Annotated in this window: 53 protein-coding genes and 2 pseudogenes (1 of these 55 only partly in view); 28 read left to right on the top strand and 27 right to left on the bottom strand. The window is 54.9% G+C overall.

Translation table 11 applies throughout. The features are described 5' to 3' along the window. Positions 1–628 carry the beginning of a beta-ketoacyl-ACP synthase II gene (gene fabF, locus JI62_RS03945; protein WP_088698922.1) on the bottom strand. It extends 644 nt beyond the left edge of the window, so 628 of the gene's 1272 nt are visible here — the first part of the coding sequence; its start codon is at positions 626–628; its stop codon lies beyond the left edge, outside the window. An 81-nt stretch (positions 629–709) separates the two neighbouring features. Here fabF and JI62_RS03940 point away from each other — a divergent pair, with 81 nt between their 5' ends. Both JI62_RS03940 and JI62_RS03935 read left to right on the top strand, forming a co-directional pair. Next, positions 710–1351 carry a TetR/AcrR family transcriptional regulator gene (locus tag JI62_RS03940; protein WP_088698921.1) on the top strand — a complete coding sequence of 214 codons (642 nt, stop codon included), beginning with the start codon at positions 710–712 and terminating at the stop codon, positions 1349–1351. A gap of 193 nt (positions 1352–1544) precedes the next feature. Then, positions 1545–3728, top strand: coding sequence for an OsmC domain/YcaO domain-containing protein (locus JI62_RS03935; RefSeq protein ID WP_088698920.1), 2184 nt, complete (start codon positions 1545–1547; stop codon positions 3726–3728). A gap of 90 nt (positions 3729–3818) precedes the next feature. Here JI62_RS03935 and JI62_RS03930 read toward each other — a convergent pair whose 3' ends face one another. Then, positions 3819–4721, bottom strand: coding sequence for a LysR family transcriptional regulator (locus JI62_RS03930; protein ID WP_088698919.1), 903 nt, complete (start codon positions 4719–4721; stop codon positions 3819–3821). A gap of 101 nt (positions 4722–4822) precedes the next feature. Here JI62_RS03930 and JI62_RS03925 point away from each other — a divergent pair, with 101 nt between their 5' ends. The 3 genes from JI62_RS03925 (at position 4823) to JI62_RS03915 (ending at position 7738) form a co-directional block, all read left to right on the top strand. Next, complete coding sequence (locus tag JI62_RS03925) at positions 4823–5038, top strand: DUF2798 domain-containing protein (protein WP_088698918.1); 216 nt, start codon at positions 4823–4825, stop codon at positions 5036–5038. A 184-nt stretch (positions 5039–5222) separates the two neighbouring features. Then, positions 5223–6686 (top strand): alanine/glycine:cation symporter family protein, encoded by a 1464-nt coding sequence (locus tag JI62_RS03920; RefSeq protein WP_088698917.1) that lies wholly within the window; start codon positions 5223–5225, stop codon positions 6684–6686. A gap of 38 nt (positions 6687–6724) precedes the next feature. Then, on the top strand, positions 6725–7738 hold the full coding sequence (locus JI62_RS03915) for an asparaginase domain-containing protein (RefSeq protein WP_088698916.1): 1014 nt from the start codon (positions 6725–6727) through the stop codon (positions 7736–7738). Between the two features lie 5 nt (positions 7739–7743). Here the strand turns inward: JI62_RS03915 and JI62_RS03910 are convergent, their stop codons facing one another. From JI62_RS03910 to JI62_RS23075, 9 genes and pseudogenes are all read right to left on the bottom strand, one after another. Next, entirely contained in the window at positions 7744–8610 is an 867-nt protein-coding gene (locus JI62_RS03910; protein WP_088698915.1) for a DMT family transporter, read from the bottom strand. A 163-nt stretch (positions 8611–8773) separates the two neighbouring features. Further along, positions 8774–10003, bottom strand: coding sequence for a nucleoside recognition domain-containing protein (locus tag JI62_RS03905; RefSeq protein ID WP_088698914.1), 1230 nt, complete (start codon positions 10001–10003; stop codon positions 8774–8776). Between the two features lie 88 nt (positions 10004–10091). Further along, positions 10092–11429 carry a four-carbon acid sugar kinase family protein gene (locus tag JI62_RS03900; RefSeq protein ID WP_088698913.1) on the bottom strand — a complete coding sequence of 446 codons (1338 nt, stop codon included), beginning with the start codon at positions 11427–11429 and terminating at the stop codon, positions 10092–10094. Beyond that, on the bottom strand, positions 11426–12694 hold the full coding sequence (locus tag JI62_RS03895) for a ribulose-bisphosphate carboxylase large subunit family protein (protein WP_088698912.1): 1269 nt from the start codon (positions 12692–12694) through the stop codon (positions 11426–11428). Before JI62_RS03895 ends, JI62_RS03900 begins: the two co-directional genes overlap by 4 nt. Positions 12695–12712: 18 nt before the next feature. Beyond that, positions 12713–13986: pseudogene (locus JI62_RS03890) on the bottom strand (TRAP transporter large permease). Next, positions 13983–14513: a TRAP transporter small permease gene (locus JI62_RS03885; RefSeq protein WP_088698911.1), complete on the bottom strand. Its 531-nt coding sequence runs from the start codon at positions 14511–14513 to the stop codon at positions 13983–13985. The pseudogene JI62_RS03890 and the gene JI62_RS03885 overlap by 4 nt, the downstream one beginning before the upstream one ends. A gap of 65 nt (positions 14514–14578) precedes the next feature. Further along, the gene (locus tag JI62_RS03880; RefSeq protein WP_088698910.1) at positions 14579–15577 is read right to left on the bottom strand and encodes a TRAP transporter substrate-binding protein; all 999 of its coding nucleotides are present in this window, start codon (positions 15575–15577) and stop codon (positions 14579–14581) included. Between the two features lie 59 nt (positions 15578–15636). Next, complete coding sequence (locus JI62_RS03875; RefSeq protein ID WP_276206547.1) at positions 15637–16284, bottom strand: phosphogluconate dehydrogenase C-terminal domain-containing protein; 648 nt, start codon at positions 16282–16284, stop codon at positions 15637–15639. 18 nt (positions 16285–16302) lie between these two features. Then, positions 16303–16464, bottom strand: a complete 162-nt coding sequence (locus JI62_RS23075; RefSeq protein ID WP_276206546.1) for a hypothetical protein — start codon at positions 16462–16464, stop codon at positions 16303–16305. Between the two features lie 232 nt (positions 16465–16696). On the opposite strand from JI62_RS23075, the gene JI62_RS03870 reads away from it, so the two are divergent. Next, positions 16697–17407 (top strand): transcriptional regulator NanR, encoded by a 711-nt coding sequence (locus tag JI62_RS03870; protein WP_088698909.1) that lies wholly within the window; start codon positions 16697–16699, stop codon positions 17405–17407. Here JI62_RS03870 and JI62_RS03865 read toward each other — a convergent pair. The 3 genes from JI62_RS03865 to JI62_RS03855 form a co-directional block, all read right to left on the bottom strand. Further along, a complete protein-coding gene (locus JI62_RS03865) occupies positions 17404–18336 on the bottom strand; it encodes a lysine exporter LysO family protein (protein ID WP_088698908.1) in 933 nt (310 codons plus the stop codon). The genes JI62_RS03870 and JI62_RS03865 overlap by 4 nt on opposite strands. Continuing rightward, positions 18337–19056, bottom strand: coding sequence for a hypothetical protein (locus JI62_RS03860; protein ID WP_240513121.1), 720 nt, complete (start codon positions 19054–19056; stop codon positions 18337–18339). It lies immediately after the preceding gene. 89 nt (positions 19057–19145) lie between these two features. Then, positions 19146–20081, bottom strand: coding sequence for a 2-hydroxyacid dehydrogenase (locus JI62_RS03855; protein ID WP_088698907.1), 936 nt, complete (start codon positions 20079–20081; stop codon positions 19146–19148). 305 nt (positions 20082–20386) lie between these two features. Here JI62_RS03855 and doeA point away from each other — a divergent pair, with 305 nt between their 5' ends. From doeA to JI62_RS03800, 11 genes are all read left to right on the top strand, one after another. Next, a complete protein-coding gene (gene doeA, locus JI62_RS03850; protein WP_088698906.1) occupies positions 20387–21586 on the top strand; it encodes an ectoine hydrolase DoeA in 1200 nt (399 codons plus the stop codon). Between the two features lie 23 nt (positions 21587–21609). Then, positions 21610–22641, top strand: coding sequence for a N(2)-acetyl-L-2,4-diaminobutanoate deacetylase DoeB (gene doeB / locus JI62_RS03845; protein ID WP_088698905.1), 1032 nt, complete (start codon positions 21610–21612; stop codon positions 22639–22641). 8 nt (positions 22642–22649) lie between these two features. Continuing rightward, positions 22650–23126, top strand: coding sequence for an Lrp/AsnC family transcriptional regulator (locus tag JI62_RS03840; RefSeq protein WP_088698904.1), 477 nt, complete (start codon positions 22650–22652; stop codon positions 23124–23126). Positions 23127–23349: 223 nt separating this feature from the next. Beyond that, the gene (locus JI62_RS03835) at positions 23350–24846 is read left to right on the top strand and encodes an NAD-dependent succinate-semialdehyde dehydrogenase (RefSeq protein ID WP_088698903.1); all 1497 of its coding nucleotides are present in this window, start codon (positions 23350–23352) and stop codon (positions 24844–24846) included. Positions 24847–25031: 185 nt separating this feature from the next. Beyond that, entirely contained in the window at positions 25032–26465 is a 1434-nt protein-coding gene (locus tag JI62_RS03830) for an aspartate aminotransferase family protein (protein WP_088698902.1), read from the top strand. A gap of 129 nt (positions 26466–26594) precedes the next feature. Continuing rightward, a complete protein-coding gene (locus tag JI62_RS03825; RefSeq protein ID WP_088698901.1) occupies positions 26595–27272 on the top strand; it encodes a haloacid dehalogenase type II in 678 nt (225 codons plus the stop codon). Positions 27273–27333: 61 nt separating this feature from the next. Next, complete coding sequence (locus tag JI62_RS03820) at positions 27334–27681, top strand: putative quinol monooxygenase (protein WP_088698900.1); 348 nt, start codon at positions 27334–27336, stop codon at positions 27679–27681. A gap of 33 nt (positions 27682–27714) precedes the next feature. Next, positions 27715–28182, top strand: a complete 468-nt coding sequence (locus tag JI62_RS03815; protein WP_035559056.1) for an S-ribosylhomocysteine lyase — start codon at positions 27715–27717, stop codon at positions 28180–28182. Positions 28183–28343: 161 nt separating this feature from the next. After that, a complete protein-coding gene (locus JI62_RS03810) occupies positions 28344–28955 on the top strand; it encodes a LysE family translocator (RefSeq protein WP_088698899.1) in 612 nt (203 codons plus the stop codon). Positions 28956–29054: 99 nt separating this feature from the next. Next, positions 29055–30092, top strand: a complete 1038-nt coding sequence (locus JI62_RS03805) for a CNNM domain-containing protein (RefSeq protein ID WP_088698898.1) — start codon at positions 29055–29057, stop codon at positions 30090–30092. A gap of 225 nt (positions 30093–30317) precedes the next feature. After that, on the top strand, positions 30318–30968 hold the full coding sequence (locus tag JI62_RS03800) for a peroxiredoxin (protein ID WP_088698897.1): 651 nt from the start codon (positions 30318–30320) through the stop codon (positions 30966–30968). Between the two features lie 66 nt (positions 30969–31034). On the opposite strand, the gene JI62_RS03795 is transcribed toward JI62_RS03800, so the two are convergent. From JI62_RS03795 to JI62_RS03785, 3 genes are all read right to left on the bottom strand, one after another. Then, positions 31035–32303, bottom strand: a complete 1269-nt coding sequence (locus JI62_RS03795) for a methyl-accepting chemotaxis protein (RefSeq protein ID WP_088698896.1) — start codon at positions 32301–32303, stop codon at positions 31035–31037. A gap of 409 nt (positions 32304–32712) precedes the next feature. Then, a complete protein-coding gene (locus tag JI62_RS03790; RefSeq protein WP_276206548.1) occupies positions 32713–32910 on the bottom strand; it encodes a zf-HC2 domain-containing protein in 198 nt (65 codons plus the stop codon). A 22-nt stretch (positions 32911–32932) separates the two neighbouring features. Further along, positions 32933–33535 carry a sigma-70 family RNA polymerase sigma factor gene (locus tag JI62_RS03785; RefSeq protein WP_240513119.1) on the bottom strand — a complete coding sequence of 201 codons (603 nt, stop codon included), beginning with the start codon at positions 33533–33535 and terminating at the stop codon, positions 32933–32935. Positions 33536–33675: 140 nt separating this feature from the next. On the opposite strand from JI62_RS03785, the gene JI62_RS03780 reads away from it, so the two are divergent. After that, complete coding sequence (locus JI62_RS03780) at positions 33676–34452, top strand: ZIP family metal transporter (protein WP_035585728.1); 777 nt, start codon at positions 33676–33678, stop codon at positions 34450–34452. A 2-nt stretch (positions 34453–34454) separates the two neighbouring features. Here JI62_RS03780 and JI62_RS03775 read toward each other — a convergent pair whose 3' ends face one another. Further along, positions 34455–34934: a MerR family transcriptional regulator gene (locus JI62_RS03775; RefSeq protein ID WP_088698894.1), complete on the bottom strand. Its 480-nt coding sequence runs from the start codon at positions 34932–34934 to the stop codon at positions 34455–34457. 68 nt (positions 34935–35002) lie between these two features. Here JI62_RS03775 and JI62_RS03770 point away from each other — a divergent pair, with 68 nt between their 5' ends. Further along, the gene (locus tag JI62_RS03770) at positions 35003–37192 is read left to right on the top strand and encodes a heavy metal translocating P-type ATPase (protein ID WP_088698893.1); all 2190 of its coding nucleotides are present in this window, start codon (positions 35003–35005) and stop codon (positions 37190–37192) included. 25 nt (positions 37193–37217) lie between these two features. Here JI62_RS03770 and JI62_RS03765 read toward each other — a convergent pair whose 3' ends face one another. Further along, positions 37218–38234 carry an isocitrate dehydrogenase gene (locus JI62_RS03765; RefSeq protein WP_088698892.1) on the bottom strand — a complete coding sequence of 339 codons (1017 nt, stop codon included), beginning with the start codon at positions 38232–38234 and terminating at the stop codon, positions 37218–37220. Between the two features lie 485 nt (positions 38235–38719). On the opposite strand from JI62_RS03765, the gene JI62_RS03760 reads away from it, so the two are divergent. The 3 genes and pseudogenes from JI62_RS03760 (at position 38720) to cfa (ending at position 42455) form a co-directional block, all read left to right on the top strand. Beyond that, positions 38720–40210 carry a SulP family inorganic anion transporter gene (locus JI62_RS03760; protein ID WP_088698891.1) on the top strand — a complete coding sequence of 497 codons (1491 nt, stop codon included), beginning with the start codon at positions 38720–38722 and terminating at the stop codon, positions 40208–40210. A gap of 19 nt (positions 40211–40229) precedes the next feature. Further along, positions 40230–41087: pseudogene (locus JI62_RS03755) on the top strand (universal stress protein). A gap of 213 nt (positions 41088–41300) precedes the next feature. Continuing rightward, complete coding sequence (gene cfa, locus JI62_RS03750; protein ID WP_170938471.1) at positions 41301–42455, top strand: cyclopropane fatty acyl phospholipid synthase; 1155 nt, start codon at positions 41301–41303, stop codon at positions 42453–42455. On the opposite strand, the gene JI62_RS03745 is transcribed toward cfa, so the two are convergent. From JI62_RS03745 to crcB (JI62_RS03735), 3 genes are read right to left on the bottom strand one after another with little or no spacing between them, the layout of a single operon-like run. Further along, the gene (locus JI62_RS03745) at positions 42452–43429 is read right to left on the bottom strand and encodes an arsenic resistance protein (RefSeq protein WP_088698889.1); all 978 of its coding nucleotides are present in this window, start codon (positions 43427–43429) and stop codon (positions 42452–42454) included. The genes cfa and JI62_RS03745 overlap by 4 nt on opposite strands. 29 nt (positions 43430–43458) lie before the next feature. Further along, the gene (crcB, locus tag JI62_RS03740) at positions 43459–43845 is read right to left on the bottom strand and encodes a fluoride efflux transporter CrcB (protein ID WP_088698888.1); all 387 of its coding nucleotides are present in this window, start codon (positions 43843–43845) and stop codon (positions 43459–43461) included. Next, positions 43842–44243, bottom strand: a complete 402-nt coding sequence (gene crcB / locus JI62_RS03735; protein WP_088698887.1) for a fluoride efflux transporter CrcB — start codon at positions 44241–44243, stop codon at positions 43842–43844. The genes crcB (JI62_RS03740) and crcB (JI62_RS03735) overlap by 4 nt, the downstream gene beginning before the upstream one ends. Positions 44244–44407: 164 nt before the next feature. On the opposite strand from crcB (JI62_RS03735), the gene JI62_RS03730 reads away from it, so the two are divergent. Further along, a complete protein-coding gene (locus JI62_RS03730; protein ID WP_088698886.1) occupies positions 44408–45262 on the top strand; it encodes a universal stress protein in 855 nt (284 codons plus the stop codon). A 72-nt stretch (positions 45263–45334) separates the two neighbouring features. Here the strand turns inward: JI62_RS03730 and JI62_RS03725 are convergent, their stop codons facing one another. Further along, positions 45335–47026, bottom strand: coding sequence for a 2-isopropylmalate synthase (locus JI62_RS03725; protein WP_088698885.1), 1692 nt, complete (start codon positions 47024–47026; stop codon positions 45335–45337). Between the two features lie 212 nt (positions 47027–47238). On the opposite strand from JI62_RS03725, the gene JI62_RS03720 reads away from it, so the two are divergent. Then, positions 47239–47724, top strand: a complete 486-nt coding sequence (locus JI62_RS03720; protein WP_088698884.1) for an Lrp/AsnC family transcriptional regulator — start codon at positions 47239–47241, stop codon at positions 47722–47724. Positions 47725–47796: 72 nt separating this feature from the next. Next, positions 47797–48156 (top strand): RidA family protein, encoded by a 360-nt coding sequence (locus tag JI62_RS03715; protein ID WP_088698883.1) that lies wholly within the window; start codon positions 47797–47799, stop codon positions 48154–48156. A gap of 222 nt (positions 48157–48378) precedes the next feature. On the opposite strand, the gene JI62_RS03710 is transcribed toward JI62_RS03715, so the two are convergent. The 4 genes from JI62_RS03710 to JI62_RS03695 all read right to left on the bottom strand — a co-directional run bounded on the left by JI62_RS03710 (position 48379) and on the right by JI62_RS03695 (position 54676). Next, positions 48379–49242, bottom strand: a complete 864-nt coding sequence (locus tag JI62_RS03710) for a MurR/RpiR family transcriptional regulator (protein ID WP_088698882.1) — start codon at positions 49240–49242, stop codon at positions 48379–48381. Then, the gene (locus JI62_RS03705; protein ID WP_088698881.1) at positions 49232–50998 is read right to left on the bottom strand and encodes a putative bifunctional diguanylate cyclase/phosphodiesterase; all 1767 of its coding nucleotides are present in this window, start codon (positions 50996–50998) and stop codon (positions 49232–49234) included. The genes JI62_RS03710 and JI62_RS03705 overlap by 11 nt, the downstream gene beginning before the upstream one ends. Beyond that, positions 50995–53232 carry a GAF domain-containing hybrid sensor histidine kinase/response regulator gene (locus JI62_RS03700; protein ID WP_088698880.1) on the bottom strand — a complete coding sequence of 746 codons (2238 nt, stop codon included), beginning with the start codon at positions 53230–53232 and terminating at the stop codon, positions 50995–50997. The genes JI62_RS03705 and JI62_RS03700 overlap by 4 nt, the downstream gene beginning before the upstream one ends. An 88-nt stretch (positions 53233–53320) precedes the next feature. Beyond that, complete coding sequence (locus JI62_RS03695) at positions 53321–54676, bottom strand: aldehyde dehydrogenase family protein (protein WP_088698879.1); 1356 nt, start codon at positions 54674–54676, stop codon at positions 53321–53323. Between the two features lie 233 nt (positions 54677–54909). Between JI62_RS03695 and JI62_RS03690 the strand changes: the two genes are divergently transcribed. The 3 genes from JI62_RS03690 to ispD all read left to right on the top strand — a co-directional run. Further along, positions 54910–56058 carry a GNAT family N-acetyltransferase gene (locus JI62_RS03690; protein WP_088698878.1) on the top strand — a complete coding sequence of 383 codons (1149 nt, stop codon included), beginning with the start codon at positions 54910–54912 and terminating at the stop codon, positions 56056–56058. Between the two features lie 181 nt (positions 56059–56239). Beyond that, positions 56240–56578 (top strand): cell division protein FtsB, encoded by a 339-nt coding sequence (ftsB, locus tag JI62_RS03685; protein WP_088698877.1) that lies wholly within the window; start codon positions 56240–56242, stop codon positions 56576–56578. Continuing rightward, positions 56575–57198: 2-C-methyl-D-erythritol 4-phosphate cytidylyltransferase (gene ispD, locus JI62_RS03680; protein ID WP_088698876.1), on the top strand; the 624-nt coding region annotated here is incomplete at its 3' end. The genes ftsB and ispD, both read left to right, overlap by 4 nt.

The following is a 57198-nucleotide window of genomic DNA, read 5'->3' as shown; positions in this document are numbered from 1 at the left end:
TGGCGAGTGAAAGGGGGTCAATACACGCCTCGGCGCCGCCTACGACGGCAACATCGGCCTCTCCATTGCGTATGATGCGCATACCGTCACCAATGGCCTGTAGACCCGCTGCGCAAGCCGTCACTGGGCAACCCAGTGGGCCTTGAAAGCCATAACGAATGGACAGGTTACCAGCCGCCAAATTGGCCAGAAAGGCGGGCACCGTAAATGGGGAGAGTTTGCGATAGCCGCGCTCAGCAAGGGTTTTTTGGGCTTGCGTAATGGTCGGGAAACCGCCAATGCCAGAGCCAATAATGGTGGCCGTTCTGCGTTTCTGAGCCTGCTCAACGGGAAACCAGTTGGCCTGTGACAGTGCCTCTTTGGCTGCCGCCAACGCGTAGAGGCTGAACAAGTCCATTTTGCGTTGCTCTTTGGGGTCGGCTATCTCATCCAGGTCAATACCGCCGGTGGGGTCATGGCTAATGCTCGGCACCACCCCGGCAATTTTGATTGGGATACTGCTTGTGTCAAAGCGGTCAATGGTGCTGATGCCAGACTGGCCGTTAACCAGTCGCTGCCAACTTGTATTGACGCTGTTACCTAGTGGGCTGACCATACCCATGCCGGTAATCACGATAGGTGAGTGCATAGTAACTCCTAATTTATTGATATGGTCACCCTAGCAATGGGCAATATATGATCAAGATAATATTTAGCAGACGAGGTATATATGCCTTATCCCAAGAGCCATAAATCGAAAACCAAAGAGCGCATTTTGGCTTCGGCAACGGAGCTATTCAGCCGCAATGGGTTTCAAAAGGTATCGATTGGCCAGATCATGAAGCTAGCCAAGATGACCCATGGCGCCTTTTATGCGCATTTCGCTTCAAAAGAGGCCCTTTACAATGAGTCTGTGCGCCTGACCATTGATAACAGCCGGGCGGCCAGGCTGGTAAAAGGCCCACTTTCGTTACAACACTTAACCGAGTTAGTCGCCAACTACTGCAATCTCCAAGAGCTGGAAGCTAAGCATAAGCCGGGGCCCGAAGCGGTACTGTTCAACGAAATTGGCAGTGAAAAAGCCGAAATCCGCACCCTGTTTGAAGCGTCATATATGAGTATGAAAAAGATGCTTGAAACGCGATTGATAGCGCTGAGTAAGTTGAAACAGCTCCCCTTTGCCAATGACCGCCAAGCGATTGCTGATAAATCCCGGGTCATATTGGCCTCCCTGGTAGGCGCGGTAGCCATTGCCAAAAGCTTGCCAGGGGAGGTGGAGCGAAAGCAGGTATTGGTAGCCACGCAGCGTCAGATTTTACTCATGCTCGGGGTTAGCGAAGCTGAGGCGGAGCGTATGATGCAAGCGCAATAGTTCGGCTAGCTAAGGAAAAGCCCCCCGAGATGCTGCTTGTAGTAAGCACAACCATTTTTGCACGACGTGTGGTAGATGATTTGGGCGACTGCCCAAGACGAAGCGAGTAAAAAACTGGATAATGGGCCCCAATTCGCCTGGCGCGCTATGTGTTTAATAGCCTCGGCACACTCATTACTCTGGACGCCCGCTCATGGAAATCAAAGTTAACTATCTCGACAACCTCCGCCTGGAGGCCAAGTTCGACGATTTTACGGTTATCTCCGACCAGCCGATTCGCTACAAAGGCGATGGCTCGGCACCGGGGCCGTTCGACTACTTCCTGGCGTCTTCGGCCATGTGTGCGGCCTACTTTGTAAAGGTGTACTGCAACGCCCGGGATATTCCTACCGAGAATATTCGTCTTTCCCAGAACAATATTGTCGACCCAGAAGATCGCTATAAGCAGATTTTCAAAATCCAGGTCGAGCTGCCGGAAGATATTTCTGAAAAAGACCGCCAGGGCATTCTGCGCTCCATCGACCGCTGCACGGTTAAGAAGGTGGTGCAAACCGGCCCTGATTTCCAGATCGAGACGGTAGAGAACATCGACGAGGACGCCCAGGCACTATTGATGGGCGCGCCGGAAGGTAGCAGCACCTATATCGAGGGCAAAGATCTGCCACTGGAGCAGACCATCGCCAATATGAGCGCGATCCTGGCTGACCTGGGCATGAAGATCGAGATCGCCTCCTGGCGTAATATCGTGCCCCACGTTTGGTCGCTGCATATTCGCGATGCGGCTTCACCGATGTGTTTTACCAATGGCAAAGGCGCGACCAAAGAGAGCGCGCTGTGCTCGGCGCTTGGCGAGTTTATCGAGCGCTTAAGCTGTAACTTCTTCTATAACGACCAGTTCTTCGGTGAAGAGATCGCCAATAGCGCATTTGTTCACTACCCCAACGAGAAGTGGTTCAAGCCAGGCCCTAACGATGAGTTGCCTGCTGAGATTCTCGACGAGCACTGCCTAGCGATCTATAACCCGGAAGGCGAGCTGTGTGGCTCCAACCTAATTGATACCAACTCCGGCCGCGAAGACCGGGGTATCGTGTCGTTGCCCTTTGTGCGCCAATCCGATGGCGAAACAGTCTATTTCCCCTCGAATCTGATCGAAAACCTGTTCCTGAGTAACGGCATGAGCGCGGGCAATACCCTGGTGGAAGCCCAGGTGCAGTGCCTGTCGGAAATTTTCGAGCGAGCGGTAAAGCGTGAAATCCTCGAACAGGAGTTAACCCTGCCGGATGTACCGCAGGAAGTGTTAGCCAAGTACCCAAGCATCGTGGAGGGTATTAACGCTCTGGAAGCCCAGGGGTTTCCGGTGTTGGTCAAAGACGCCTCCATGGGCGGGCAGTTCCCGGTCATGTGCGTGACCTTGATGACCCCGCGTACCGGCGGCGTGTTTGCCTCCTTTGGCGCCCACCCGAGCTTTGAAGTGGCGCTGGAGCGCAGCCTCACCGAGCTGCTACAGGGCCGCAGTTTCGAAGGGCTGAACGACCTGCCGCTGCCGACCTTTAACTCACAGACGGTTTCCGAGCCCAACAACTTTGTTGAGCACTTTATCGACTCGGTAGGCGTGGTCTCCTGGCGCTTCTTTAGCGCCAAACCCGATTTTGAGTTCAGCGAATGGGACTTCTCCGGTAGCAACGAAGAAGAGGCTGAAACGCTATTTGGTATCTTTGAAGAGCTGGGCGCTGAAGTGTATATGGCGGTACACGAAGACCTGGGCGCACCGGTGTGCCGAATTCTGGTGCCAGGCTACTCGGAGGTATATCCCATCGAGGACTTGATCTGGGATAACACCAATAAGGCGCTGGATTACCGTGAAGATATTCTCAACCTGCACCGCCTCGACGACGATCAGCTCACCGAGCTTGTCGAGCGGCTGGAAGAGAGCCAGATGGATGACCACGCCGATATCATCACCCTGATCGGTATCGAGTTCGATGAGAATACCGAGTGGGGGCAACTGACGATTCTGGAGCTGAAGCTTTTAGTCTATCTGGCGCTTGGCCGTCATGAAGAGGCGCTGGACTGTGTGCAGATGTTCCTGCAATACAACGACAACACCGTCGAGCGCGGCCTGTTCTACCAGGCGGTGAACGCAGTGCTGGAAATAGTGCTGGATGACGAACTGGCGCTTGAAGATTACCTGCACAACTTCCAGCGTATGTTCGGTGAAAATACCATGGCCGCAGTAGTCGGCTCAGTTGAAGGCTCGGTGCGTTTCCATGGTTTGACACCAACCAACATGCAACTAGAAGGCCTTGAGCGCCATCAGCGCTTGATTGAAAGCTATAAGAAGCTTCATGCAGCAAGGGCGGCTATAGCAGGCCTCTAAGCATTATCCACGAGAGTTGATAGAGCTCTGCTGGCCTTACTGCGTCAGCAGAGCTGGTTATTTGCAGCCAGCTTGCTCCGAACAGGCGATCTAATCAGCAGAGTGAAACCAGGATTGGTAGCTGAGGAATTCGATTAACTCACTGCGAAACAGCTTGGCCCGCGCTGAAAGGCTACGCCGATAGGGCCATACCAAAAAGATCTCTCTGTGACGCCCCCGCCACTCAGGGAGCACCCTTATTAACTCTCCCGCTTGTAAGCTGTTCGCCACCATACTGGCGGGCATCAATGAGATACCTGCCCCCGAAAGAGTGAGATTAAGCACAATATTCATATCGTTACTGATATGAAAATGACTCTTGTGACAAGCGTGCTGACTACCCTCTTGATGGAATAGCTGCCACTCGCTAAACATTTTGGCCGCCACACTAGGGCACGCCTGTAGTTCCTCTACCTTGCTGGGAATAGGGTGCTTCATCGTCGCTGACGCCACCAAAATCGGCTCTATATAGCCTAGGTATTTCTGGATCAGGGTTGAATCTTTTTGTGGCCCAGAGCGAAGCGCAATATCCGCCTGATGGTCGCGAATATCGACTACGTTGTTATCGAGTTCGATAGTCAGTGCAATTTCAGGGTAGCGATCAATAAAGTGACGCCAAAACGCATCTAGTGGCCCGCTTCCCAGGTTGACGGGCGCCATAATCTTCAACGGCCCACTCAGGCTATGCAGCGTCTGATCCAGATCCAAAATGCGCTGATCCAGCGCGAGCACTAGCTCTTCACACTCGCGATAATAGGACTCACCGTGGGGCGTTAACGTTAACCCTTTGGTGGATCGATGGAGTAGTTCTACGCCTAGCGTGGCCTCCAGTGCGCTAATACGCCGCGACACGGTGGCGATAGTCATCTTTAGCTTTGCCGCCGCCGCCGTAAGGCTGTGTTGATTGGCAGCCACGATAAAGATTTTCAGGTCATCCAGAGAAGGTTTGCGCATTTTGCAATTCTGTAAAATGGTTTCTTATATATTGGCATATATTACCGTAATGGGTGTTTGATAGCCTTGTCCCAGGTAAATAAAGCTCTTAAGGACACCCCATGAAACACAGAATTATTTTCGCGCTACTGATGTCTTTCACACTCTCGCTGATTATGTCGGCGTGGGTGACTTACGTGAATATTGGCGCTCATCCTGATTTTGTGGCTATTTGGATGCATGCATGGCTCCTTGCTTGGCCAGCCGCTGGGATCATCGCCTTTATCAGCGGCCCCTTTATTCATAAGCTAGCCCATCGCATTGCCGAGAAGGTCTGACGGCACACCTGATGCACTCTGATGCACCCGCTGATGCAGTGAGTGCATACAACTGCAACGCTGCGCCAAATTTAATCCTGCCCCACGCTTGGTAAAACGTTCTCCGCGGCGCGAATTCCAAAAGCGCGATAGCAACGACGCGAATTCCAACATAACGCTAATACAAAAACGCGGAGAGAATCACATGCTCGATATGCTCAATGACCTCCTGTGGGGGAAGGTTCTGCTAGTGCTGCTGGTGGGGGTTGGCATCGGTTTTACCGTTGCCTCTCGCTTTGTGCAGTTTCGCTATTTTGGTGAGATGTTTCGTATCCTCGGTTCCGGTCAAGCCTTTAAGCGTAATAAACACGGCCATTTAAGCTCGTTCCAGGCGCTGGTGCTTTCGGTTGCCGGGCGTGTCGGTGGCGGCAACATCGCCGGTGTAGCGGTGGCGATTACACTGGGTGGTCCAGGGGCGATTTTTTGGATGTGGTTGGTGGGTTTGATGGGTATGGCTACCAGCTTTTTGGAGTGCACCCTGGCGCAGACCTATAAAGAGGCCGAAGGCGACGGCACTTACCGCGGCGGCCCGGCGTACTACATCGTTAAAGGACTGGGAAAACAGTGGCGCTGGCTAGCGGCTTTTTATTCGGTACTGTTACTGTTGACCTTCGGTTTTGCCTTTACCGCGCTGCAATCCTATGCGGTGGCAACCTCTTTCGGCGATGCTTTCGGCGTGCCGGTGCTGTATAGCGGCATAGCTCTGGCCATGCTGGTCGGGCTGATTATTTTCGGCGGCATCAAGCGTATTGCGCGTATATCTGAGTTTCTCGTGCCCTTTATGGCGGTGAGCTATATCGCCATTGCGCTGCTGGTTATCGCCATGAATATTACCGAAATCCCTGGCGTGATTGTGCTGATTGTAAAGAGTGCCTTCGGCCTTGAGCCACTGATTGGTGGCGGTATTGGCGCGGCGATCATGATGGGTCTGAAGCGCGGTCTGTTCTCTAACGAAGCGGGCCTGGGCAGTGCGCCCAACGTGGCGGCAGTGGCCTACGTACCGCACCCGGCTAACCAGGGCATCGTGCAGGCGTTTTCAGTCTTTATCGATACCGTGATTATCTGTTCCGCCACGGCCTTTTTGATTCTACTCAGCGGTGTATACGACCCTGCTGCGGGCGCTGGCGTTGAGGGCATCGCTTTGACACAGGCAGCACTGGCTGATCATGTGGGTGAATGGGGCCGCACCTTTGTCAGCTTGGCACTGCTGCTATTCGCTTTCAGTACCATTCTCTACAACTACTACCTTGGCGAGAACAGCCTTAACTTCTTCAGCCGCGACAACCAGAACCTGTTTAACGCTTTCCGTGTGGCTATCGTGCTGCTGGTTTGTTGGGGGGCGACGACCGATTTGGGCACCGTGTTTGGCTTTGCTGATGTCACCATGGGCCTGCTGGCGGTGGTCAACCTGATCGCGTTGATCATGCTGTTCAAGTGCGGTCTGCGTATTTTGAAAGACTTCGATGTGCAGCGACGTCAGGGTATCAAACAGCCGATTTTTGATGCCAACCAGCATCCCGATCTCGACCTGGATCCAAAAGCCTGGGAGCTAGAGCCTGAAGAGGCTGAAGCGTTAAAACAGCGCCTGGAAGGCGCGCCTGCGAAGTAAGCAGTTACCTAGATTGTACTGATAAGGAGAGGAGTGCCATGCCCCGCGTACTGATGCTCTATACCGGTGGGACGATTGGTATGCAGCCATCGCCACAAGGTTATATACCCTGCGCGGGGCTGGCCGAACGCCTGGCGGCGCATCTGGCGCTGGGTGACCCTTACCGGCTGCCAGCATTTGATGTGATTGAGATGCAGCCGCTGATTGATAGCGCCGAGTTAATGCCCGAGGCGTGGAGTCGTTTGGTGGCAGCATTGGAGACGCACTGGCAGGCTTATGATGCCTTTGTTGTGCTTCATGGCACCGATACTATGGCTTACAGCGCCGCGGCGCTTTCGTTTATGCTCGGTGCGTTGAACAAGCCGGTGATCTTTACTGGTTCCCAAATTCCATTGGGTGAGCCAAGAAGCGATGCGCTGAACAATGTAGTCAGCGCGCTGCAGCTTGCAGCTCACCCAGCGACACCTTGCGAAGTCACCCTGGCGTTTCACGATCGGCTGTTGCGTGGAAACCGGGCTCGTAAGGTGCGCGCACAAGGCTTAGATGCCTTCGACTCACCCAACTTCCCCTGGCTTGCCAAGCTGGGCATTGGCATTAGTTTTCCCCAACCCTCGGCGCTGCTGAGCGGACTACCCAACTTTGCCCCTATTGAAGTGAACCATGAAGCGGTAGCGGTATTGCCGCTGCATCCAGGGATGTCGCTGCGCCGTGCCAAGGCGCTGCTGGAGGATAAAACACTAAAAGGGCTGGTGCTGTATAGCTACGGGGTTGGCAACCCGCTTAGCTTTGAAGGCGAACTGCTTAATGCCTTGAAGACGGCTAACGAGCGAGGCGTCGCGCTGCTTAACGTCACCCAGTGTGCCCAAGGCGAGGTAGTGCAGGGCGCCTACGCCACCGGCGCAGCACTTAATCAAGCGGGCGTGATTGCCGGCAGCGATATCACCCTGGAAGCCGCCATCGCGAAGCTAACCGTGCTCATTGGGCAAGGTCTGGTGGGGTCAACGCTGGGCCAGGCATTGAGAGCGCCCATGCGCGGTGAGTGTAGCCGTTAAGCCAATCAGCGGGAAGAAATGCTCAGCGCGGTGACGGTTAGCAAGATGATCCCCATACCGACCATTTGAATAACGCCCAGGCTTTCGTTTAACACCGCTACACCAAACAGGGTAGCGGTAATCGGCTCGACCATGGCAACCATGGAGGCCAGCGCAGGTGCCGCATGCTTGATACCTACCACATACAGCAGAAAAGATAGCCCAGCGCCGAGAATGCCCAGCGCTACAAACAGCGGCAGTTCCAGAGCGCTGATAACGCTGACAGCTTGGTTAATGTCCGTTGGCAACAGCAGTGCGATGGCCAGCACGGTGAAGGCAACCGAAAGAATTGCCTGGGGACTGCCATGGGGTGCGGCATATTTGAAACCAAAAATGAACGCTGCGTAGGAGAGCCCGGCAAGCAGTCCAGTGCCCACGCCAATTAACGAGAGACCACTGGCGCTGATGGCATACAACTTGGTTAACAGCACAATACCCACCATGACCAGCGCAATGGCCAGCCACTTGGCAGCGGTGGGGCGCTCTAGTTTGAGGGCAAATGAGACGAGATAGACAAAAACAGGGGCGCAGTACATCAAGGTGGCAGCGACCGCAACGTTGCCATACTCAATACTAAGAAAATAGAACGTAAAATTGCCAGCGACGCCCAGGCCTGCAACCACTGACCAGAACCAAAGCCGCTTGCTGTTCAGGCCGCTATGCCGGTGTTGAAGCAGCAGCCACCCAAGTGCGAAGAGAAGTCCTATAAACCCCCGATAAAATGACACGACGGCTGGATCCCAGCCGTCGTCTAACAAAATGCCTGCGATTCCCCCGGATATCCCCCAGCAGAAGGCCGCCAGCGCTATCAATAAACTGCTTGCGCCTGCCATATCTCACCTGTCGTCCTTGAACGGTAAACACTCGGGAGCAATGAATGTTTAAACGCATTTCTACTGCTTAGCGATGGCTCCTGAGCTACTGCCTGTAGACCTTAATGCGGCTCCCCTGAAAGGTAGACGCTGGGCCCAGTGAACGAAAGCCCGCGAACGCTAGCTATCCAAAAAACCAGTAGCACACCGCAATCGCCGTAGTCACCCCTGCCAAGTCGGCGACCAGCGCACAGCCTAGTCCGTGGCGAATGCGAGTAATGCCAACGGCGCCAAAGTAGACAGCCAATACATAGAAGGTGGTTTCAGTGCTGCCTTGCATAGTGGCGGCGAGCAACCCTGGAAAGCTATCGACGCCAAAGGTGTCCATGGTTTCGATCATCATGGCGCGGGCGCCGCTGCCAGAAAGTGGCTTTACAAAGGCGGTGGGCAGGGCATCGACAAAGCGGGTGTCCCAGCCAAAGCCTTCCACTATCCAGCGGATACCGCCTAAGCCAGCGTCTAACACGCCGCTGGCGCGCAGCACGCCGACGGCTACCAGCATGGCGATCAAGTAAGGCAGCAGGGTGATAGTAAAACTCAGCCCCTCTTTGGCGCCTTCAATAAAGGCGTCATACACCCTTACACCCCGTAACGCCCCGACCACTAAAAACATCATCACGATGCTAAATAGCGTCAGGTTACCAACTAGCGTAGAGGCCGCGGCCAGCGCCTGGGCGGACATACCCGCCAGCGTGGTGATCAGTAGCCCCAACGCAAGTGCCGCAATCGCTAAATAGGCTAGCACCACGGGCTGCCAGAGTTTTAAGCGCTGCATTAATGCCACCGCCAAAAGCCCAGCTAGGCTAGAAGCCGTTGTCGCTAGCAGAATAGGTAAAAACACCAGTGTTGGGTCGGCGGCGCCTTGCTGGGCGCGGTACATAAAAATCGTTACCGGCAGTAGCGTGAGCGACGAGGTATTAAGCACCAAAAACAGAATTTGCGCGTTGCTGGCGGTCTCACTGCTGGGGTTAAGGCTCTGCAGCGAGTGCATTGCCTTGATGCCAATCGGCGTGGCGGCGTTATCCAGGCCCAGGATGTTCGCCGCGAAGTTCATACTGATCAGCCCCATCGCCGGGTGTCCGCGGGGCACTTCAGGCATTAAGCGGCAGAACAGCGGGTCGAGCACCCGCCCTAGCAAACGAATCAAGCCCGCCTTTTCGGCAATCGAAAGAAACCCCAGCCATAGCGTCATGGTGCCCAGCAGCACCAGAATGATATCGACGCTTACCTTCGCCATATCGAACAGTGACTGCACTAAGCGGGCAAATACTTCGCTATCGCCCCCCACCAGCCACTGCCAAAGTGAAGCCGCAAAGGCAGCGATAAAGAAGCTTAACCAAATTCCGTTGAGCATGGGGAGTGGGCATCCTGGGCAGCGAAACGAGCGATGACGCCAATCCTACCGAATTCAGGTCGTTACAACACTAGTGGGGTTAAGACGCCTAGGCTATGCCATCACGAATAGTCACAAAGTAGCTTTCACTGCCGATCTGCCCGCCTTTTAAGGCGACTTCCAAACCATCAAAGGCTGGCTGGTCGCTATGAGCGGTGCAGAGCGGCGAGCCCGGCGTTTCCGGCAGCGGTAGGCGCGTGGTAAGGGCGTGTACGCCAAGTTGGCTAAGTGCATGGCTGGAAGTGTCGCCCCCAGCGATCACTATGCGCTGAAGCCTATAGGCTTCTACCATTTGGCGTAATAACTGACCTAAAGAGCGACCAATAAGGTGGCGTGCCTTTTCCCCGCCCTGATGCACAGCATCCGCATCGCTGTTTGGCCCCATGGCCGTATACACAATGACGCTTTTGTTCTGACTGAGTGCCTCGATAGCCTCTTTCAATGCCTTGTTCATGGTGTCGGCATGCGTCAGAGGGTCGATAAGTTTGACGACATCAATGGCAATAGCGCGAAACCCTCTGGTTTCCGCGTGTCGAATTTGCCGGGCAGTTACTTCAGAGCAACTTCCTGATACCACGGCAATTTGTTCAACCGCTCCAGGAGAGGAGAACAGCGGTGGTCTTACGGGAATGAGGGCCTGTTCTCGCCAAGTATCTACTAACGCGTACTCTATGGCGGACGAACCCACCACATAGCTGCCAGCGGGCGAGCGCGTTCGCCATAGCTGTGCGCCCACTTTTACCTGATGGTTGCGGTTCAGCGTGTCGTAGAGCAATACGTCATTCGAGCGGCTTAGTTGGTCAACCTGGGAACCGGTATCGGCTGATTCGATACACAGTACGTCGGCTAAACCAATGGAGAGTCGGGTTTGTTTAGCCAAATGAAGCCTTAAATCGGCTTCTGTCATGGGCGTTACCGGGTGGCGGCTCATGACCGGGTGGCGGTCAATACGGTGAACCTCGCCATCGAAGGCGGCAAAATGTTGGCCAAAAACGGTATAGCGCTTTAGTTGAGGGGCACCGACCACCAGGGGTACGCAGCTTTGCGCGAACAGGGCTTTGCCTATTTCCAGCGCTTTGCCGATATTGCCAATATTCGGCGCGCTATCGAAGGTGGAGCACACCTTGTAGTGACACAGCGAGGCGTTAAGGGCTTTCAGCCATGCCAGGGCGTTGGTGAGGTGTGTTTCCATCCACTCAGGTGATTCGCTGCGGCTGGTACCCGCTAGGCCAATCGCAGGGAAGTCGGCAAATGGAGCCAATTGCTCCTCGCTGGGCGGTGCCAGAAAAAGCACTGTTTCCACCCCGTTCAGGCTTAACGCTTCCATCACATCGGTCGAACCAGTGAGGTCATCGCCGTAATAGGAGAGAAGAAGAGGCGTGCTCATACGCTAAAGGTCTCCATGGCCTGGGCAAGTTCTTGGTGCTCACGGGCATAGGTTGCCAGCGGGATGCCCGCCATGGCGGCTTGCCACGCCTGGCGCAGGCTGGCGACCCCGCCAGAAATGCCGCCGGGGTGAGCCATGATGCCGCCGCCACAGCAGTAAATCAGATCACTATTGCCAAGTGCCTGATAGGTATCAGCCACTTGGGCGGCGCTTTGCCCCGAAGAGAAGACTGGCATAATCTGATAACCCGCCGTAGGCGCCTCAAACATTGCTGTTTGGCAGGCGCGGGCACTGTTAATAACGCTAGCGTCCTCTTCGCTGAATTTATTGCGTAGGCCATTAACGTGGATATGATCCACTCCCGCTAGCCGCCACAGTTTATGGTAAGCGTCGAATGCCATCCCCAAGTGAGGTGAACGGCTTAACATGCCCCAGCCGGCGCGGTGGCCATGTAGCGCTACCTCGCAGTGGCGGCGCAAGTGCGCGATACCTGCTAAGCCAACGCTGTTAATGGCGACCATGATGCAACTGCCGCCAGCAGCCACCACGTAGTCGTGCTGGGCGCGCATCTCGTCGATATCACCACTGATATTAAAGGCGTACATCACCTTTTTGCCGGTGCGCTCAGCATGGGCGTTGATAATCGGCATGATGGCATCGACGCGCGCTCGCAGCGGGTTATGGGGGCCGTTGGCCTGCAGCTCGTCGTCTTTAATAAAATCAATGCCCCCTGCTATGAGTTGCGCCACCATGTCAGCGGTTTCAGCCGGAGATAACCCCACGCTGGGCTTGATAATGGTGCCTATTAGTGGGCCGTTGGTAATGCCGGTTAGCTGGCGTGTGCCCGAGATCCCAAATTGTGGGCCAGGGTAGGCGTCTGCGAAGGCGCTGGGTAAGTCGATATCCAGTAACTTGAGTGCGGAAAACTCTTTGAGCTCAAACAGGTTGCCCGCAACGGTAGACACTAGATTCGGCAGGGAGGGGCCCATGTTTTCCAGCGGCCAGGAGAGCTCCACTAGTGCGCGCTGAAACAGAGCATGGCCTTGTGGCGCCAAATCAGCGCGCATAGGCAGCGAAGGTGCCCCTACCGCCTCCAGTGTCTCAATATTTTCGACGACGGCCCCATGGGCTGCCCTCAAGGCATCGGTTTCATTGGCTAAGCGAGTAAAAGTGCCGGACGACTGCTCACCGGCCATGACTTGAGCCGCGTGCTCAACCGGGTAGGGCGTCTCAATCAGGTAGCGGGCGTGAATGCGTGTGCTCATCAATTAGACTCCGGCAGTTCAAAAAAGGAGATCGCGCAGAAAAAGCGAGATCATCGGCACATAGGTAATCAGCATCAGGCAGGTGATGATGGTGAGTACCGGTGGCAGCAAAAAGCGAAATAGTTGTTCAACGGGTAGCTTGGCTACTTGCGCAGCGGCAAAAAGATTCACCCCTAGAGGCGGGGTAAACATGCCCAACGCTAAATTCACGACGATCACGATGCCGAAATGCACTGGGTCAATGCCGAACCCAATCGCAATGGGGGCCAAGATGGGGGCAAGAATTAAAATGGCGCAGAGGTTTCGATAAACATTCCGACCACTAGTAGCAACATATTGATGGCTAGTAGGAAGGTGTAGCGATTATCAAAAGTGTTTTGTGCCCAGGCGCCGATGTCGCTAGCTAGTCCAGAGCGTCCAATTACAAAACTAAGAATCGAGGCCGCGGCGATAATCAGCATGATCGAACCTGCCGATAGCGCGCTCTCGCGAAAAATGCGCGGCAGATCACTTAGTTTGATGGTGCGATAAACCACCATGCCTAAAAACAGCCCATACATTACTGCCACCGCGGAGGCTTCGGTGGGGGTAAAGATGCCACCATAAATCCCGCCAATGATAATGACCGGCATTAGCAGAGCGAGAAAGGCACTGCGAAATGCGGGCCAGACGGGCGAGCGTAAATCACCATCCTGGGTGCCGTAGCCTTTTAAGCGGCACCAAATAACGACCATTACAATCAAGGCTAGCCCGATCATTAGGCCGGGGCCAAAGCCAGCGAGAAATAGCTGTGTAATGGAGGTTTCTGTGCTGACACCGTAGAGGATCAATGGTACGGAAGGCGGAATGATGATACCCAGTTCCGCGGAAGAGGCCTGGATAGAGGCGGCCATCGGTGGCGGGTAGCCACGGGCTACCATGGCTGGAATCAAGATGGCGCCGATGGCAAAGGTGGTGGCCACACTGGAGCCTGAAATGGCTGCAAACATCATGCAGGTAACCACACAGGTGCAGGCTAAGCCGCCCTGAATACCACCCACCAGCGAGCGGGCAAACTCGACCATACGAGTGGCAATGCCGCCGTTGCTCATGATATGGCCGGCTAAAATAAAGAACGGCACCGCCATGAGCGGAAAGCTATCCAACCCCACGAACATACGCTGGGGGACGACCAGAAGCGGAACGCTGCTGAAGAAATAAAGGCCAATCACTGCGGTTAAGGCGATGGCAATCGCAATCGGTATCGAAAGGGCAAACAGCGCGATTAACGCTGAGCCGATCGCCAGATTCATAGCGTTTCTCCTACATCAGTACGGATAGGACTCGTGCGATGCTGGCCGTGATGATGCTGATACTCGGCACAGAGCTGGCGCGCAACCACTGCGACGATGGCGACGGCGCAGCCAGTGGGTATAGCGGCATAGAACCAGGACATAGGAATTTCGAGCATGGCGATTTGCTGCCCAGAGACGCGCAAGGTGATCAGGTACCCCTGCCAGACAAGAATAGCCAACAGTGTTAATACGGCAGTGCACACTAAACGCTGGCCATAAATGCGCAAACGCGGCGGCAAGCGATCAAGGAAAAGGTCAATGGAGATCATGGCGCCATACCAAAAAGCCGCTGCGCTAACTAAAAACACGCTCCAGATAATTAATCCTCGCGCCAGGATTTCCGACCAAGCGGCTGGGTCGCCGAGAATAAAACGGGTAAAGACTTGGTACGAGACTAAGGTGACCGCAATGGCGAGGAGTATTGCGGCAAGATTATGAGTGAGCTTGATGAGCCCCTGGGCCAAGCTATTCAGTAGCGACAACATAAGCGTAAACCTCATCGTCGGGGAGAAAATGCCTCCCGAAAGGGAGGCATACAGCAGAGGATGGCTCACTCGGTTGCGCGGATACGCTCTAGTAGTTCACTGCCATACTGGTCGGCGTAGCGTTCGTAGGCAGGTTCGGCGGCGGCACGGAACTGCTCGTAGTCGATCTCGGTCACCACTTCCATGCCATGACTGCGAAGCAAATCAACGCCTTCCTCTTCAATACGCTGAACGGCATCGCGTGAGGTTTGGGCGGCTACCTGGGCGGCCTCTCGGAACCAGCCCTGCTGCTCTTCACTCAGGTCATCCCAGTAGATTTTGGACATTACCAGGGCCGTGGGGGAGTAAACATGGCCAGTCAGTGTCAGGTAATCCTGGATCTCCCACATACTATTCACGGTCAAAATGGGGATCGGGTTTTCTTGGCCGTCGATGGTGCCTTGCTGAAGTGCCGTAATGACTTCTGTCCAAGAAATGGGTGTTGGTGCGGCGCCCAAGGCTTTGAAGGTTTCCAGGTGCACCTGATTCTCCATGGTGCGAATCTTCATGCCTTCCATGTCTTCGGGCGTTTCAACAGGACGCACGCTATTGGTGAGGTGCCGAAAACCGTTTTCTGCCCAGGCTAATCCGATTAAGCCTTCGTCTTCGAATTCCTCCAGTAACGATTGACCAATCTCGCCATCCAGCACTTTATGGGCGTGATCGTAGTCGCGGAAGAGGAAAGGAAAATCCAGAGCGTAAACCGAGGGTACGAAATTGCCGATAGGGCCGGTGGAGGTTAGCGTCAGCTCTACTGAACCGATCTGAAGGCCTTCAAGCACGTCGCGCTCGCCGCCTAATGCACTGGCAGGGCGCAGATTGATTTTAAATTCCCCGTCGCTAAGCCGGTCAATCTCTTCGGCAAACGCTTGGCCCGCCTCACCATAGTGGGAGTTGAGTGGCGGCGTGAACGCTAGGTTCATCTCTTGAACTGCAAACGCTGAGGTGCTGGCGGTCAGTACAAGGGCTGAGGCGAGGGTGGCCGCAATGCTGACTGATATTTTGTTGAGCTTGTAAGAGGTCATGTTCTACTCCAGTTTGTTGTAATTAGCGGTAGAGCTGAGGTGTTTATGTCGCATTAACCCTAGGTAATACGCCGAATGCTTTCGGCAATTTCCTCAGGCTCAAATACGCGTTTCCAGTCATCGCGCATCAACTGGGGCTTGCCATTCTCAATTGCTTTATTGCAGGCATCGGAGAACACGCCGGGCTGCTCCTCGAAAATGACTGCCGCCAGAATATTCATATGGCCGAGCAAAAAGTCGCGCGCGCACTCTTGGTCAACGCCGCGGGCGACGACTTCATCCATTGCTTCGCGCATTACTACCAGCAGCGTGGCGCATACGGTTTCAGAAAGGCCGGGCTCAAGCAGTGCCATCTGCTCAACCGACACTCGATGCGAGCGAACCACCGGGGCATAGATGGTTTTCGCGATCGCTTCGCCTAATGCATAAAGCTCTTCGGGCCCCTGCATCAGGGCATTGACGATGTGCTGCTTAGCCTTGGCGCCGCCAAAGTAGTCACGCTTGGCATCTAGATCCGTTTCATCATTGAAGATCGGCGGGTGGCAAGGGTGCGTCACGAAGTAGACCAAGTCGTCACGGCTGGGCAGGTGGCCGGCAAAAGGAGCGGCGGCATCCAGGGTGATCACCATGGTACCGCTGGCCATCAGTGGGGATAACTCTTCCGCGACGCGGCCTACTAGCGTGTCGGGAACCGCTAGTATCACCACCTGAGCATCGGGAATCGCCTAGTGGGCATCTACGCAGCTAATCCCTAGGCCTTCTGATAGCCGCTGGCGGCCTGCGTCACTCAATTCAACGTGGCTGACGGTGTAATCCGATCGTTGCAGGTTGCTAGACAGGCGATAACCCATCTTTCCGCCTGCGCCGATAAGGGCAATGGTGGTCATGGCACACTCCGATGAAGGTGTTGTATGGCGTTAGCCATTCGTTTGCCGAGGTTTGCAAGGGGAAGCTGTTTGCTCGACAACTGGTATGATGACATAATATCTATAGCAGTCTGTCAAATGCTGCTTTGGTCGTATATAAGTAAATTTTGCCCCGTTTGCAGTAGTGCGGCGTTAGACTGCTGACGCTCATTGGATAACCAAGCCGCTGTTGGGCTTGTGAGGAGGAATAGCCGTGCAACCAGCCCCTAAAATTACTCGGCGCAAGCTGTCAGATGAGGTGTTTGATCGGTTGTATGAAATGATTGAAGCGGGCCAATACAAGCCTGGTGATACGCTGCCTTCCGAGCGCGAGCTGATGGATAGCTATGGTGTGGGGAGACCGGCAATTCGTGAAGCGATGCAAACGCTTGAGCGTATTGGTCTTGTCGAGATAAACCATGGTCAGCGCCCTAAAGTACTGCAGCCGACGGCGGTAGGCTTAATGTCCCAGATCGATTTAACCGCTCGTCACATGCTCGCCAGCTCGCCACAGTCGCTTGAACAACTTAAAGAAGCGCGCACCTTCTTTGAGCTGGGAATGGTAGAGAAGGCGACAGGTCAGGCGTCTGCAGCAGACATTGCTAACTTGAGGGAGCTGTTAGAGCAGCAGCGCGGGCATTTAAATGGCGATGCTCAAGCCTTTATTGAGGTCGATATGGCCTTTCATACTGCCATTGCCGGGATAACCCGCAATCCGATTTTTATGGCAACTAGCCAAGCCATGCTGGGTTGGCTGGCGCGTTTTCACGCTAGTTTGCTGCACTGGGAAGGCAACGAGGATATTACCCTGCTGGAGCACGCCAAAATTATCGACTGTATCGAGCAAGGCAATAAGCAGGCTGCTGTAGAGGAGATGCGCAAACACTTAGAGCGCGCACGTTTGCTTTATAGCCTGAATAGTTAACCCGAAAGCGAGAGAAAGAACAGAATGAGCGGTGGAGAGAGCAGCGAGAGAATAAACCCGCTGACCACCGCGATGGGTACGCAGGCCACACCGCCGTGTTGTTGAATCACCGGTAGGGTGAAATCCATGGAGGTGGCGCCGCCGTAGCCAATCGCCAGGGCGGTATGGCGATGAATCACCAGCGGAATCAGGATAAACGCCAACAGCTCCCGAGTCAGGTCGTTGAAGAACGCCACGCCGCCCATCAACGGGCCAAGCTGGTCGCCAATCAAGATAGCCGAGAGTGAGTACCAACCAAAGCCTGATGCCATTGCCAGGCCTTCGTTCCAGCTTAATGAGAGCAGTGGGGCGGCAGCCAAGCCTGCTAGCAGCGAACTTATTGCCAGCGTTACTGCAATCGACAGGCCCATGCGGTTGAGTAAGATCTGCCTGAGTGGCATACCGGAGTTGCGTAACTGGCAGCCGATCAGGGCTAGCAGCAGGTAGAGCACCCATTCGGCCAGTAAATCTGCGCTGTTGAAAAGCCTTTCACCCAGGTGTGGCCCAAGCAGCAGGCCAGCAATAACGCCCCCAGCCACCACGGCGACCAACAGCAGCGACCCCTGCATGGCCGCCAGCTTGCTGGTGGGAGCGTCTTTGACTACCGGCGAGTTGCCTGCCTTAAGCGTTAAACGGCGCGATAGCCACCATAGCGCTGCTAAATTAAACAGCGTGGTAATGCTAAACAGCAGCAGGGCGTTGCCACCCAGGCGTGAAAGCTGACTAGACAGATTCTCCAGGCCGGCAAGGCTTATGCCCATGAACAGCAGAATCAGATAAACCGAGCTATTAACTGCTCGGTTGATCAAGTTCTGTAACTGTGTGGAACGGACGCGAACCAGATAGCCAAGAAAAAGCGGTAGTAGAACAATCAATAAACCGGAAAGCATTTAGGGCGTCGCGCCACCGTTTGGGTTGAAGTTAGTCAGTGTTAGCTGTGTTTCCCGGCTGCCCTCTTTTTGGTACACCACCGAAAGAATCAAGCCGGGCCAATCAGGGTGAAAACGGATCTGGAGAAGACGGTCAGGCTTTTCAACATCAATCAGCGATACGTTGAGTGCTTCGAACTCGTCGCCCGGCATCCCAATGCTACCGGGTTCAGCTACCCGTTGTTTTTCAACATAGTATTGAAAATGCTCATCACGCCCTTTGTGATCGACAAACTCAATATCGCAAGGTGCGCTCTCTGTGCAGTTTTCGTGACCTGCTCGGCGCGATAGGTCAAAGAGTGCGGTCTGACGGTCTAAGTTGGGAATATCCCGTTCGCCCAATTGATAACTGTCACCTACGCCGAGCAACGAATAGCTGCTGCTATAGAGCAACGCATGGGGATCATTATCGTTCAGAGAAAAACGGCTGAATTCTTGCCCGCGTGCCACGGTGACTGAAAAGCGCATATCGCTTAACCAGTGATTCCCTTCATTAGAGAGACGGTGGGTAACAGTTGCCCCCGGCCAGCCGCGAACCTCAAGCCGATACTGTGCCTCAAAGGGCTGAGGGTCTTTGAACGTCTCGGCGGCTAAGGCCGTGTCACTTGAATACCAGACCGCAAAACTCAATCCCAACCCTGCGAGCGCGCGGCCAAGCAGTCGTGCGAGAACATTGACCAAGAGCCTTCCTCCATAAAAACGTATCTTCCTAAGAGCCTTTTAGACTGCACTTGGTTCCCAGCGCGCCAGTATAGCCGCTGGGGGCCTCGTCAGTAACCTGCCTCAGGGTTGATCGTGGAGAGTTTTTCGCCCGATTCAAAGGCATGCAAGTAAGAGATCACTTGGTCGATGGCATCGTTAAGCGGGGTAGGCGCCGCCATATGGGGAGTGACGATTACCCTGGGATGCTGCCATAACGGATGGTCAGACGGCAGGGGCTCTTCATGGAATACATCCAGCAACGCACCCCGCAGGTGGCCCTGCTGGTTACTGCTACCCAGTGCTTCTAATAGCGCCTGTTCATCAATCAAACTACCCCGACCAGGGTTAATCACACTAGCGCCTTGGGGCAATTGGGCCAGCCGCTCGGCGTTGAGAATATGTTGAGTGGCGGCCGTATCGGGGAGAATAGTGATCAGGCTTTGCACTTGGCCGAGCAGTTCGCTTAACCCATCGTCGCCATGAAAGCAGTCCACGCCGCTGATCTGCTTGGGTGAACGGCTCCAGCCCAGCACTGGAAAGCCTGCTTGCTGCAAGGCGCTGGCCACAAAGCTACCAATGGCGCCCAGGCCTAATACGCCCACTGGCCACTGGGATTTTTCCACCACCTCTTGCGGCTTCCAAGTGGCGCTTTGCTGCTGCTCTACGTAACGATCCATGCTGCGGTAGAAGTGCAGCACGCCATAGAGGGCGTAATCGGCCATCAGCTCGCCCATGCCCGCATCACGCAATTTTACGATCGGCACGTCCTTGGGTAGGCCTGGGGTTTTCAGCAGATAATCCACCCCTGCGCCTAAATTGATGATGCCTTTAAGCTGGGTCTGCTCTTGCAGCAAATGGGCGGGGGCTTTCCAGATAGCGAGATAGTCAGCTTCTTTACGCTCTTCCGCTGGCGCCTCGCTGGTGAGTACAGTGGCTTGGGGCAGGGCTTCAGCAAGCGCTGCTTGCCACTGTTCAGCCTCATCAATATGCACAACAATTTTCATCGCCATCCCCTGTTGATAAAAGTGTCATTACTGCAAGCTATCATGGTGAGCTCCAAAGCTCGTTGCAAGCTCGCTTAGTACAAATAACGATGCCGTATGCGCTTTTTGTCATAAAGCCTTTGACCCTCAACCAAGGGTCGGTGCTAGTATCGGGTTAAGACGACATTGGCGGGCCTGCTGCAAGCGCGGCAGATGCAACCCCGACGCCTGATCGGTGGTGGCCAGGTCGATCCTGTGGCCCAGCGTTGCGTGCCTATGGTAGGCAGTACGTTGGTTCTTGGTGATCTTTAATGGCGAGTTGCCCGATGACTCAGGTTTCCCTGCCTTTCACGCGCGAAGAGTACGCTACCCGTCTGTGGAAAGTGCGTGCTGAAATGGCCAGTCGAGGCATTGACGTATTGATCGTCAGTGACCCTTCCAATATGGCTTGGCTAACCGGCTACGACGGTTGGTCGTTTTATGTGCATCAGTGTGTGCTGGTGGGCCTCGAAGGCGAGCCGGTATGGTTCGGGCGGCGCATGGACGCTAACGGTGCCCTGCGCACCTGCTGGATCGATCCCGAAAACATTACCTACTATCCGGATTACTACGTCCAGAACCCGGACATGCACCCCATGGAGTATCTGGCTCAGTCGATCATGCCTGATCGCGGCTGGCACCTGGGTGTGGTGGGTATGGAGATGGATAACTACTACTTCTCTGCCAAAGCCTATCTAAGCCTGCTGAAAGAGTTGCCCCATGCGCGCTTTATGGATGCCAATTCGCTGGTGAACTGGTGTCGGGCGATCAAGTCGCCCCAAGAAGTCGCCTATATGCGCATTGCCGCCAAAATCGTGGAAGGTATGCATACGCGTATTCTGGAAGTGATTGAGCCAGGCTTACCCAAGAGCAAGCTGGTGTCAGAGATTTACCGCGTTGGCATCGAAGGTTTTGTGGACGAAAACGGCAAAGTGTTTGGCGGCGACTATCCTGCCATAGTACCCATGCTGCCCACTGGTAAGGACGCCGCCGCGCCGCACCTGACCTGGGACGACACCCCGTTTCGCAAAGGGGAAGGTACCTTCTTTGAGATTGCCGGGGTGTTTAAGCGCTACCACGCACCGATGTCGCGCACGGTATTTCTGGGTACGCCGCCGACGGATTTTATTCGCGCAGAATCAGCTCTGTTGGAAGGCATCGAGAACGGCTTGGCAGTGGCCAAACCTGGCAACCGCACGGCGGATATTGCCATGGCGCTGGGGGCGGCGATGGATAAATACGGCTTTGACCGCGGCGGCGCCCGCTGTGGTTATCCCATCGGTATCTCCTACCCGCCCGACTGGGGTGAGCGCACTATGAGCCTACGCCCCTCCGATGACACTATTCTGGAACCGGGCATGACGTTCCACTTTATGCCGGGGCTCTGGGAAGAGAACTGGGGTTTGGAAATTACCGAGAGTATTTTAATTACTGAAGACGGCTGTGAAACTCTGGCCAATTTCCCGCGCCAGCTGTTTGTAAAGTAGCGGATTGTAAAAAGGAACCTCCAATGACCGATCAACCGAGCCAACTGCGGACGAGCCCTATTTCTGCCACCGTTGATTTTGATGCCGATGGCGTGCAGCACGGTTTTTTAAAGCTGCCGATCTCCACTGATGAATCCGCCTGGGGCGCGGTGATGATCCCCGTCACCGTGGTTAAGAATGGCGACGGCCCCACGGCACTTTTGACCGGTGGTAACCACGGCGATGAGTACGAGGGCATTACCTCATTGTTAAAGCTCTCCTCAACGCTGAAGGCAGAAGATGTCACGGGGAGGGTGATTATCGTGCCGTGCATGAACACTCCAGCGGTGATGGCGGGCAAGCGCACCTCGCCGATGGACAAGGGCAACCTCAATCGCAGTTTTCCTGGCGACCCCAACGGCAGCGTTACGCCGCAAATTGCCGACTACTTTACCCGCGTGTTGGTGCCCATGGCTGACGTTGTCCTCGACCTGCACTCCGGTGGGCGAACGCTGGATATCCTGCCCTTCGGCGCCTCTCATGTGCTGGATAATAAAGCGCAGCAGCAGGCCGCTCTAGAAGGTGCCAAAGCGTTCGGTGCCCCCTATGCCATGGTGATGTTTGAGCTGGATGCAGAAAAACTCTTCGATACCGCCTGCGAGCGCCAGGGTAAAGTATTCGTCGCCACTGAGCTGGGTGGGGGCGGCACTTCGACACCTCAGAGCATCGCCATTGCCGAGCGCGGCGTGCGCAATTTCCTGATTCACTACGGCCTGGTAGAAGGCGAAGTAGAGATGCCGACAGGCGGGCAGATGTACCTCGATATGCCCGATGCCAGCTGCTACGTGCAGAGCCAGCACTCCGGCGTGTTAGAGCTGTTAGTGGCCTTGGGTGACGAAGTGAAGAAGGGTCAAACGATTGCCTACGTGTACGACATGACCCGCAGCGGCACCGACCCGGTTGCCTATAAAGCGGAGCGCGACGGTATTTTAATGGCTCGCCGTGCCCCTTCACTGATCAATATGGGGGATACCCTGGCGGTGATTGCCGATGTTGTTGAACGCCTGGAGGCGTAACCCCCGGCATGATGAAACTTGACCGTTACGATCTGAAAATTCTCGACATCCTCTCCCGTGATGGGCGAATCACCAAGTCGAAGCTGGCCGAGGCGATCAACCTTTCGGTCAGCCCCTGCTGGGAGCGGGTAAAAAGGCTGGAAAAAGCCGGGGTGATTGAAGGGTATACTGCGCGCATCAACGCGGATGTGTTGGTGCCGCGCAATCCTGTATGGGTGCAGATTGAGCTCAAGCAGCATAATGCCGATAGCTTTGCGCGTTTTGAAGCGCTGGTCATGCAGACGCCGGAGGTGACTGAGTGCGTGGCGGTGGGGGGCGGTGTGGATTACCTGGTCAAGTTTGAGGCGCGCACCATCGATAGCTATCAACGTCTGATGGATAAGTGGCTGGTCTCTGAAGCCGGCATCGAGCGCTACTTTACCTATATCGTGACCAAAACCGTCAAGCGCGTTCCTATAGGCATCGATACCGACGACATTCTTTAATGCAGTTGTGGCCTCCTAATCGTAAGCCCACCAAAAAAAAGCACTGCCAAACGCCCTCTGACAAAAAAAGTCGCGTGATAAGTCTCGGTTTTCAAAAACACTTCGTGACTCCTCTCCGTTAACCTGGGGGCATTCGACGGCAAGGCTTATGAGCGCTTGCTGACAATGCCACACAGTAATTGCAGTGCTCGGTTAGCCAGACTGCATTTGAGGAGAGGTTCCCATGACCACACTATCGACCACGCTCGCCAAGCGCCTGGAAGATCCGCGTCTGTTCCGGCAGTACGCCTACGTGAACGGTAAGTGGACCCACGGGGAGGGAGGTCGCGAAGAAGCGGTTTATGACCCCGCCACCAATGAAGCCATTGGCCATATCCCGTTGCTGGAAGCCGAGCAGATCACCGCCGCCGTGGATGCCGCAGAAGCGGCGTTTGTGCACTGGCGGGCGCTGCGCGCCGACGAGCGCTGTGAGCGCTTGCTGGCTTGGTACGATCTGATTCAAGCCAACCGCGAAGACCTCGCCACTATTATGACCCTGGAGCAGGGTAAGCCGCTGCCCGATGCCCGTGGTGAGGTGCAGTACGGTGCCAGCTTTGTGCGCTGGTTTGCCGAAGAGGGCAAGCGTACCTACGGTGAGACCATCCCTAGCCATATCCCCAATGCATCACTGGGCACCATTAAAGAGCCGGTGGGCATCGCCGCAATGATTACGCCGTGGAACTTCCCGCTGGCGATGATTACCCGCAAAGCCGCGGCAGCGCTGGCAGCGGGCTGCCCGGTGATCGTCAAACCCGCCAACGAAACACCCTACTCAGCGTTGGCGCTGGCGGAGCTGGCCGAGCGTGCTGGGATTCCCGCGGGGATTTTCAACGTAGTGCTAGGCGATCCAGCGGAAGTCTCAAAGATCCTCTGCAGCGAATCGCGAATTCGGGCGCTGTCGTTCACCGGCTCCACCCGCGTGGGCCGCCTGTTGATTGAGCAGAGTGCTAATACCGTCAAGCGGCTCTCCCTGGAGCTGGGTGGCAATGCGCCGTTTATTGTTGGGCCCGACATGGATCCCAAAGAGGCGGCCTTTGCGGCCATTGATGCCAAGTTCCAAACCGCCGGGCAGGACTGCCTAGCCGCCAACCGCATTCTGGTGCATGAATCCATCCACGATGAGTTCGTTGAGCATTTCAGCGAGCGTATGGCGGCGCTTACCGTGGGCAATGGTCTCCAAAGCGAGATAGACCTTGGTCCGCTTATTCACCGTCAGGCGGTAGAGAAAGCGGCGGCGATTGTCGATGACGCCATCTCCAAAGGAGCCACCGTGATCGGTGGTGATCAAAGCCAAGCGCCCGGCGAGAACTTCTTTATGCCGGTGATGCTGACCGGCGTAACGGCGCAGATGAAAGTGTGGCGGGAAGAGAACTTCGCGCCGGTGGCCGGCATCACCGCCTACAGCACCGACGACGAAGTGATTGAAATGGCCAACGACACCGAGTACGGCCTGGCTGCGTACATCTACACCCACGATATCCGCCGCATCTGGAAGCTGATGCGCGCGCTAGAGTACGGCATGGTTAGCGTTAACTCGGTTAAGATGACCGGCCCGCCGGTTCCCTTTGGTGGCGTGAAGCAGTCCGGCCTTGGCCGCGAAGGTGGCGCCACCGGTATCGATGAGTACCTGGAAACTAAATATTACTGCCTGGGTGCGCTAGGTTCGGTGTCTGGAAGCTAGCGCGGATAGTGTCGCAGTCGAGGCTGGTTAGGCACTAAGCGAACCGTCTTTTTCAGGGATGAAAAAGCCGAGCGCCCAGGGACGGGTTTACAGCGTGTTCGCGTGTGCCTAACCAGCCGTGCAGCCCGCAATATTTTAAATGCCGCCCCGCTGATCGGGGAGGTTTACTGTACAGAGAGAACGCTATGAGCTTGCATCAGGATTTGATCGAACGCGATCGTAAAGTTACTTTCCACGCCTCTACTCACCTACGTGACTTCGCCCATGGCGATGCGCCGGGTCGTGTGATTACCGGCGGCAAAGGCATCAATATCGTGGATAAAGACGGCCGTGAATTTATCGACGGCTTTGCCGGGCTTTACTGCGTCAACATCGGCTACGGTCGCACCGAAGTCGCTGAAGCAATCTATAAGCAAGCGTTAGAGCTCTCTTACTATCACACCTATGTGGGCCACTCCAACGAGCCGCAGATCGAGCTTTCCGAGCGTATTTTGAAAATCGCCGGCATGAACATGTCCAAAGTGTACTACGGCATGTCCGGCTCGGACGCCAACGAAACTCAGCTCAAGATCGTGCGCTACTACAACAACGTGCTGGGCCGCCCGCAGAAGAAAAAGGTCATCTCACGCATGCGCGGCTACCACGGCTCGGGCATTGCTTCCGGCTCGCTGACCGGTCTGAAAGCGTTCCACGACCACTTTGATCTGCCCATTGACACCATTCGCCATACCGAAGCGCCGCACTACTACCTACGCGCCGCCGAACAGCACGGTATGACCGAACTCGAGTTCTCCGCTTACTGCGCCGACAAGCTGGAAGCGATGATTCTGGAAGAGGGCCCGGATACTGTGGCTGCCTTTATTGGCGAGCCGGTTCTGGGCACTGGCGGAATCGTACCGCCGCCGGAAGGCTACTGGGATGCGATTCAAACCGTGCTGGCGAAGTACGATGTGTTGCTGATTGCTGATGAAGTGGTGTGTGGCTTTGGCCGTACCGGCTCTGATTTCGGCAGCCATCACTACAATATGAAGCCTGACCTGGTCACCATCGCCAAGGGCTTAACTAGCGCCTACCAGCCGCTCTCCGGTGTGATTGTGGGTGAGAAAGTCTGGCAGGTGCTGGAGCAGGGCACCGGTGAGTACGGCCCCATCGGCCATGGCTGGACCTACTCTGGCCACGCCCTGGGCTGTGCGGCAGGGCTAGCTAACCTGGATATCATTGAGCGTGAAAATCTGGTGGGCAACGCTGCTGAAACCGGCGGCTACTTCCAGCAGCAGCTAAAAGCTAACTTTGAAGGCCACCCGCTGCTGGGCGACGTACGCGGCGTTGGCTTAATGGCGGCACTGGAGTTCTCTCCGGACGCCAAGCAGCGCCTGCACTTCGACCCCGCCCTCAAAGTGGGCCCTCGCGTGGCGGCGGCTGCCATGGAAGAGAACCTGATTGCCCGGGCCATGCCCCAAGGCGATATTCTCGGCTTTGCGCCGCCGCTGACCATTAATCGTGGAGAAGTGGATGAGATGATTGGCCGCGCCAAGCGAGCCATTGACCGGGTTACCGATGAACTGGTGCGCTCTGGTGACCTGAAAAGTGGTGAAAAAGAGGCCGCGTTTACGGTTTGATGACCTGATTTAGCCTTCTAAGCGCCGCTGCCTATGCAGCGGCGCTTTTGTTATTGAAGGTGTCTACTATGCTAAAGATATAAGCTGAACTCAGGTCACAATTAATTGAAAGTTAAGGAGTAGCCAACGATGCAACCGGTCTTAGCCTTCGATGTATATGGTACGTTGATCGATACCCAAGGGGTTACCGTTGAGCTCGAACGTCGCCTAACGGATGCCTCCAAAGCTGGTGAATTTGCCCGCCGCTGGCGCGATAAGCAGCTAGAGTACAGCTTTCGCCACGGCCTGATGGGGGCTTATGTGCCGTTTTCGGAGTGCACCCGCGAAGCGCTGGTGTTTATCGACCGCGCACTGCAAACCGGGCTTTCGGATAACGACCAAGATCATCTAATGGCGGTGTACGGTGAGCTGCCCGCGTTTGACGATGTAGTGCCTGCACTCGATCAGCTGCGCGATGCGGGCATACGCTGCGTGGCATTTTCGAACGGTACAGCGGATGCCGTGTCCAAACTACTTACCCGCGCAGGCGTTGAGAGCCATATGGACGATGTAATCAGCGCTGATGAGGTAAAACGCTTTAAGCCAGACCCCGCGGTGTACACTCATTTGCGTAGCCGCTTGGAGACACGCCCTGAGCAGACATGGTTGGTGTCCAGTAACCCCTTTGATGTGATTGGCGCCACCCATGCAGGCCTACGCAGTGCCTGGGTACGGCGCAGTCCTGATGCGCCTTTTGACCCCTGGGGTATCGAGCCGGATATGACGGTGACCGATCTGGAAGCATTGGCTGAGCGCATCATCCGTTAGGTTGTTAACCTATGTCGACAAGCCGCATAATGACGCACGCTTAACGACTTAGGAGTTAACCATGTCAGAAAAAATTTACTGTATAGCAGGTTTTAAGCCCAAACCTGGCAAAGAAGAAGCGGTATTCAAAGCGCTTCAGTCGTTAGAGCCGAACACCCACCGGGAAGATGCGTGCATTCACTACACCGTAACCCGGCAGATCGATAATCCCTTCGCCCAGGGCACCAGTTATCCGATTGTTTTTCATGAAATCTGGGCCAGTCGCGAAGAGTTTGAAGCCCATTGCCAGCGCAAAGAGATTCAGGACTTCTTTGCCAAGCACGTTGAAGCGCCTGATGGTGATATCGAAGATGCCAACGTGTGTGTTTACACCGATGAACCCTGGAATTTTGACGCGCCCAAGGTTTAAGTGAACCAAGCTTTCAGCGAAAAAGGAGCCAACATGACCGATAAAAAGATGAACGTAGAGAGCTTTAACCTGGATCACACCAAGGTAAAAGCTCCGTACGTACGGTTAGCCGATATCAAAGAAGGTCAGAACGGCGACCGTATTCATAAATACGACCTGCGTATCTGCCAGCCCAACAAAGATCATATGGAGATGCCAGCGCTGCACTCCCTTGAGCACTTGATGGCTGAGCTGTCGCGCAATCACACCGATAAAGTGGTCGATATCAGCCCCATGGGCTGCCAAACCGGCTTCTACATTGCGATGATCAACCACGACGACTACGACGGCGTGATTACCATCATCGAGCAAACTCTGAACGATGTGCTAGAAGCCACTGAAGTGCCTGCCTGCAATGAAATGCAGTGCGGTTGGGCCGCCAGTCATAGTTTGGAAGGCGCCCAGGAGCTGGCTCGCAACCTGTTGGCCAAGCGCAGCGAGTGGACTGAGGTGTTCGCCTAAGCGTTATATCGCAGTAAGCAGATAGTTAGCCTGACGCCTCCCCGATGCTACTTATAGCAAGGGGAGGCGTTTTATTGAGAGCGCTTTAACGAATGGAAAACGCTGATCAACAGTGACATGCTGACGCATTGAGGGCACTTTCCCATGGGTGAGGTATTACCATGCTGTTAGACACTTGGCTTTTATACCTAATCGCCTGCCTTGGCCTGTCGCTTTCGCCTGGGCCAAACGGCCTGCTGGCGCTTACCCATGGCGCGCTACATGGCAGCCGTAGAACCCTGTTTACCATCGTAGGGGGCGCCACAGGATTTATGCTGATTATTGCCCTGTGCATGTTTGGCATTGGTGCGCTGCTTAAATCGTCGGTGGTGTGGCTAACAGTGCTGAAATGGGTCGGTGGGGGATATCTTGTTTGGTTGGGTATCCAGGTATGGCGTTCGCCACCGATTACGGGCGAGGTGGATATGAGCGCAAGCCAAGCCAGCGGGTGGCACCTGTACCGCCAGGGGGTACTGGCATCGATTACCAATCCCAAGGTGCTGCTGTTTTTCAGCGCTTTTCTTCCTCAATTTATCGACCCACAGCGCAGCTTGATGCTGCAATATTTCGTGCTGGCAGGCACCTTTGTAGCTATCGAGTGTATGGTTGAAGGCCTGCTTGCCAATATGGCTAACCGCATTCGCCACTGGCTGAAACGGGTTGGTCGTGGATTTAACCGCACCTGCGGCGGCATCTTCGTTGCCATCGGCGCCGCACTGCCGCTGCGCCCATGAATTAAGCTCTGCGTGGTTGATGAAGGCATGATAGAGAAGTATTGACTTCCGCTTATGCTGCCCCTATAAACCCGGTACAACCCATCACTCTAGGCCCTCATGTTCCTCCTAATCACGATTGCTACCCTTTCAATCGCGTTCTCGTTTTTATGTTCCATCCTTGAAGCGGCGCTTCTTTCAATTACGCCCAGCTACATTGCTAAACAGAAAGAGGATAACCCCAAGCTGCACGCCTCGCTTACGCGTCTGAAGGCGAATATCGATCGGCCCCTAGCCGCTATTTTGACCCTCAATACGATCGCCCATACCGTGGGTGCAACTGCAGTAGGTGCTCAGGCCGCGGTTGTGTTTGGCGAAGCCTCTATCGCCATTGTTTCGGCGGTAATGACCATGGCGATTTTAATACTGTCGGAAATTATTCCGAAGACCATTGGCGCGACTTACTGGCGTGGTTTATCGCCGTTTTTGCCGCGTTTTTTAAATCCGATGATTATAGGCCTGCTGCCTTTTATCTGGATGTCGGAGCAGATCACCCGCCGACTCGGTAAGTCAGAGCACGATGTCGATCTGCGCGATGAAATTAAAGTGCTGGCCCGCGTTGGTTTGGAAGAGAAGGTGCTGGATGCGGACGAGTCTCGCACCATTATCAATATGCTTAACTTGCACGATATCTTGGTTAGCAAAGCGATGACCCCGCGCACGGTGTGTGAAACCGTTTTGCCTGACATGACCGTGAAAACCTTCGATGAACAGTATGGCAAAGCGCCGTTTACACGCTTCCCAGTGATGGACAACGGTGAGCAGGCCTTTGGTTATGTGCATAAAGCAGATATGTACCACGCCGACGATGCCAAAACGATGCGCGAGTTGATGCATCCGATCGGCAGCGTGGATGTCTCACATAACGTTGAGCAGGTGTTTACCTCCATGCTGAAAGACCACCTGCATATGCGGGTGGTCTACGATGAGCACGGTACCTTTGTAGGTTTAATAACGTTAGAAGACATTATCGAAACCATTCTGGGGCAAGATATTGTCGATGAGACCGACAATGTGGCCAATCTACGCCACTATGCGAAACAAAAGTGGATAAAGCGGGTGAAGCGGGAAGATAAAGACGCCAAAACAGAGGAGTAATCTCCCGGAAGGGGGCTCTGTTTGTTAATCTAAAGCGGCGCCTTCGGGCGCCGTTCTGCTTTTACAGGCATTTATATTCAGGCTTTTACGCCGTTAGACTAAGATTGGCATAGCGAGTGAACGTTGTGTTACTACTCGCTGTCTTAGCGCTAAATGATCTATAGTGAAGGTGTTGAAAGTCAAATAAGCTATTAGGGCGTCTAACGCCCATTTAAGGAGGAAAGCATGTCATTACGTATTAATGCCGTCGTGCCCGATTTCGAAGCAGAGACTAGCCAAGGGCCGATTCGCTTTCATGACTGGATTGGCGACAGCTGGGCAATCCTGTTTTCGCACCCTAAAGACTTTACCCCGGTTTGCACAACGGAGTTCGGTGCCGTTGCGCAATTGAGCGCCGAGTGGAAGAAACGCGGCACCAAAGTGATCGGTGTTTCCGTGGATGGCGTTGAAGACCACAAGCGTTGGGGCAATGACATCCAAACCGTCAGTGGCAGCGAAGTCGATTTTCCGATTATCGCTGATGATGGCCTAACGGTGTCAAAACTGTACGACATGCTGCCAGAAGATGCCTACCTGCCGGATGGCCGTACGCCTGCAGACAGCGCCACGGTGCGTTCGGTGTTTATTATCGGGCCGGATAAGCAGTTGAAGCTTTCCATGACCTATCCCATGACTGTAGGGCGCAACTTTGCAGAAATCCTACGCGCCCTGGATGCATTGCAAACCACATCGAAACACGGTGTTGCTACTCCCGCTGACTGGATGATAGGCCAGGATGTGATTATTCCGCCTAGCGTTTCTGACGCGGATGCCAAGCAGAAGTATGGCGAATACGAGACGGTTCTGCCTTATCTGCGTAAAACACCACTGCGCTAATGATGTTAATAGCGTGATGTAAGAAGCGAAAAGCCAGCGTCTATACGCTGGTTTTTGCATAGTGCATCAAGCGGACTCTAGCGCAAGCTGCTCAATAGACGTTGACACGTTGCGTGCTCCGGTAAGTATCTCATTGACGATAACCTCGATTTCACCGACGCTGGTTTGGCTCGATTTCCCCTGCTCCACTACCTGTTGCATAGCGTGAGTTGTCCGCTCCACTAAAGCGCTGTTCTCTTTTAACACCCGGGTAATATCTTCTACTGCTTCACTAGAGCCTTTGGCCAAGCGGCGGACTTCGTTAGCCACCACCGCAAATCCGCGCCCCTGTTCGCCCGCACGTGCGGCTTCCACCGCAGCATTAAGCGAGAGTAAATTGGTTTGATTGGCAATGCGGGCAATCGACTCGGTAATGCTATTAATACTTTGTGCTTGTTTGTTTAGCGCGGCCATTAGCTGCTGCGCTTCTGCCAATGTGAGCGCCGCTTGCTCAGAATCACGAACTACGCGCTGAAGGTGGCTAAGACCGTTTTGGGCGATCTGCTCTGTTTGTGAAGAGGTACTTTGGGCGGCAGTAACGGCCCGTGTGGCGGATTCTGCTGCCTGAACGGAGCGCGTAATATCGGTGGCAAACTTGACGACTTTTACGACGTTCCCCTGGCTATCTTGAATCGGGTTATACGTCGCCTCTAGCCATACGCTGGCGCCACGAGAATCCAAACGTTCAAACTTCCCTTGCATGTACTCGCCCTGAGCCAACCGCTCCCAGAAGCGAGGATTGGTTTTTGAGAAATTGGCAGGGCAGAACATTCGGTGATGGGCACCTATAAGCTCTTCATTGCGATAGCCCATTGTCTGTTCAAAATTTGAGTTTGCATTGAGAATTTCACCGCTCGGGGTAAATTCAATGACCGCCATGGAGCTATTTAATGCATCCAAGACAGCATTTTTGCGCTGAGCCTCTTGGTGATACTTAGTTACGTCATTGGCGATTTTGAGTATCGAGACTACCTTGCCGCGACGATTCTTGATCGGTAAATAGGTAGCATCAAGCCAAAGCTCATCGCCCTGGGCATTCGAACGCCGAAAGCGTCCATGCTGGCTGTGCCCTGCTGCCAGAGTTTCCCAAAAAGTTCGATATTCAGGGCGACTGCTTTCTTCAGGAAAACAGAAAATCCGGTGGTGTTGCCCTTTCACTTGATCAAGGGTGTAACCGACGGTGGTTAGAAACTGTTCACTGGCCTTTTGGATAATTCCTTCCGGTGTAAAAGCGATACAAGCAGTGTGCTGATTAAGTGCACTATGTACATCGTTAGAGGCTAGATACTTAAGCATTGTGGATCCTCTCGGAGGAGCTGTTGGAGTCGTGTGTATAAGAGTAGAGCGGGAGCATAGCTTTGTATCTAGATGACACAAAATGTTGCATTTGTGAGGTTTTAGGTGTCGTTGATCATTAATTGTTGCTAATGATCAGTGGGTTTATCCGGGTGGTTAATAATAATTAGTTACAAAATTTGTCACCTTAGAAAGCTGTTTGCTGAAGCAATTTCAAGAAGTGGTGGCATCTAACCTTTCAGATTAAATTCCGGTGTACAATATGTGTATAGATATGATTATAGAGTAAGCGATGAGAAAAAACACTCTAATGTATAGCTTATGTATAATTTTTTAAGCGCGAGAAACATCCCGCTGATGGGAAGCAAAGGAGGACAGTGAGGTGGTATGCAGAGCCTGGCTGAAGAGGCTAATCGTCTAACGTCTGGCGAGAGTTAAGCAGGGAGGTGGGGTGCCGTTTGCTGGCTTGGTGCAACAGGTCGAATTGACGTGCGCAGGTGCGGCAGGCTTGGCACATCGATAGATGAATACGAAGGGCCAGCTGGTCACGCAATGATAGTGTTGTGTCTTGTTTTAAAGACATCAACTCCGTAGCTTCGCGGCACATAAGCATATCAGTTTCCCTTCAGCTAATTTAACCAACCATGATCCAAGCACTCTCGTAGCCGTAAACGTGCACGGTGTAAGATGACCCAGCAGTTGGTTTCAGTAATGCCTATTTCCTTACAGATCTCTGTAGTGGAAAGCCCCATAAGTTCACGCAGGGTAAATACCCGAGCGATGCTCTCCGGTAAGGCGATCAAACAGGCATCAAATACCTGCCAAAATCGCTGGTTTTCTAACACCTGTTCAGGTTCTCCCCAGTGGCTGGGACGGGCAGCGCTCTGCCAGTGACCATCCTGTTGAAATAGACGATCAAGGGTATCGTCGTCTAAGTCCTGGTCTAGCGGTTGCCAAGTCCCTTGACGGCGCTGCTGGCGAAGCTGATCCAGAATTTTGTACTTTAAAATGCCAAATACCCACGTCTCGAACTCGGAGCGCCCTTCAAAGGTGGCGCTTTTCTCAAAGGCGGTAAGCAAGGTTTCCTGTACGGCATCTTCAGCGGCGTTGGCATCACGTAATTGCAGGCGCGCAAAGGCCACTAAGCGAGGTCGTAGCTGGGCAAAGTGGGCAGCGGCTAATGTAGCGGAAAGAGGCACGATGATCCCTTTGTTAATGTCTTCAGGACGCACACTGACATCGTGCTGGTGAAGACCATCATTATTTATTCATTGGGCGTTAGTGCGTTAAAGTACGTGTTGATACCACGTTAGACAACAACGTGTCGTTCTCTTTGATGCCTTTTTGATTGCCAACCGAGTTTATGCTGTCCATGGAAAATACGTTGTTATTAGGGTTTTTGGGCAGCTTAATTGCTGGATTGTTGACGGCGGTGGGGGCGCTGCCGGTACTGCTGGGTAAAACACCTAGCCGGGGTTTTCGCGACCTGGCGCTGGGCTTTGCTGCGGGTGTGATGCTGGCTGCTTCATTTTTCTCGCTGATTATCCCCGCGCTGGACGCTGCGGAAATCTACTACGCCGGTGGCCCTGTGCCTGCCGGGATTGTTTGTGCGGCTATTTTGCTGGGTATGGGTGCCATTGCACTGCTTAACGAGCACTTGCCGCATGAACACTTTGCCCAGGGGCGCGAGGGGCCGGAAGCCGCTTCGCTGCGCCGGGTATGGCTGTTTGTGTTTGCGATTACCATTCATAACCTGCCGGAAGGTATGGCGGTAGGCGTCGGCTTTGGTGCAAATGGGTTAGAGGGCGGCATGCCGCTGGCGATCGGCATTGGGCTACAGAATATGCCGGAAGGGCTGGCCGTGGCGGTTGCGCTAATGGGCGAGGGCTACTCAAAGTGGCGCTCCTGGTCGATTGCCGCCCTGACTGGCCTCATCGAGCCTATTGGCGGGCTATTTGGCGCCAGTATTGTCAGCGTTTCCCAAATACTGCTGCCCTGGGGGCTGGCGTTTGCCGCCGGTGCCATGCTGTATGTGATCAGCCACGAAATCATTCCCGAAACTCACCGCTGCGGCCACCAGAAAAAAGCCACCTTTGGTTTGGCCATGGGCCTGGTGATTATGCTGTTTTTGGATGTGTGGCTGGGTTAGTCCTAGCCTATGATTTCTGCGCCACCGTGGGGGCCCGCCTGGTGACACAGGCGGTGGTCGCTAAGTACATCAATGATATGGCACTGGCCAACACTGCCTCCCGCACACTGATTGATCATGCGTTTGAGCTCATCGCGGACCGCGGTGAGTCGCGCCAGTCTCGCTTCCACCTCGGCAAGATGACGTTTTGCCAGCGTATCCACCTCCTGGCAAGGCATCGCTGGATGGTCAGCCATTTCCAGCAATTCTCTTACCGCCTCCACCGAGAAACCAAAATCCCGCGCATGACGAATAAACGTCAAACGGCGGATAGCAGCTGTGGTGTAGCGCCTTTGGTTACCTTCGTTGCGTGGTGCTGAAGGCAGCAGTCCAATTTGTTCGTAGTAGCGCACCGTTTCTGGCTTGCAACCGGACTCACGTGCCAACTCACCAATGCCAATATGCCGCTCCTGGGCGGGCTGGTCTGAGAGATGTTCTTTCATTACTTGAACCTCTAGTGACTACAGGTATTACGCTGCTCTTAATATAGACGAACTGGGAGCGAAGAGCGATGAGTGGCACCACACCTGCTAAAACGTCACAACACCAGACGCCACCAGCAGCGAGCGCACCAACTACCCTGCGCGTGCAGGGCATGGACTGCGGCGGCTGCGAACGTAAGGTAGAAACGGCGCTAAAGCGCTTAAGCCACGTTGAACAAGTTTCAGCGAGTTCTGTCACCGGCTCGGTGCGATTAACCGCGCCGCCTGGTAAAACCCTGCCACATTCCGATATTGAGTCAACGATCACGGCGCTGGGCTACCAGGTAATCGATGAGTCGGTGAACACAACTGAACCGGAAAAGTCCTCCTCATGGTGGCAGTCACCTAAAGGACGTTTGGTAATTATCAGCGGTGTATTGCTGGCGCTTGCCTGGGGGCTTAAATTCGCCTGGCCCGCCCTGGGCAGTTGGCCATTCATCGCCGCAACGGTCGTTGGCCTTGTGCCGATTATTCAGCATGCCTGGCAAGCGCTCAAACTGGGCAACCCCTTCACCATTGAAATGCTGATGAGCATCGCAGCCCTAGGGGCGCTGGCGATAAACGCCGCCGCTGAAGCGGCAGTGGTGGTGTTTCTATTTGCTGTGGGGGAGATGCTGGAAGGCGTTGCCGCAGCCCAAGCACGCCGCAGTATTTCGGCGCTTTCCAAGCTGACTCCTTCTACTGCGCGATTGCTGGAGCAGGGCGAAGCTCGGGAAGTCGCTGCTGCGTCTCTGGTGCCGGGTCAACGGGTACAGGTGCGCCCCGGCGACCGGTTGCCCTGTGATGGGCAAATTATTGTCGGCCACTCCTCAATCGATGAATCGCCGGTCAATGGCGAATCGGTGCCACGGGAGCGTAGCGAAGGTGAATCAGTATTTGCTGGCACCGTCAATCTGGATGGCGTGCTTGAGGTTGAGGTAACCCGCAGCGCTGAAAACAACACCATCGCCCGGGTGATTAAACTGGTGGAAGAGGCCCAGGCGGCAAAAGCGCCGGTGGCCCGCTTTATTGACCGCTTTGCGTTTTACTATATGCCGGCGGTCGTCGGGGTGGCGCTGGTGGTGGCTATCGTTCCGCCGCTGGTGTCGCCAATGCTGTGGTCTGAATCCATCTACCGCGCCCTGGCGCTGCTGCTCATTGCCTGCCCCTGCGCGCTGGTGATCTCAACACCTGCGGCCATTGCTGCCGGGTTATCGGTGGGCGCTCGCAACGGTCTGCTGATGAAAGGCGGCGCGGTATTAGAGCAGCTAGGCAAACTCAAGCGGGTTGCGCTGGATAAAACCGGCACGCTGACCGCGGGCAAGCCCACAGTGACAAATGTAGAGGGTTTTGATGGCGTCTGTGACGGTGAAATAGTACGCCTTGCTGCCGCCCTTGAGCAGGGTTCAAGCCACCCCCTTGCTGTGGCGATTAGTGACTATTTTCAAAATAATAACGGCCAGCAGCCAAAAGCTACGTTGCCTAAAGTAGACGCTGGTCGTGCGTTAGCGGGGCACGGCGTTGCCGGACAGGTGGAAGGGCGTGAACTAATGCTAGTGAGTCCGCGCTACTTACAAACGCTCACCCAGGGCAGCAGCAAGCTAGACGCCACTATTACTGTACTGGAAACCCAGGGTAAAAGCCTTGCAGTTCTGTTAGAAAACCAGCGGCCTATCGGTCTAATCGCCTTGCGGGATGAGCCCCGTGAAGATGCTCGCAAGGGGCTTCAAGCGCTAGAGCGCCTGGGCGTACAGGCCGTGATGCTCAGCGGAGACAATGCCCGCACCGTGGCGGCTATTGGTAAGCAGCTAGGCATCGAAGCAGAGGGCGAATTAATGCCCGAAGACAAGGCGCTGCGCGTGCGCCAATGGCAGGCAGCAGGGCTGGGCCCCATAGGTAAAGTAGGCGATGGTATCAACGATGCACCGGCACTTGCGGCAGCAGAAGTGGGTATCGCCATGGGTAGCGGTACCGATGTGGCGCTTGAAACCGCCGACGCAGCACTGCTTAAGAACCGCGTGGAGGGAATTGCCGAAATGATCGCGCTTTCCCGGGCCACAATGCGCAACGTAAAAACCAACGTGGCGCTGGCGCTGGGTTTCAAAGCGCTGTTTTTGGTCTCAACGGCGCTGGGGATTACGGGGATGTGGGTCGCGGTCATGGCAGACACCGGGGCGACCGTACTGGTCACCCTCAATGCACTGCACTTACTGCGTTACCGCTTTAATGACAAAGCCTAGCAAGCGATCAGCTAGAAAGAGCCAGCTAGTGGCTCTGAACGTACTCCACCAGCGCCTGGGCGAAGGAGTCGGTGGTGCCGGTGCCGCCCATATCTGGGGTGACCATATCGCGGTGGGTTTCCAGCACAGTACGAATACCCTGGCGGATGGCGGTGCCTTTTTCTGTCATGCCCAGGTGGTCAAGCATCTGGGCCGCGGCCAGCAGCAGGGCACAGGGGTTGGCGATGTTTTTGCCTTCGATATCCGGCGCCGAGCCGTGCACCGCTTCAAAAATCGCCGCTTTTTCGCCGATATTCGCCCCTGGGGCCAAGCCCAAACCGCCCACTAAGCCAGCGCAAAGGTCAGAGAGGATATCGCCAAACAGGTTGGTAGTGACCACCACATCAAACTGATGCGGGTTCATTACCAGCTGCATGCAGGCGTTATCGACGATCATCTCCTGGAACTCGATCTCGGGGTACTCTTTGGCGATCTCCCGCGCCACGTCCAGGAACAAACCCGAGCTGGTTTTGATGATATTGGCTTTATGTACCGCGGTGACTTTCTTGCGGCCGTTACTTTTGGCCAGCTCAAAGGCGTAGCGCACAATGCGCTCGGAGCCTTTGCGGGTGACTTTGATCACCGAAATGCCGGTGTTGCCGTCGTCGATCATCTCCTGGCCGTCGGAAAGGTACGCACCTTCGGTGTTTTCCCGAACCGTGATCATATCGATGTCGTCGTAGCGCGAGCGGGTGCCGGGGAAGCTAATCGCCGGGCGCACGTTGGCATAAAGGTCAAAGTGGCGACGTAGCTGTACGTTAATTGAGGAGAAGCCTTTGCCAATCGGCGTGGTCAACGGGCCCTTAAGCGCAATGCCGTATTTTTCGATGGCGTCCAGTGATTCCTGGGGAATCAGCGTGCCATGCTTTTCAAGGGCACCTAAGCCCGCATCGATGTGCTGGTAGGTTAAGCCGCAATCTAACGCGTCGAGTACTTTTAGCGTGGCCTCCATAATCTCTGGGCCGATGCCGTCGCCCTTAATGACTGCAATAGATTGGCTCATTTGCTGCTCCTCTTTGATCGACAAGTGTGTTGCGTCTGCCGCTTCAACGTAATACATAGTTGAGACTTGATAAGACGTCATTTTCGAGCGCAATAGTACGCCAAATTGAATCTAGAGGGCACCCTGCAAAGGGGGGAGCACGGATGCAGGGAGTGCTAATTGCTGATAGAATGCTGTCGTTTATGGCAGTACCACGCTTTAACTTTGCGTTCTTCTTACAGCAAGGCATAACGGTAATGATCCTTTCACGTTTATCTCAGGTACTACCTGGTTCAGGGCTGATGACTCCGCCCTAAGTTTTCCCCTTCTCAAGAAAATGTCTGACCTCGTTAATGGCGATGTCATTGCGTTGCGGCATTCTATTGCCAGCCGCACCCTAGCTTGTTCCAACACTGACTCATCGGTTTGACGCCGCACACTGTTGTGCGCTGATGCGCCGCGTCGAGAGTTTGTAAAATCTTAAACTCCAGCCATGGACTCCCTGAATGTCTCTCTATACCAAGCAAGAGTGGTTTTCCAACATTAAAGGCGACACGCTCTCGGGAATCGTTGTCGCCCTTGCCCTGATTCCCGAGGCGATTGCTTTTTCAATCATTGCAGGCGTTGACCCTAAAGTTGGTCTTTACGCTTCATTCTGTATCGCAGTGATCATTGCCTTCACAGGGGGGCGCCCCGGCATGATTTCGGCGGCGACAGGGGCTATGGCGTTACTGATGGTGACGCTGGTGAGAGAGCATGGGCTTGAGTATTTGCTGGCCGCCACACTGCTAACGGGCGTGCTACAGATTATTGCTGGTTACCTGAAGCTCGCCGATTTGATGCGCTTCGTGTCGCGCTCAGTGGTGACGGGCTTCGTTAACGCGCTGGCGATTTTGATTTTCATGGCACAGCTACCGGAGTTGACCGATGTGACTTGGCATGTCTATGCCATGACGTTGGCCGGATTGGGCATTATCTATCTATTCCCCTATTTACCTGTCATCGGTAAGTCCATCCCCTCACCGCTGGTATGTATTGTGGTGCTTACCGCGGTTTATATGATCAGCGGTATGGATATCCGCAGCGTCGGCGATATGGGTGAACTGCCTGATACACTGCCTGTATTCCTGTGGCCAAGCGTGCCGCTGACGCTGGAAACGCTGTGGATCATTCTACCTTACGCGATGATGCTAACCGTGGTCGGCCTGCTTGAATCAATGATGACTGCCACCATTGTCGATGATCTCACCGATACGCCGAGTAATAAAAACCGCGAGTGCAAGGGACAGGGAATTGCCAATATTGGTGCGGGGCTGATGGGCGGCATGGCCGGCTGTGCGATGATTGGCCAATCGGTCATTAACATTAAGTCCGGTGGCCGTACGCGTTTATCGGCGCTGATTGCCGGCGTGGTGCTATTAATGTTGGTGGTTTTTTTATCAGATTTGGTCTCGCAGATTCCAATGGCAGCGCTGGTGGCGGTAATGATCATGGTATCAATCGGCACCTTTAGCTGGGAGTCGATCCGAGACCTGAAAAAACATCCGCTAAGTACCAATATCGTCATGTTGGCTACCGTGGCGGTCACGGTCAGTACGCACAATCTGGCGATCGGCGTGTTTGTCGGTGTGCTGCTTGCCGCGCTGTTCTTTGCTAATAAAGTCGGCAACATTCTCTACATCGGTTCAAGAGAGATCGAAGCTGGTAAGGAGCGTGAATATCAGGTGGTCGGCCAAGTATTCTTCGCATCTTCTGAGCGTTTCACGGCCGCTTTTGATCTTAAGGAAAGCATCGAGAAAGTGACGATTGATCTTTCTCGTGCGCATTTTTGGGATGTAACTGCTGTGCAGGCACTGGATCGGGTGGTGATTAAATTCCGCCGTGAAGGAACCGAGGTCGAGCTTGTGGGCTTGAGCGAGGCCAGTGCGACGGTAGTGGATCGCTATGCGGTACATAACGACCCCGAAGCGGTTGAAAAGCTGATGGGCGGCCACTAACCAACGCAAGGAGCGCAACATGACAGATCAAGTATTAGCCGCTATTGACGGCTCCCAGTTTTCTGAAGGTATCTGCGATTACGCCGCCTGGGCAAGCTTGGCTATGAGTGCACCGTTAACCTTTGTGCATGTGGTCGATAATCACTCCGAGGTGCCCGAAGAGCAAAACCTTTCCGGCAACCTGCGTTTCGGTGCCCGCGAACGGCTGATGAAAGAGCTTTCCGAGCTCGACGAGCAGCGCGCTAAGGTGAATCGTGAGCAGGGTAAGTGGATGCTGGAAGCGGCCAAAGCGCGAGCTTTGGAAGAGGGGGTAAGCGACCCTATGACCCGCCAGCTCAACGGTACTCTGGTCGAAACGCTAGTAGAGCTTGAAAAAAATATGCGGCTGCTGGTAGTGGGTTAGCGCGGTGAAACCGCTCATCAGGCCAGCGGTCATTTGGGCTCCAACCTTGAGCGGGTAGTACGTGAACTTCACCGCCCTATCCTGATGGTGCCGAAAACCTTCAAGCGTCCTGAAAAGATCTTGATGGCCTTTGACGGCAGCAAAACCGCTCGTAAAGGGGTCGAGATGCTGGCCCGGTCACCGCTCTTTGCTGGCGCCAAGTGCCATGTGCTGATCGTAGGTGCGGAAACGGCTGAGCGCCGCTCTGAGCTTGAGTGGGCGTTAAACACTTTGCGCGACGGCGGTCATCAAGCCGAAGGCGCCATTCGTGCTGGCGAGGTAGACGAAGCCCTGCAAACCTACGAAAAAGAGCATGCCATCGACTTGCTGGTGATGGGCGCCTACGGGCACTCGCGTATTCGCCACCTATTAGTGGGGAGTACAACGACGGCAATGCTTCGTGGTAGCCACATACCAGTGTTGATTCTGCGTTAACGCTCAACAAAGCGGTAGCGCATCACCGTTAGCTTAGGTTGCAATTTATTTCCTGCAGCCGGCCCTCTTTTGTTGAGAGGGCCGGCTTTTTATTACCTTTGATGGTTAAAAATCATTCATCAAATGATGCTAATATTGCAATGCGGTTCTATGCTGATAGACAGGTTGTGACCTATTCATCCCCTGGAATAGCGAGAGGAGCCTGCTGTGAACATGCCCATGTTGGAAAAGTCGCCTATTGGCTTCGATGAAGCTTCCCCCTCCCACCGTTTTGTCGCCGAATTACTCGCCCAAGCCGATATCAGGCTTGATGGTCATCGTCCTTGGGATATTCAGTTGAATGCGCCCGGCGTTATCGATAGCGCCCTTTCGCGAGGCAATCTGGGGCTTGGCGAAAGCTATATGAAGGGGGAGTGGGACGCAGAGCGGCTGGATGAACTGTTTTACCGCTTAATGCGTGCCCGGCTAGGACAACGCATCAAACCCACCCAACTCGCTTATCACTCGCTGCGCTCACGTCTGCTGAATCGTCAAACAGTCAAGCGCGCCTGGGAGGTGGGCCAAAAGCACTACGATCTAGGCAACGATTTCTATGCGGCGATGCTCGATCAGCGCATGACCTATACCTGCGGCTACTGGGAAAATGCCCAAAACCTGGACGAGGCCCAGGAGGCCAAACTCGATCTGGTGTGTCGTAAACTGCAATTAAAGCCTGGTATGCGGGTGCTGGATATTGGCTGCGGCTGGGGCAGTTTTATGGCCTATGCGGCTGAGCATTATGGGGTGGAGTGCGTAGGCCTGACGATCTCCAAAGAGCAAGCGGAGTTTGGACAGCGGCTGATCAAAAAAGGGCTACCGGTAGAGTTTCGTTTGCAGGATTACCGTAATGAAAGCGAGCAGTTTGACCGCATTGTGAGCATCGGTATGTTTGAGCATGTGGGCCATAAAAACTACCGCGAGTATATGAATGTCGCTAACCGCTGTTTGAAAGATGACGGGCTGTTTTTGCTGCATACCATCGGCAAAAACATAGCCAACACGGTGACTGACCCCTGGATTGATAAGTATATCTTCCCAAACGGCGAGCTACCCGCCTTGGGGCAAATCATGGATGCCGCTGAAGCGCTGTTTGTAATCGAGGATCTGCATAATTTTGGGGCCGATTACGACCGTACCCTGATGGCATGGCACAACAACTTTGAGAAGCACTGGCCCACATTTGCAAGCCAGTATGGCGAGCGTTTTTATCGCATGTGGCGCTACTACTTGCTGAGCTGTGCCGGTGCCTTTCGGGCCAGGGAAATCCATCTTTGGCAACTGGTGATGAGTAAACAGGGGGTGCTGGGAGGATACACGCGGGTTAGTTAAGTTTTTGCTCTGGTATTAGCTTGCTCTGGTATTAGCTTGCTAGGTAACCAACGTAAGAACGCCACCATACCCAATAGCTCTACCAGTGATTGAAACACCACCACCACTATGGCTGCCTGCCAGGCGCTAGGTAGCGTCAGGGCGATGGGCAGCATCACAAAGGAATTACGCGTACCAAAGCTAAACGCTAGTGTTCTAGCGCTGGCGGTGGGCAGTTTAAATAACTTGCCAAGCCCCTTACCCAAGAGTGCCGCAAAGAGTAAAAAGCCGATAAAGATAAATACCACCTGAATTAACACGCGGCTAAGACCGAACACAGTGTTGACCTGGGAGGCGGCAATCATAAACACCACTAAGGCTAGTAAAGGCACTGGGAGTAATCCTAAGCAATGCACGCTGCGCTTAACCGCTTTGTGTCTCTGGGCGAGATACTCGGTAAGCCAGGCGAGTACTAAAGGCGTGAGAATAAGCCCTGCAAAAGCGCTAAGCAGCTCTTTAGAGAGCGTAAGGCCAAACCACTCACTGCCCAGGAACAGCCACAAATAAACGGGTAACGCGACTAACTGCACCAGTAGCAGTAGTGGTGCGGCGGCAACCGCCCGAGCGCTATCACCCTTGCCTAAATGCGTAAAGGTAATAAACCAATCGGTGCAAGGCACCAGCAGTACCAGTAAAACGCCTGCCAGCACGGCGGGAGAAAGCGGCAGCCAAATAACAGTCAGGGCTAAAAAGGCCGGGATGGCGATAAAGTTACCGACCATGAGCGCGGCCATAAAGCGTGTGTCAGCCAAGCTTCGGGCAATGTGTAGCAAAGGTATTTGCGTAAAGGTGGCGTAAAGCAGCACCGCTAGCAGTGGCCATAAAAAATGCGCTAACGGCTCAGCGAATTGCGGTGCGCCGATGCCTAGCGCAAGGCCTAAACCAATGAAAGCCAGGTAGAGCCAAGACTGATGCTTTTCCATCTGATCGCGCATGCTGGCACATCCTGTGGTTGACGGTTTTGCTAACGAAAAAGCGCCAAGCGCTCACCCACCACGGCGGCACCCAGCCAGAGGGGGAGACTGACCACAATATAAATCAGCGCAATCCCCGGTCGGCCTAACTGCACCAGATGCAGCGTCTCTAAGCTGAACAGCGAAAAGGTGGTAAAACCGCCGCAAAAACCGGCCACCAGTAATGGCTGAAAACGCGCTAGTTGGCTGTGGGGAGAGCGCGAGAGGGTAGCGGCCAACCAACCGATTAAGCACGAACCCAGTACGTTAACGATAAGTGTTCCCCAGGGGAAATAACTCCCTAGTGCTGCCTGCGCTATTAGCGAAACGCCATAGCGCAACGTGCTGCCAACGCCGCTGCCGACACCCACTGCAAGGTAAGCCTTCCAGGTGCTCATAAGGTCGCTCCTGGCAATGAAGCGCCTGATAACAACCAGCCAATGGATACCATGGTTAAGCCGAGTAGGAGCGTGGCGCCAATATTTACGCTGGCGCGGAGTTGTTGGCCGCCCTGCCATAGCTCAATGGTTTGCAAGCTAAAAGAGGAGACCGTGGTGTAGCCACCCAGTAGACCGGCCACGGTGAACAGCCATAGGGGAGACGGGGCGCTGGCGATACCTAGACTGCCGAGCATCCAGCCCGCTAGAAAGGCTCCGCTGGCGTTAACCGCCAGAGTTCCCCAGGGAAAGGCTTTACCTAGGTAGCGGGCGAGTAGATTAGAAATCGCAAATCGCCCCATACCACCCAACGCGCCGCCTAGCGCGACTAACAGTACGCTTGTTAAGCCATGTCCCATGCTTCCCCCTGAAGCACCTCAATAGGCCGCTAAGTTTAACATGCGGGTACTATAGCGTCCGAAGCAGGTAAGAACGTTTTAGAGTGTCCCGGGTCAATGAGTTCGTGTAGAAAAGGAAGAGAATAACAATAATGTTGATGCACCCGCTCAAGGAGAAGTAACCCATGTCAGATCGCGTGTTGGCAGCTATCGATAGTTCTCAGTTTTCAGAAGGTGTGTGTGATTACGCAGTATGGGCTGCCAAAGCACTCAATGCGCCGCTTAGTTTTATTCATACTGTGGATAACCACGCCCAGGTAGCCGAGCCGGATTTAACCGGTAATCTAGGCTTGGGTACCCGAGAACACTTGCTGGAAAAGCTGTCCGACATTGAGGAGCAGCATGCAAAAGTCTCCCGTGAACGTGGCCGCCTGTTACTCGACGCTGCCAAGGAGCGCGCGGCCAACGCTGGTATTGCCGCCCCCCAGTGCTTGCAGCGCAATGGCACCCTGGTGGAAACCCTGGTCGAGCACGAAAAAGACGTAAGGCTTTTGGTGGTGGGCAAACGAGGTGAGACGGCGCACCAGGCCAGCGGTCATTTAGGCTCCAACCTTGAGCGCGTGGTGAGGGAAGTGCACCGGCCAATTCTTATGGTGCCGAAACAGTTTACTCACCCGCACAATGTGATGATGGCGTTCGACGGTAGTAACACTGCGCGTAAAGGCGTTGAAATGCTGGCCAAAAGCCCGCTGTTTGAGGGCGCCACTTGCCACGTGGTGATTGTGGGTGCGGAAACCGCTGAAAACCGCTCGCAGCTGAACTGGGCACTGGAAGCCCTTCGGGAAGCCGGGCACACCGCCGAAGGGGCGATACGCGCGGGCGAGGTGGAAGAGACGCTGCGTACCTATAAGCAAGAGAAGAATATCGACATGCTGGTGATGGGGGCCTACGGCCACTCGCGGATTCGTCACCTGCTGGTCGGCAGCACGACCACCACGATGTTGCGTAAAGCTCAGTTGCCGGTGCTGATTCTGCGCTGATAGTGAATGCCGCCATTTCACCCCATGCTTAGCGACACGACGCCACTAAGCATGGGTACGTTATACCGTTCGTTAGAGTGCCAGTGCAGAAGCTTGGGATTGAGTTTCTTGACCGGTTTGCTTAGCCGTGAGATTGATACCCGACAGCAGCGCCTTGAGCGATGCACTTACGGTATCGCTATCCTCGGCCACCGCGCAGAGCCGCTGGCCATCGATATTGAGCTGCACAAAGGCGATGGCATTGGCTTCACTGCTGGCGCCCAGGGAGTGCTCGCTGTAATCGATAATTCCCACACTGCTGCCGGAGTGGCGCTGCCAGGCATCGGTAAATGCAGACATCGCGCCGTTGCCCTTGCCAGAGAGGCGCAGGGTTTCATCACCCTGTTGCAGCGTGACCTCAATGCCCTCCTGCTGGCCTTTGGAGAGTTGGTAATCCACTAGGGATAGCGGTGCTTCCTGGGTGAAGTTGTCGAACATCACCTGACGAATCATTTCGCTGGAGAGTTCGCTAGCGCGCCGTTCGCTCTCTTGCTGAACAAAGGGCGCCAAGGCCAGCATCATCCAGCGTGGCAGGTTAATGCCGTAATCCCGCTCCAGCAGAAAGGCCATGCCGCCTTTGCCGGACTGGCTATTGACGCGAATCACCGCCTGGTAATCGCGGCCAATGTCGTGGGGATCGATAGGCAGATAAGCGACTTGCCACGGCTCGTCGGGCTGTTGGTGCTTGAGGGATTTACGAATCGCGTCCTGATGGCTGCCCGAGAAAGCGGTATAGACCATCTCGCCCACCCAGGGGTGGCGTGGGTGCATGGCGATACCGGTGCACTCGTTGACCACTTGAATAATTTCATCCGGGTTGGAGAGATCCAACTGCGGATCGATGCCCTGGCTGTAAAGGTTCATGGCCAGGGTGACGATATCCATATTGCCGGTACGCTCGCCGTTGCCCAGCAGGGTGCCTTCCACCCGCTCGGCGCCGGCCAACAGGGCGAGCTCCGCAGAGGCTACCGCACCACCGCGGTCATTATGGGTATGCACCGAGATAATCACGCTGTCGCGGCGGCTGATGTGCTGGCAAAAGTACTCAATCTGGTCGGCGTGATGGTGCGGCCCGGCCACTTCCACCGTGGTGGGCAGGTTGAGAATGCATTTATTCTCCGGCGTTGGTTGCCACACATCCATCACCGCTTCGCAGATCTCCAGCGAGAAATCGATCTCGGTGCTGGAAAAACTTTCCGGGGTGTACTCGAAACACCACTCAATCTCGGGGTATTGGTCGGCGTAGGTTTTGACCCAAGTGGCCCCTTGTACCGCGATATCGACAATCCCGGCACGATCCATCTCAAACACCCGCTCGCGCTGAATGGTGGAGGTGGAGTTATAGAGGTGAACAATGGCGCGCTTGGCACCGACCAGCGAGGCAAAGGTCTTTTCAATAAGGTGTTCACGGCACTGCACCAGTACTGCAATGGTGACATCCTCGGGAATCTGATCCTCTTCGATCAGCCAGCGCACGAAGTCGTAGTCGGGCTGGCTGGCAGAAGGGAAACCCACCATGACTTCTTTAATGCCCACTTTAACGATCTGCTGCCAGAAGCGCTGCTTCTGCTCAACGGTCATCGGCTCAAGCAGCGCCTGGTTGCCGTCGCGTAGATCTTCGCTCACCCAGATAGGGGCGTGATCCAGATCACGATCCGGCCATTGGCGATTGAAGGCAGGCACGCGGGGCGCAGGGCGATATTTGCGATGATCGAAAGCAGACATAGTGAACTTCCTGAAGTAGAGGTCTTCCTGAAAATAACCATTTTATGGATAGCGGCTGCTTGTGGCGGCCGTGCTGAGTGATTCGCTGCTTTTGGCAACTCGTATAGTGTAAAGGGTTTGCAGCGCTAGGTTCTTGCGAAGATAGGGAATGTTAGATAATAATTGGCAGGAAGTTTCTTTAATATTTTATTTTTTGGCAGGAGCTGCCTTTTATGTCGGTATCGCCACTGGTGTTGGATCGTTTTGATCGCCATATTCTGGATATTGTCCAGCAGGAGGGACGTATCAGTAACCAGGAGTTAGCCGATCGCATTGGGCTTTCGCCTTCGCCCTGTTTGCGCCGGGTGCGGGCTCTGGAAGAGCACGGCCTAATAGTGCGCTACCGCGCAGAGGTCGATTCCCGCCAACTGGGCTATCAATTAATGGCGCTGCTGCATATCTCCATGGATCAGCATACGCCGGAGCGCTTCGATAATTTTGAGCGCCATATTCGTGAGATACCCAACGTCATCGAGTGCCTGATCATTACCGGACAGGCGGCGGATTTTCAGCTCAAAATCCTGGTACGCGATATGGACGACTACCAGCACCTGCTGCTGCATGTGATTAACCGCATCGAGGGGGTGACTGGAGCACATACCAGCTTTGTGCTCCGGCGGGTGTTTGAGCATCGCCCGGTGCCAACTGATCGGCTTTGATAAAGAAGGCATGGTCAAGGGTAAGCCAGGCGGTTTAGACTGCTTTTTCTCAACCTATTAGGAGTTTGCACTATGGCCATCCAACGTCACGATACAAAAGCTCGCATGAGCCGAGCGGTGATTCATCAGGGTGTGGCCTATCTGTGCGGCCAAGTGGCTGGCCCGGAGGCTCGCGAGGGCGATATCAACGCCCAAACGGAAAGCATGCTGGCGCGGGTGGATGCGCTACTGAAAGAGATTGGTTCAAGCCGTGAGCAGTTGTTAAGCGCAACGATTTACCTGAAAGAGGGTGGTGACTTTGCCGCCATGAACGAGGTGTGGGATGCCTGGGTACCCGCAGGCTACGCACCGGCGCGCACCTGTGTCTGTGCGCCCATGCCCGCCGATGAACTCAAAGTGGAAATTACTGTTACTGCCGCGGTGAGCCACTAACGGCTGATCCTTTAGCGCTTAAAAGTTTATGGCCATATCTCTAGGGGACGAGGGCAGGTTGAAGCGAGGGTCTTTTGCCAGGGCCGGAAAATGTTCCCAACAATTCCGGCATTCCCGCCATCCATGGCGGTCAGATGGCAAAAGTAGCGCCCAGGGATGGGTTCACAGCGCCCACGCGGAAACCTGCCCTCGTCACCTTACCAATTAGCTATCCAAACATGTTCACTTCCCAGGCTTTTCCACCGGAAAGCGGGTATCGCGCAGGCTGTCTTTGATTTTCTTGAGGTGGGGTAAGAAGTCTTCACCGCGCCTCAAGGTCACCCCGGTAGCCAGCGCATCAATCAGCGTTAACTGAATGACCCGCGAGGTCATCGGCATGTAGTGGTCGGTGTCTTCGGGGGTGGCGACGTCCAGGGTGGCGGTGCACTCGTTGGCTACCGGCGAGTTGGGCGCGGTGATACCGAGTACCACTGCTCCGGCTTCCCGTGCAAGACGGGCGATATCCACCAACTCACGGGTGCGCCCGGTGTAGGAGATGATCACTACCACATCCCCGGTGTGGCAAGCGGCGGCGACCATGCGCTGCATCAGCACATCAATGTAGGCCATCACCGGCAGGTTGAAGCGGAAGAACTTGTGCTGGGCATCCTGAGCCACCGCGCCGGAGGCGCCCAAGCCAAAAATGTGGATCTGCTTGGCCTGGGTGAGGTAGTCGACCATGCGCTCGACGGCGCTCATATCGATTTCGCGCTGGGCTTGATCGAGGGCGGCGATGGTGGCGCCAAAAATTTTGTGGGTGTACTGGGTGGCAGTGTCACCGGGCTCCACTGCGCGGGTCACGTAGGGTGTACCACCGGCTAAGCTCTGGGCCAGTTTGATTTTGAAATCAGGGTAGCCTTTGGCGCCAAAGTTGCGGCAGAAACGATTAACCGTAGGTTCGCTGACGCTTGCCGCCTGAGCCAGGCTAGCAATGCTGAGGCTGGTGGCGATCGTTGGGTCTTCAAGAATTACATTGGCGACTTTACGCTCTGAGCGGTTGAGTTCTTCTAAACGTTCGCGTAAGCGGTCAAGTAAGTCATGAGCCATTAACGGTCTCCGTATGGGGGGTGGAACAAAGTGGCTTCCATTCGCTGCACCAGGCCAAAAATGCTTCGGCAGACAGCGGACGAGCATAGAAGTAGCCTTGCGCGGCTTCACAGCCGATAGAGCTTAAGTAAGCCGCCTGGGCTGAGTTTTCGATGCCTTCTGCCACTACATCGCAGCCCACACTATGAGCAAGCTGAGTAATGGTATGCGCCAGTTGACGGTCAATCGCGCTGGTTTCCAAGTCCATCACAAAGGCACGATCTATCTTAAGCGTCGAGAAGGGCAACGTTTTAATATACGCCAACGACGATTGGCCGGTGCCAAAATCGTCAATGGCCACGGCGATATTCATTTCAGCCAATTGGGCAAGCTGCTGACGAGCGTGATTCATATCGCTTACCAGCCCCGATTCGGTCACTTCCAGGGCTAGGAAGCGCTCGGGAATTTGCCACTGTTCAAGGCGAGCAAGTAGCTGTTGGGCAAAGTCTTTGCGGCTTAACTGACGAGCGGCCACATTCACCGCAATATGAAAATCGTCATTGAGCAGCCCTTGTGCCCGCCAGGTGCTGATATAGCGCATGGCTTCATCCAGCACCCAGTCGCCTATGCAGAGAATATCACCGCTGGCCTCTGCCAGCGGAATAAATTCACCTGGAGAGATGAGGCCGAACTCCGGGTGCTGCCAACGTAGCAGCGCTTCCGCGCCGAGAATCTTGTGGTCAGCCAGCGATAGTTTGGGTTGAAAGGCGAGCGACATCTCGCCACGCGCGGTGGCGCCGCGGATCGCCTGCTGAATATGCAGCCGATGCCGCTGCTTGGTCTCAAGCGCCGGTGTGTAGTACTGAACCTTGAGCGACTCCAGAGGTGGCAGTGCTAAAGCCGCCATATGTACCAAGCGTTCTGTGTCAAAGTCGCTTGCTTCGGCACTAATGCCGATACGGGCACTGAGGGGAAGCAGAAACTCCTCCAGCACCTGATCATGGTCGAAACACTCGAGCAGTTGCTCGGCCAGGTGCAGCAGTTGGGTGGGGTTTGCCGTAGGGGTAATGACCAGCAGCTCGCTCCCTCCCCATATCCCGAGCAGGCAGTCAGCGTCGAGCTGTTGGCGTAGCCGTTGGCTAACCGAACACAGCAGTTGATCGGCAACCCGGTAGCCGTGCAGCCGCACCACATCATCGAGTTTATCAATCGCGATAAACAGTAGCCCCGTGCCGGAAGCTTTAAGGGCAGCTTTGTGCAATGCCTGGTCTAATCCACGCCGGTTAGGCAGTTGGGTAATAGGGTCGGTGCGTGACTGGCGATCTAACTCTTGGGTGCGTTTGGCGACCATCTGTTCGAGAGTGTCGGCCTGCTTATCACGCACCTGGTAGCGGTGTTCAATGTTTAAGGTATTGCGTATGCGTTGCAATACTTCATCTTGCTTGAATGGTTTAGTGATGAAATCGCGTACGCCCATACTCAGGGCCCGATGGCGGGTCACGTCATCAATTTGCGCCGTCAGCACGATAATCGGCGGCATCTGCTCGGCAAAATGTGCACTGAGCTCTTCAATCACTGCGTAGCCGTCTAGGTGCGGCATACGGATATCCAGCAGCAGTAGATCCGGCAACTGCTGCTGGCAGTGGCGAAGCACCTCACGGGGGTCATTGATCCCGTGGATGTTTTCAAACCCATACTCGTCAAGAAGATCAAACATGAGCTCGATGTTAACCGTGCTGTCATCCACTATTAACAGATGTTTTTCAGTAAGGCTCATGGTTCCTTCCCTGACGCAGTCTGAATGAACTGGGCAATGGTGGCTTCTAGTTTATCAAGTTCAAGCGGTTTGGTGAGGTAGCCGTTAAAGCCTGCTTCCAAACCGCGCTTGATGTCGCCCGGCAGAGCGTTGGCCGATAGGGCCACCACCGGCAAGGCTTGCAGCTGTGGGTCGCGGCGCATCGCTTCCAATGTCTGGTAGCCGTTCATGCCCGGCAGGTGGACATCCATGAGTACCAGGGCAGGCGAGCAGTGGCGCATTATTTCCAGGCCGATTTCGGCGCTGGGCGCAATCTGCAGCGTTATCCCGCCCAGCTCTTCAATGATGTCTTCCATCAGCCGCTGATTGGCAGGGTTATCCTCGATATAGAGCAGCGTACAAGCATTGCTGGGCTGAGCATGAACCGGGTGAGTCGCAGGAGTCGCGTCGGCGGTAGCGTCTGCGTTAGCAGTGGGTAAGGTAAACCAAAAGGTCGCGCCCTGGCCGGGCTGACTGTCTACGCCGATCTCGCCGTTCATACGCTCGACCAGCTCGCGGGTAATCGCCAGGCCAATACCGGAGCCTTCGATGCTGCCACCTTCTGCATCAAGGCGATTAAAGGGTTCGAATAGCTCGTGCTGTCGTTCAGGGGCAATGCCGGGGCCGGTGTCGGTCACGCTGATGCGCACATGGTCAACCAAGTGGGCCACGGCTATATCGATTGAGCCGTTGGTGCTGTTGTACTTGATTGCATTGGAGAGCAGGTTCAAAAGTATTTGTTTGGTGCGCGTGTAGTCGGCGTTGACCTGCCAACGATCATTGGGCGATGTATAGCGAAAATGGATGCCTGCTGCCTCGGCGCTGGGTTCCAGTGTGGAGCAGGCATCGTTAAATACGTTGGCGAGAATAATCGGCTCGATGGAGAGCGTCATATGACCCGCTTCGATCTTGGCCAAATCCAGCACTTCGTTAATCAAGCTAAGCAGATGCTGGCCACTCCGCTCAATTTGGGAGACCTGGCGATGCTGTTTGTCGCCCAGCGGTTCGCGGCGGCTATTGGCCAGTATTTGGGCAAACCCGATAATCGCATTGAGCGGCGTGCGGAGTTCGTGGCTCATCGACGACAGGAATTCGCTTTTCGCCCGGCTAGCGGTTTCCGCCTGGTCTCGGGCGGCGGCCAGATCGCGCATGACCTGTTCGCGCTCGGCCATTTGGCTGTAAAGGTTGATCAATAGCGAGCAGGTGTCGGTAAACGGCTGTAGCCAATCCAGCAACGCTTGGTTAAGCGGCTGTTTACTGTTGGCAATGGCGTACATACCGACTAACTGTTCGCCGCTGAAAATCGGCACGCCGAGGTAGTTATGCAGGGGCGGATGCCCGGGAGGAAAACCACCGCGTTGGGCGTGGCCATACACATCGTCGGTCATAATCACTTCACCGAACGCAAACACACGGCCCACCAGCGAGTGGGGGTTGGTGATGGTCATGTCGCCGCTACGCAACTGCTCCATCAGGTGGCGTGACTCCTCACTCCAGGAAAGATCAGTGATGGCGTGAATTTTAAGGGCATTGGTGGTGTTGGTGGGCAGCACTTCGCCAATCAGGGCGTAGTCGCTATCGGTCAGTTCGCGCAGCGCCTCCATTAGAAACACCCACAGCCGTCTGCCCGACATCAGCGCTTGGTAATCCGTAATGCCTTGGTGGAGTACTTTGAGCAGTTTCTGCTCTTTATGCATCCGTTGAGCAGTGCGGGATAGCTCCAGCTGCAGCTTGTGTTGGCGGAGTAGCTCCTCAACCTGACCCGCTAAACTGCCGAGTAGCGTTAAATCCCGCTCGCTGAACTGGCGCGGCTGTCGATCAATAATACACAGCGTACCAATGGCCATACCTTCCAGCGGCCGCAGTGGATAACCCGCGTAAAAACGGATGTGCGGCGCGTCGGTGACCAGCGGGTTGTCTGCAAAGCGCGCATCCTTCTGGGTATCTTCAATGACCAGCGGCGCATCATGGACGATGGCATGGGCACAGAATGAAACGGTTCGGTTGGTTTCACACACACCAAGCCCCCGGTGTGATTTGAACCACTGGCGCTCTTTATCAATCAGCGACACTAAAGCAATGGGCACGCCGAACAGGTCACGTGCCAATTGCGTCAAACGCTCAAAAGCCGAGTCGTGAGGCGTATCGAGTACCTCTAGGGCATGCAAAGCCGCCAGGCGCTCTGTTTCGTTATGAGGAGTGTCTGGGGCGTGCATGGCCGTTCCAAAGCTGAGAGTTAATAAAACATTCCATGAGGTCGTTAGACGAGTAGGTAACTAAATATCGGACATTAACCGACAAGCTTTAGCCAAGACCTAACAGTTTTATTAGCCAACGCCGGTAAGGTGGATACAGCATGCGGCTAGCCGAGCGTTTAGCTTGATAGAAGATGCCACGCAAATGGCTAAAACGTTCAAAGCCGTGACGACCATGGTAGGCCCCCATGCCGCTCTCGCCGACGCCACCAAAAGGTAACGAGGGCACAGCGTGATGGAGCAGAGTGGCATTAGACACCAGCGCGCCAGAGCGTGTCGTTTGCAGCAACTGCTGCTGTAAGCCCTTATCATGTGTGAAGGCATACAGCGCTAGTGGGTGGGGGCGGGCATTGACATAGCGTATTGCCGCTGACATATCGCTCACGCCAATCACCGGCAAACAGCGGCCAAAAATTTCTTCGCGCATCACCTGAAGCTCCCGGTGCGGGTCGATAACCAGCGCAGGGGCATGAGGGCCGTGATCGATGATTCTGCAGCCGTGATCATGGGCTTCTTGCAGCATAGCATCGAGCCGCTGCTGGTGGGCCGCGTTAATCGCGTGGGTGGCCGCATGATCATCGGGCCGCTGGCGTTGAATAGCTTCGCTCAACGCTTTGACCACAGCACTAATATGGCGGCTTTCAACCAGCACGTAGTCGGGAGCGATACAAGTTTGCCCGCCGTTCATACCTTTACCAAAAATAATATCCGTTGCCGCTTTATCAAAGTCCGCGTCGCCTGCCACGATGGCGGGCGACTTACCACCTAGTTCAAGTGTCACCGGGGTTAAATTTACCGCTGCTGCCTGGGCTACCTGACGGCCCACCGCCGTAGAGCCAGTGAATACCAAGTGGTCGAACGGCAGTTCGCTAAAACGACGCGCCACCTCTACACCTCCTTCCACTACCTTGAACTCTTCAAGGGTGAAGTATTGCGCTACCAGGCGTTGCAGGAGGTTGCTGGTGGCGGGGGAGTGCTCGCTGGGTTTGAGCATTACCACATTGCCTGCTGCAAACGCATCCACTATCGGCATTAGCGCCAAGCTCCAGGGGTAATTCCAGGGGGATATCACCCCGACAATACCCAGCGGCTGTGGCGCAATGCGTGCCCGGGCTGGCGTTAGTCGCCACGGCATACTGACCGACCAAGGGCGCATCCAATGCCATAGATGTAGCCTAGTGTGGCGGATAGCGTGGAGCACCGCGTTGATTTCAGCCATGCGTATTTCCACATCGCTGCGCTGGCCAAAATCCGTCTGAATCGCACGGATAATCTCAAGCTGGTGGTGCTTGGTCATACGCGCTAGACGGGCCAACCGGTCACGACGCACCGTTAGCGTCGGGTAGGGCATTTGATCGGCCGCTTGGCGCTGCGTTTGAAAGTCACCCGTTAGATCGCGCGTCATGGCCTCTCCTTATGTGCCGTTCCCGGCGTGGCGTTAACGTTAAGTACGGCAGTTCAAGCGCCGCATCTGCTTTCATTGGCTTCGTTGGCACAGCCGTTGATTTAGCTCTTTGAATTAGCTCTTTGATTTAGCCCGTTGATCTGGCCAGTGCGTATAGATGATGAGTGTAAACGGTTTCTATAAACAGTTAGTGTAAAGTGGTCTTTTAGCCTCTATCCGCTCGGGAAGGTGTTATGCAGTTACCCCCACTGTCGATCACTATTCTACCCACCATTGAGGCCATTACGGCAAGCCAGTGGGATTCACTGGTAGATGACGATCAGCCATTTTTGCGTCACGCGTTTTTACACGCCCTGGAGGCCAGTGGGTCTGTCAGCGAGGCTACGGGCTGGGAGCCGTGCCATCTAAGTGTATGGCAAGGCGAACAGTTGGTCGCGGCGCTGCCCATGTATTGCAAGCATCACTCCTACGGTGAGTATGTGTTTGATTGGGGCTGGGCGGAAGCGCTGGAGCGCGCCGGGGGCCGTTACTACCCCAAAGCCCTCAGCGCGGTGCCGTTCACGCCAGTGCCAGGGGCGCGCACGTTAATTGCCAGGCACGCCGACGCCAGGGCCGTCCGTGCACTGCTGGCCAACGCGTGGCGGGAGCAGTGCGAACGCCTTGATCTATCAAGCTGGCACCTGCTGTTTGCCAACGAGGCAGATGTCGCCGCCTGGCAGGCACAGTGCCCTGAGTTGATCAGCCGCGAAGGTGTACAGTTTCAGTGGCGGGATCGCGGCTTCGGTGACTTTGAGGGCTTTCTAGCCAGCCTGACCTCGAAACGGCGCAAAATGATCAAGCGCGAGCGGCGTTTGGTCGCCGAGCAAGGCTTACAGGTAGCGCGTTTGGAGGGCGAGGCGATCACCTCAGCGGATATGGCGCACTTCTATCGCTGCTATGCGATCACCTATCATGAACGTGGCCGCCCCCCTTATTTAAACCATGATTTTTTTGAGCGCCTGCGCCAAACCATGCCGGAGGCGCTGGTGCTGGTACAGGCATACATTGAAGGGCGCCCGGTGGCGGCAGCGCTCTATTTTTGTGGCAGCAGCACGCTCTATGGGCGCTACTGGGGAAGCGAAGTGGTCGCTGATTGCCTGCATTTTGAGGCCTGCTACTACCAGGGGATCGACTACTGTTTACAGCGTGGCTTAACGCTGTTTGATCCAGGTACTCAGGGCGAGCATAAGCTGGTACGCGGCTTTGCACCCCAGCGCGTGCGCTCGCTGCACTATATTAGTCACCCTGGGCTTGCCGCGGGTGTCGCCCAGTTTTGCCATCAAGAGGGCGAACATGTCAGCGCCTACCGTGAGGCGGCCCATCAAGCGCTGCCCTTTAAGTAGTCATTTAAGCTGCCATTTAAACGAGGCACGGCTCGCTGGTGTTGCGCCTTGATGGCATAATGCGCGCCAATCAGCGCGTCTGTTTGATACAACTGCTGTTTTAAAACGTGATTTTTACCTGCAGCTTAATCGAGCGTAAGTAAACGTTAGGCTGTAATAGATAGGTTATCGGAGAGCAGTAATGCGTAAATGGCTAGTGTTGACATTGCTTGCTGTCTTCGCGCTGCTGCAATACGAGCTGTGGTTAGGCAACGGCGGCTGGCGCGATTTACAGCACGTGGAGCAGCGGGTGGCGATGCAAGAGGCGGCCAATGTGCCCATGCGCGAACGCAATGCGCGGCTGGCGGCAGAGGTGACGGATTTAAAAACCGGTTTAGACGCGATTGAGGAGCGTGCCCGCAGCGATATGGGCATGGTGCGCACCGATGAGCAGTTTTTCTGGGTGCCGGGAGTGGCGATTGAAAATGAGCTGATCGGTATTAATGCAGGTCTGGTTGCTCCCCAGGAGTCGCCGCAGTGAGTCAAATCTGGTTAATTGTTCCTGCGGCGGGTCAAGGCCGTCGTATGGGGGCCGATAAACCCAAACAGTATTTGACCTTGGCCGATGAACAGCCGGTGCTGGCGCATACCTTAGCGCGTCTTCATCGTGCTTTTCCTAGCGCTCGTCTGGTGCTCTGCCTGGATGCCGATGACCGCTGGTTTTTACCTCACTGGGTGCCTTTTAATGACTGGCAGCGGGTGGAGGGCGGCAGCGAGCGAATGGACAGCGTATTAAATGCTCTGCACGCGATGGCGGCCAACGATGACGATGTGGTGCTAGTGCATGATGTGGCTCGTCCCTGTATTACCGTGAACGATCTTCTGGCGCTTTATCAAGCCGCGGCGACCCACTCCGCCGGCGCTCTTCTGGCGATGCCGGTAGCCGATACCATGAAACGTGCCGATGACCAGTGCCAAAGCGCGCGCACTGAACCCCGGGAGGGGTTGTGGCACGCACTAACCCCCCAGGGCTTTCGCTATGCGCTGCTGCGGCGAGCACTGGAAACCGCTCGCCAGCAGCAAACGCTGGTGACCGATGAGGCCTCGGCGGTTGAAGCCTTGGGCGAGTGCCCACAGCTGGTAACTGGGCGGCGCGACAAC

Origin of the sequence: Halomonas campaniensis (genome assembly GCF_002211105.1) — a bacterium.
Classification (GTDB): domain Bacteria; phylum Pseudomonadota; class Gammaproteobacteria; order Pseudomonadales; family Halomonadaceae; genus Vreelandella; species Vreelandella campaniensis_A.
Note: the sequence above shows the minus strand (reverse complement) of the source record. Positions and strands in the feature narration are given on the sequence as shown.

Bases quoted from the DNA above. Each gene is read 5' to 3' on its own strand.
- JI62_RS03940 (WP_088698921.1), top strand. From the start codon at position 710: ATGCCTTATCCCAAGAGCCATAAATCGAAAACCAAAGAGCGCATTTTG.
- JI62_RS03935 (WP_088698920.1), top strand. From the start codon at position 1,545: ATGGAAATCAAAGTTAACTATCTCGACAACCTCCGCCTGGAGGCCAAG.
- JI62_RS03930 (WP_088698919.1), bottom strand. From the start codon at position 4,721: ATGCGCAAACCTTCTCTGGATGACCTGAAAATCTTTATCGTGGCTGCC.
- JI62_RS03925 (WP_088698918.1), top strand. From the start codon at position 4,823: ATGAAACACAGAATTATTTTCGCGCTACTGATGTCTTTCACACTCTCG.
- JI62_RS03920 (WP_088698917.1), top strand. From the start codon at position 5,223: ATGCTCGATATGCTCAATGACCTCCTGTGGGGGAAGGTTCTGCTAGTG.
- JI62_RS03915 (WP_088698916.1), top strand. From the start codon at position 6,725: ATGCCCCGCGTACTGATGCTCTATACCGGTGGGACGATTGGTATGCAG.
- JI62_RS03910 (WP_088698915.1), bottom strand. From the start codon at position 8,610: ATGGCAGGCGCAAGCAGTTTATTGATAGCGCTGGCGGCCTTCTGCTGG.
- JI62_RS03905 (WP_088698914.1), bottom strand. From the start codon at position 10,003: ATGCTCAACGGAATTTGGTTAAGCTTCTTTATCGCTGCCTTTGCGGCT.
- JI62_RS03900 (WP_088698913.1), bottom strand. From the start codon at position 11,429: ATGAGCACGCCTCTTCTTCTCTCCTATTACGGCGATGACCTCACTGGT.
- JI62_RS03895 (WP_088698912.1), bottom strand. From the start codon at position 12,694: ATGAGCACACGCATTCACGCCCGCTACCTGATTGAGACGCCCTACCCG.
- JI62_RS03885 (WP_088698911.1), bottom strand. From the start codon at position 14,513: ATGTTGTCGCTACTGAATAGCTTGGCCCAGGGGCTCATCAAGCTCACT.
- JI62_RS03880 (WP_088698910.1), bottom strand. From the start codon at position 15,577: ATGACCTCTTACAAGCTCAACAAAATATCAGTCAGCATTGCGGCCACC.
- JI62_RS23075 (WP_276206546.1), bottom strand. From the start codon at position 16,464: ATGACCACCATTGCCCTTATCGGCGCAGGCGGAAAGATGGGTTATCGC.
- JI62_RS03865 (WP_088698908.1), bottom strand. From the start codon at position 18,336: ATGCTTTCCGGTTTATTGATTGTTCTACTACCGCTTTTTCTTGGCTAT.
- JI62_RS03855 (WP_088698907.1), bottom strand. From the start codon at position 20,081: ATGAAAATTGTTGTGCATATTGATGAGGCTGAACAGTGGCAAGCAGCG.
- doeA (WP_088698906.1), top strand. From the start codon at position 20,387: ATGACTCAGGTTTCCCTGCCTTTCACGCGCGAAGAGTACGCTACCCGT.
- doeB (WP_088698905.1), top strand. From the start codon at position 21,610: ATGACCGATCAACCGAGCCAACTGCGGACGAGCCCTATTTCTGCCACC.
- JI62_RS03840 (WP_088698904.1), top strand. From the start codon at position 22,650: ATGATGAAACTTGACCGTTACGATCTGAAAATTCTCGACATCCTCTCC.
- JI62_RS03835 (WP_088698903.1), top strand. From the start codon at position 23,350: ATGACCACACTATCGACCACGCTCGCCAAGCGCCTGGAAGATCCGCGT.
- JI62_RS03830 (WP_088698902.1), top strand. From the start codon at position 25,032: ATGAGCTTGCATCAGGATTTGATCGAACGCGATCGTAAAGTTACTTTC.
- JI62_RS03825 (WP_088698901.1), top strand. From the start codon at position 26,595: ATGCAACCGGTCTTAGCCTTCGATGTATATGGTACGTTGATCGATACC.
- JI62_RS03820 (WP_088698900.1), top strand. From the start codon at position 27,334: ATGTCAGAAAAAATTTACTGTATAGCAGGTTTTAAGCCCAAACCTGGC.
- JI62_RS03815 (WP_035559056.1), top strand. From the start codon at position 27,715: ATGACCGATAAAAAGATGAACGTAGAGAGCTTTAACCTGGATCACACC.
- JI62_RS03810 (WP_088698899.1), top strand. From the start codon at position 28,344: ATGCTGTTAGACACTTGGCTTTTATACCTAATCGCCTGCCTTGGCCTG.
- JI62_RS03805 (WP_088698898.1), top strand. From the start codon at position 29,055: ATGTTCCTCCTAATCACGATTGCTACCCTTTCAATCGCGTTCTCGTTT.
- JI62_RS03800 (WP_088698897.1), top strand. From the start codon at position 30,318: ATGTCATTACGTATTAATGCCGTCGTGCCCGATTTCGAAGCAGAGACT.
- JI62_RS03795 (WP_088698896.1), bottom strand. From the start codon at position 32,303: ATGCTTAAGTATCTAGCCTCTAACGATGTACATAGTGCACTTAATCAG.
- JI62_RS03790 (WP_276206548.1), bottom strand. From the start codon at position 32,910: ATGTGCCGCGAAGCTACGGAGTTGATGTCTTTAAAACAAGACACAACA.
- JI62_RS03780 (WP_035585728.1), top strand. From the start codon at position 33,676: ATGGAAAATACGTTGTTATTAGGGTTTTTGGGCAGCTTAATTGCTGGA.
- JI62_RS03775 (WP_088698894.1), bottom strand. From the start codon at position 34,934: ATGAAAGAACATCTCTCAGACCAGCCCGCCCAGGAGCGGCATATTGGC.
- JI62_RS03770 (WP_088698893.1), top strand. From the start codon at position 35,003: ATGAGTGGCACCACACCTGCTAAAACGTCACAACACCAGACGCCACCA.
- JI62_RS03765 (WP_088698892.1), bottom strand. From the start codon at position 38,234: ATGAGCCAATCTATTGCAGTCATTAAGGGCGACGGCATCGGCCCAGAG.
- JI62_RS03760 (WP_088698891.1), top strand. From the start codon at position 38,720: ATGTCTCTCTATACCAAGCAAGAGTGGTTTTCCAACATTAAAGGCGAC.
- cfa (WP_170938471.1), top strand. From the start codon at position 41,301: ATGCCCATGTTGGAAAAGTCGCCTATTGGCTTCGATGAAGCTTCCCCC.
- JI62_RS03745 (WP_088698889.1), bottom strand. From the start codon at position 43,429: ATGCGCGATCAGATGGAAAAGCATCAGTCTTGGCTCTACCTGGCTTTC.
- crcB (WP_088698888.1), bottom strand. From the start codon at position 43,845: ATGAGCACCTGGAAGGCTTACCTTGCAGTGGGTGTCGGCAGCGGCGTT.
- crcB (WP_088698887.1), bottom strand. From the start codon at position 44,243: ATGGGACATGGCTTAACAAGCGTACTGTTAGTCGCGCTAGGCGGCGCG.
- JI62_RS03730 (WP_088698886.1), top strand. From the start codon at position 44,408: ATGTCAGATCGCGTGTTGGCAGCTATCGATAGTTCTCAGTTTTCAGAA.
- JI62_RS03725 (WP_088698885.1), bottom strand. From the start codon at position 47,026: ATGTCTGCTTTCGATCATCGCAAATATCGCCCTGCGCCCCGCGTGCCT.
- JI62_RS03720 (WP_088698884.1), top strand. From the start codon at position 47,239: ATGTCGGTATCGCCACTGGTGTTGGATCGTTTTGATCGCCATATTCTG.
- JI62_RS03715 (WP_088698883.1), top strand. From the start codon at position 47,797: ATGGCCATCCAACGTCACGATACAAAAGCTCGCATGAGCCGAGCGGTG.
- JI62_RS03710 (WP_088698882.1), bottom strand. From the start codon at position 49,242: ATGGCTCATGACTTACTTGACCGCTTACGCGAACGTTTAGAAGAACTC.
- JI62_RS03705 (WP_088698881.1), bottom strand. From the start codon at position 50,998: ATGAGCCTTACTGAAAAACATCTGTTAATAGTGGATGACAGCACGGTT.
- JI62_RS03700 (WP_088698880.1), bottom strand. From the start codon at position 53,232: ATGCACGCCCCAGACACTCCTCATAACGAAACAGAGCGCCTGGCGGCT.
- JI62_RS03695 (WP_088698879.1), bottom strand. From the start codon at position 54,676: ATGACGCGCGATCTAACGGGTGACTTTCAAACGCAGCGCCAAGCGGCC.
- JI62_RS03690 (WP_088698878.1), top strand. From the start codon at position 54,910: ATGCAGTTACCCCCACTGTCGATCACTATTCTACCCACCATTGAGGCC.
- ftsB (WP_088698877.1), top strand. From the start codon at position 56,240: ATGCGTAAATGGCTAGTGTTGACATTGCTTGCTGTCTTCGCGCTGCTG.